At 62.8% G+C, this 55427-nt stretch carries 61 protein-coding genes and 4 pseudogenes (1 of these 65 running past the window's edge); 53 read left to right on the top strand and 12 right to left on the bottom strand.

All coding sequences use genetic code 11. The annotated features are described in order from the left end of the window. The 8 genes and pseudogenes from C41B8_RS13945 to C41B8_RS21060 form a co-directional block, all read left to right on the top strand. Positions 1–238 carry the 3' end of an STY4526/YPO1902 family pathogenicity island replication protein gene (locus C41B8_RS13945; RefSeq protein WP_051883544.1) on the top strand. The gene continues 320 nt to the left of window position 1, outside the view, so only the last 238 of its 558 coding nucleotides appear in the window; its start codon lies beyond the left edge, outside the window; the stop codon is at positions 236–238. 203 nt (positions 239–441) lie between these two features. Next, on the top strand, positions 442–1734 hold the full coding sequence (locus tag C41B8_RS13940; RefSeq protein ID WP_232226081.1) for a hypothetical protein: 1293 nt from the start codon (positions 442–444) through the stop codon (positions 1732–1734). Positions 1735–2011: 277 nt separating this feature from the next. Further along, positions 2012–2812 (top strand): PFL_4669 family integrating conjugative element protein, encoded by an 801-nt coding sequence (locus C41B8_RS13935; RefSeq protein ID WP_051883543.1) that lies wholly within the window; start codon positions 2012–2014, stop codon positions 2810–2812. Then, positions 2802–3329 carry a hypothetical protein gene (locus C41B8_RS13930; protein WP_111747112.1) on the top strand — a complete coding sequence of 176 codons (528 nt, stop codon included), beginning with the start codon at positions 2802–2804 and terminating at the stop codon, positions 3327–3329. Before C41B8_RS13935 ends, C41B8_RS13930 begins: the two co-directional genes overlap by 11 nt. A 139-nt stretch (positions 3330–3468) precedes the next feature. Continuing rightward, positions 3469–3732, top strand: a complete 264-nt coding sequence (locus tag C41B8_RS13925; RefSeq protein WP_156962544.1) for a hypothetical protein — start codon at positions 3469–3471, stop codon at positions 3730–3732. 103 nt (positions 3733–3835) lie between these two features. Continuing rightward, positions 3836–4270, top strand: a complete 435-nt coding sequence (locus C41B8_RS13920) for a single-stranded DNA-binding protein (RefSeq protein ID WP_051883542.1) — start codon at positions 3836–3838, stop codon at positions 4268–4270. A 438-nt stretch (positions 4271–4708) separates the two neighbouring features. Continuing rightward, positions 4709–6711, top strand: a pseudogene (locus tag C41B8_RS21185) (DNA topoisomerase III). Positions 6712–6879: 168 nt separating this feature from the next. After that, positions 6880–6990 (top strand): TraR/DksA C4-type zinc finger protein, encoded by a 111-nt coding sequence (locus C41B8_RS21060; protein ID WP_318269700.1) that lies wholly within the window; start codon positions 6880–6882, stop codon positions 6988–6990. Positions 6991–6996: 6 nt separating this feature from the next. Here C41B8_RS21060 and C41B8_RS13905 read toward each other — a convergent pair whose 3' ends face one another. Next, positions 6997–7275: a helix-turn-helix domain-containing protein gene (locus C41B8_RS13905; RefSeq protein ID WP_037339346.1), complete on the bottom strand. Its 279-nt coding sequence runs from the start codon at positions 7273–7275 to the stop codon at positions 6997–6999. Further along, complete coding sequence (locus C41B8_RS21180; protein ID WP_037339343.1) at positions 7244–7516, bottom strand: BrnT family toxin; 273 nt, start codon at positions 7514–7516, stop codon at positions 7244–7246. The genes C41B8_RS13905 and C41B8_RS21180 overlap by 32 nt, the downstream gene beginning before the upstream one ends. 157 nt (positions 7517–7673) lie before the next feature. Here C41B8_RS21180 and pilL2 point away from each other — a divergent pair, with 157 nt between their 5' ends. From pilL2 to C41B8_RS13785, 23 genes are all read left to right on the top strand, one after another. Next, positions 7674–8222: a PFGI-1 class ICE element type IV pilus protein PilL2 gene (pilL2, locus tag C41B8_RS13895; protein WP_156962543.1), complete on the top strand. Its 549-nt coding sequence runs from the start codon at positions 7674–7676 to the stop codon at positions 8220–8222. Between the two features lie 13 nt (positions 8223–8235). Further along, positions 8236–9405, top strand: coding sequence for a hypothetical protein (locus C41B8_RS19730; RefSeq protein ID WP_051883540.1), 1170 nt, complete (start codon positions 8236–8238; stop codon positions 9403–9405). A gap of 2 nt (positions 9406–9407) precedes the next feature. Next, the gene (locus C41B8_RS13885; RefSeq protein WP_051883539.1) at positions 9408–10139 is read left to right on the top strand and encodes a TIGR03759 family integrating conjugative element protein; all 732 of its coding nucleotides are present in this window, start codon (positions 9408–9410) and stop codon (positions 10137–10139) included. A 53-nt stretch (positions 10140–10192) separates the two neighbouring features. Beyond that, entirely contained in the window at positions 10193–10849 is a 657-nt protein-coding gene (locus C41B8_RS13880; RefSeq protein WP_198025211.1) for a transglycosylase SLT domain-containing protein, read from the top strand. Then, positions 10836–11363 carry an integrating conjugative element protein gene (locus tag C41B8_RS13875; RefSeq protein ID WP_037339340.1) on the top strand — a complete coding sequence of 176 codons (528 nt, stop codon included), beginning with the start codon at positions 10836–10838 and terminating at the stop codon, positions 11361–11363. The genes C41B8_RS13880 and C41B8_RS13875 overlap by 14 nt, the downstream gene beginning before the upstream one ends. A gap of 88 nt (positions 11364–11451) precedes the next feature. Then, a complete protein-coding gene (gene traD, locus C41B8_RS13870; protein ID WP_037339338.1) occupies positions 11452–13626 on the top strand; it encodes a type IV conjugative transfer system coupling protein TraD in 2175 nt (724 codons plus the stop codon). A gap of 2 nt (positions 13627–13628) precedes the next feature. Next, a complete protein-coding gene (locus tag C41B8_RS13865; protein WP_037339335.1) occupies positions 13629–14330 on the top strand; it encodes a TIGR03747 family integrating conjugative element membrane protein in 702 nt (233 codons plus the stop codon). Positions 14331–14454: 124 nt separating this feature from the next. After that, complete coding sequence (locus C41B8_RS13860; RefSeq protein ID WP_051883537.1) at positions 14455–14823, top strand: integrative conjugative element protein, RAQPRD family; 369 nt, start codon at positions 14455–14457, stop codon at positions 14821–14823. Beyond that, positions 14820–15044 carry a TIGR03758 family integrating conjugative element protein gene (locus C41B8_RS13855; RefSeq protein WP_037339333.1) on the top strand — a complete coding sequence of 75 codons (225 nt, stop codon included), beginning with the start codon at positions 14820–14822 and terminating at the stop codon, positions 15042–15044. The genes C41B8_RS13860 and C41B8_RS13855 overlap by 4 nt, the downstream gene beginning before the upstream one ends. 37 nt (positions 15045–15081) lie before the next feature. Continuing rightward, positions 15082–15480, top strand: coding sequence for a TIGR03745 family integrating conjugative element membrane protein (locus tag C41B8_RS13850; protein WP_051883536.1), 399 nt, complete (start codon positions 15082–15084; stop codon positions 15478–15480). A gap of 4 nt (positions 15481–15484) precedes the next feature. Continuing rightward, entirely contained in the window at positions 15485–15871 is a 387-nt protein-coding gene (locus tag C41B8_RS13845) for a TIGR03750 family conjugal transfer protein (RefSeq protein ID WP_037339331.1), read from the top strand. Then, positions 15868–16554: a PFL_4703 family integrating conjugative element protein gene (locus tag C41B8_RS13840; RefSeq protein ID WP_051883535.1), complete on the top strand. Its 687-nt coding sequence runs from the start codon at positions 15868–15870 to the stop codon at positions 16552–16554. Before C41B8_RS13845 ends, C41B8_RS13840 begins: the two co-directional genes overlap by 4 nt. Next, the gene (locus tag C41B8_RS13835) at positions 16551–17459 is read left to right on the top strand and encodes a TIGR03749 family integrating conjugative element protein (RefSeq protein WP_198025210.1); all 909 of its coding nucleotides are present in this window, start codon (positions 16551–16553) and stop codon (positions 17457–17459) included. Before C41B8_RS13840 ends, C41B8_RS13835 begins: the two co-directional genes overlap by 4 nt. After that, entirely contained in the window at positions 17449–18882 is a 1434-nt protein-coding gene (locus tag C41B8_RS13830) for a TIGR03752 family integrating conjugative element protein (RefSeq protein WP_037339329.1), read from the top strand. The genes C41B8_RS13835 and C41B8_RS13830 overlap by 11 nt, the downstream gene beginning before the upstream one ends. After that, entirely contained in the window at positions 18854–19354 is a 501-nt protein-coding gene (locus C41B8_RS13825) for a TIGR03751 family conjugal transfer lipoprotein (RefSeq protein WP_084189007.1), read from the top strand. The genes C41B8_RS13830 and C41B8_RS13825 overlap by 29 nt, the downstream gene beginning before the upstream one ends. Before the next feature lie 25 nt (positions 19355–19379). After that, positions 19380–22220: a conjugative transfer ATPase gene (locus C41B8_RS13820; RefSeq protein ID WP_232226080.1), complete on the top strand. Its 2841-nt coding sequence runs from the start codon at positions 19380–19382 to the stop codon at positions 22218–22220. Positions 22221–22234: 14 nt separating this feature from the next. Continuing rightward, the gene (locus C41B8_RS13815) at positions 22235–22813 is read left to right on the top strand and encodes a hypothetical protein (protein ID WP_156962542.1); all 579 of its coding nucleotides are present in this window, start codon (positions 22235–22237) and stop codon (positions 22811–22813) included. Positions 22814–22817: 4 nt separating this feature from the next. Continuing rightward, positions 22818–23216, top strand: coding sequence for a TIGR03757 family integrating conjugative element protein (locus C41B8_RS13810; RefSeq protein ID WP_037339324.1), 399 nt, complete (start codon positions 22818–22820; stop codon positions 23214–23216). After that, the gene (locus C41B8_RS13805) at positions 23213–24163 is read left to right on the top strand and encodes a TIGR03756 family integrating conjugative element protein (RefSeq protein ID WP_037339321.1); all 951 of its coding nucleotides are present in this window, start codon (positions 23213–23215) and stop codon (positions 24161–24163) included. The genes C41B8_RS13810 and C41B8_RS13805 overlap by 4 nt, the downstream gene beginning before the upstream one ends. Positions 24164–24285: 122 nt before the next feature. Then, entirely contained in the window at positions 24286–24612 is a 327-nt protein-coding gene (locus C41B8_RS13800; RefSeq protein ID WP_037339318.1) for a hypothetical protein, read from the top strand. 10 nt (positions 24613–24622) lie between these two features. Continuing rightward, on the top strand, positions 24623–26062 hold the full coding sequence (locus C41B8_RS13795; protein WP_156962541.1) for a hypothetical protein: 1440 nt from the start codon (positions 24623–24625) through the stop codon (positions 26060–26062). Continuing rightward, a complete protein-coding gene (locus C41B8_RS13790; RefSeq protein ID WP_037339315.1) occupies positions 26046–26423 on the top strand; it encodes a hypothetical protein in 378 nt (125 codons plus the stop codon). The genes C41B8_RS13795 and C41B8_RS13790 overlap by 17 nt, the downstream gene beginning before the upstream one ends. Positions 26424–26435: 12 nt before the next feature. Then, positions 26436–27944: a conjugal transfer protein TraG N-terminal domain-containing protein gene (locus tag C41B8_RS13785; RefSeq protein ID WP_037339312.1), complete on the top strand. Its 1509-nt coding sequence runs from the start codon at positions 26436–26438 to the stop codon at positions 27942–27944. Between the two features lie 9 nt (positions 27945–27953). Here the strand turns inward: C41B8_RS13785 and C41B8_RS13780 are convergent, their stop codons facing one another. Beyond that, positions 27954–28391 carry a DUF3742 family protein gene (locus C41B8_RS13780; RefSeq protein WP_037339309.1) on the bottom strand — a complete coding sequence of 146 codons (438 nt, stop codon included), beginning with the start codon at positions 28389–28391 and terminating at the stop codon, positions 27954–27956. Positions 28392–28887: 496 nt separating this feature from the next. On the opposite strand from C41B8_RS13780, the gene C41B8_RS13775 reads away from it, so the two are divergent. From C41B8_RS13775 to C41B8_RS20500, 11 genes are all read left to right on the top strand, one after another. Further along, entirely contained in the window at positions 28888–29337 is a 450-nt protein-coding gene (locus C41B8_RS13775) for a hypothetical protein (protein ID WP_037339308.1), read from the top strand. A gap of 87 nt (positions 29338–29424) precedes the next feature. Then, a complete protein-coding gene (locus tag C41B8_RS13770) occupies positions 29425–29883 on the top strand; it encodes a hypothetical protein (RefSeq protein WP_037339306.1) in 459 nt (152 codons plus the stop codon). 94 nt (positions 29884–29977) lie between these two features. Beyond that, the gene (locus C41B8_RS13765) at positions 29978–30436 is read left to right on the top strand and encodes a JAB domain-containing protein (protein WP_051883532.1); all 459 of its coding nucleotides are present in this window, start codon (positions 29978–29980) and stop codon (positions 30434–30436) included. Positions 30437–30533: 97 nt separating this feature from the next. Further along, the gene (locus C41B8_RS13760; protein ID WP_037339304.1) at positions 30534–31118 is read left to right on the top strand and encodes a hypothetical protein; all 585 of its coding nucleotides are present in this window, start codon (positions 30534–30536) and stop codon (positions 31116–31118) included. A 101-nt stretch (positions 31119–31219) separates the two neighbouring features. Then, the gene (locus C41B8_RS13755) at positions 31220–31627 is read left to right on the top strand and encodes a hypothetical protein (RefSeq protein ID WP_051883531.1); all 408 of its coding nucleotides are present in this window, start codon (positions 31220–31222) and stop codon (positions 31625–31627) included. 106 nt (positions 31628–31733) lie between these two features. Further along, the gene (locus C41B8_RS13750; protein WP_037339302.1) at positions 31734–32036 is read left to right on the top strand and encodes a hypothetical protein; all 303 of its coding nucleotides are present in this window, start codon (positions 31734–31736) and stop codon (positions 32034–32036) included. A 165-nt stretch (positions 32037–32201) separates the two neighbouring features. Beyond that, positions 32202–32717: a DUF6927 domain-containing protein gene (locus C41B8_RS19725; protein WP_051883530.1), complete on the top strand. Its 516-nt coding sequence runs from the start codon at positions 32202–32204 to the stop codon at positions 32715–32717. 236 nt (positions 32718–32953) lie between these two features. Beyond that, complete coding sequence (locus tag C41B8_RS13740) at positions 32954–33520, top strand: hypothetical protein (protein ID WP_051883529.1); 567 nt, start codon at positions 32954–32956, stop codon at positions 33518–33520. A gap of 102 nt (positions 33521–33622) precedes the next feature. Continuing rightward, positions 33623–34141 carry a PH domain-containing protein gene (locus C41B8_RS19720; RefSeq protein ID WP_198025209.1) on the top strand — a complete coding sequence of 173 codons (519 nt, stop codon included), beginning with the start codon at positions 33623–33625 and terminating at the stop codon, positions 34139–34141. A 441-nt stretch (positions 34142–34582) separates the two neighbouring features. Further along, a complete protein-coding gene (gene dsbG / locus C41B8_RS13730) occupies positions 34583–35377 on the top strand; it encodes a thiol:disulfide interchange protein DsbG (protein WP_037339300.1) in 795 nt (264 codons plus the stop codon). Between the two features lie 97 nt (positions 35378–35474). Further along, complete coding sequence (locus tag C41B8_RS20500; protein WP_156962539.1) at positions 35475–35615, top strand: hypothetical protein; 141 nt, start codon at positions 35475–35477, stop codon at positions 35613–35615. Positions 35616–35944: 329 nt separating this feature from the next. Here the strand turns inward: C41B8_RS20500 and C41B8_RS13720 are convergent. Together C41B8_RS13720 and C41B8_RS13715 are read right to left on the bottom strand one after the other, a co-directional pair. Further along, a pseudogene (locus C41B8_RS13720) lies at positions 35945–36293 on the bottom strand (YnfA family protein). Positions 36294–36324: 31 nt separating this feature from the next. After that, positions 36325–36747: a MerR family transcriptional regulator gene (locus tag C41B8_RS13715; protein ID WP_037339380.1), complete on the bottom strand. Its 423-nt coding sequence runs from the start codon at positions 36745–36747 to the stop codon at positions 36325–36327. 148 nt (positions 36748–36895) lie between these two features. Here C41B8_RS13715 and C41B8_RS13710 point away from each other — a divergent pair, with 148 nt between their 5' ends. The 3 genes from C41B8_RS13710 to C41B8_RS13700 all read left to right on the top strand — a co-directional run bounded on the left by C41B8_RS13710 (position 36896) and on the right by C41B8_RS13700 (position 41412). Further along, complete coding sequence (locus tag C41B8_RS13710) at positions 36896–39472, top strand: heavy metal translocating P-type ATPase (RefSeq protein WP_156962538.1); 2577 nt, start codon at positions 36896–36898, stop codon at positions 39470–39472. Between the two features lie 627 nt (positions 39473–40099). Continuing rightward, a complete protein-coding gene (locus C41B8_RS13705) occupies positions 40100–40663 on the top strand; it encodes a manganese efflux pump MntP (RefSeq protein WP_037339294.1) in 564 nt (187 codons plus the stop codon). Positions 40664–40695: 32 nt separating this feature from the next. Beyond that, entirely contained in the window at positions 40696–41412 is a 717-nt protein-coding gene (locus tag C41B8_RS13700) for a ZIP family metal transporter (protein WP_037339292.1), read from the top strand. Between the two features lie 87 nt (positions 41413–41499). Here C41B8_RS13700 and C41B8_RS13695 read toward each other — a convergent pair whose 3' ends face one another. Then, positions 41500–41904 carry a MerR family transcriptional regulator gene (locus C41B8_RS13695; RefSeq protein ID WP_037339291.1) on the bottom strand — a complete coding sequence of 135 codons (405 nt, stop codon included), beginning with the start codon at positions 41902–41904 and terminating at the stop codon, positions 41500–41502. Between the two features lie 108 nt (positions 41905–42012). On the opposite strand from C41B8_RS13695, the gene C41B8_RS13690 reads away from it, so the two are divergent. Together C41B8_RS13690 and C41B8_RS13685 are read left to right on the top strand one after the other, a co-directional pair. Further along, positions 42013–42657: a cation diffusion facilitator family transporter gene (locus C41B8_RS13690; RefSeq protein WP_198025207.1), complete on the top strand. Its 645-nt coding sequence runs from the start codon at positions 42013–42015 to the stop codon at positions 42655–42657. Next, positions 42654–43643, top strand: a complete 990-nt coding sequence (locus C41B8_RS13685) for a cation diffusion facilitator family transporter (protein WP_051883526.1) — start codon at positions 42654–42656, stop codon at positions 43641–43643. The genes C41B8_RS13690 and C41B8_RS13685 overlap by 4 nt, the downstream gene beginning before the upstream one ends. Positions 43644–43885: 242 nt before the next feature. Here C41B8_RS13685 and C41B8_RS20170 read toward each other — a convergent pair whose 3' ends face one another. From C41B8_RS20170 to C41B8_RS13665, 5 genes are all read right to left on the bottom strand, one after another. Further along, positions 43886–44479 (bottom strand): alpha/beta hydrolase, encoded by a 594-nt coding sequence (locus tag C41B8_RS20170; protein WP_269634492.1) that lies wholly within the window; start codon positions 44477–44479, stop codon positions 43886–43888. Positions 44480–44547: 68 nt separating this feature from the next. Next, positions 44548–44736, bottom strand: a complete 189-nt coding sequence (locus C41B8_RS13675) for a DUF1289 domain-containing protein (protein ID WP_037339371.1) — start codon at positions 44734–44736, stop codon at positions 44548–44550. Continuing rightward, entirely contained in the window at positions 44702–45484 is a 783-nt protein-coding gene (locus tag C41B8_RS20695) for an HAD-IC family P-type ATPase (RefSeq protein WP_269634491.1), read from the bottom strand. The genes C41B8_RS13675 and C41B8_RS20695 overlap by 35 nt, the downstream gene beginning before the upstream one ends. Then, complete coding sequence (locus C41B8_RS21030; protein ID WP_198025204.1) at positions 45444–46721, bottom strand: heavy metal translocating P-type ATPase; 1278 nt, start codon at positions 46719–46721, stop codon at positions 45444–45446. The genes C41B8_RS20695 and C41B8_RS21030 overlap by 41 nt, the downstream gene beginning before the upstream one ends. A 16-nt stretch (positions 46722–46737) precedes the next feature. Further along, the gene (locus C41B8_RS13665; RefSeq protein ID WP_037339290.1) at positions 46738–47010 is read right to left on the bottom strand and encodes a metal/formaldehyde-sensitive transcriptional repressor; all 273 of its coding nucleotides are present in this window, start codon (positions 47008–47010) and stop codon (positions 46738–46740) included. Positions 47011–47076: 66 nt separating this feature from the next. On the opposite strand from C41B8_RS13665, the gene C41B8_RS13660 reads away from it, so the two are divergent. Next, a complete protein-coding gene (locus C41B8_RS13660) occupies positions 47077–48276 on the top strand; it encodes an MFS transporter (protein ID WP_051883524.1) in 1200 nt (399 codons plus the stop codon). A gap of 11 nt (positions 48277–48287) precedes the next feature. Here C41B8_RS13660 and C41B8_RS21175 read toward each other — a convergent pair. Further along, positions 48288–48911, bottom strand: a pseudogene (locus C41B8_RS21175) (cation efflux transmembrane domain-containing protein). A gap of 1102 nt (positions 48912–50013) precedes the next feature. Between C41B8_RS21175 and C41B8_RS13650 the strand changes: the two are divergent. From C41B8_RS13650 to C41B8_RS13630, 5 genes and pseudogenes are all read left to right on the top strand, one after another. Next, entirely contained in the window at positions 50014–51966 is a 1953-nt protein-coding gene (locus tag C41B8_RS13650; RefSeq protein ID WP_232226078.1) for a copper resistance system multicopper oxidase, read from the top strand. Next, positions 51959–52771 carry a copper resistance protein B gene (locus tag C41B8_RS13645; protein ID WP_232226077.1) on the top strand — a complete coding sequence of 271 codons (813 nt, stop codon included), beginning with the start codon at positions 51959–51961 and terminating at the stop codon, positions 52769–52771. Before C41B8_RS13650 ends, C41B8_RS13645 begins: the two co-directional genes overlap by 8 nt. Before the next feature lie 167 nt (positions 52772–52938). Then, a complete protein-coding gene (locus tag C41B8_RS13640; protein ID WP_051883522.1) occupies positions 52939–53892 on the top strand; it encodes a hypothetical protein in 954 nt (317 codons plus the stop codon). Positions 53893–53951: 59 nt separating this feature from the next. Next, on the top strand, positions 53952–55058 hold the full coding sequence (locus C41B8_RS13635; protein ID WP_051883521.1) for a permease: 1107 nt from the start codon (positions 53952–53954) through the stop codon (positions 55056–55058). After that, positions 55042–55427, top strand: a pseudogene (locus C41B8_RS13630) (hypothetical protein); the annotation flags it as partial. The gene C41B8_RS13635 and the pseudogene C41B8_RS13630, both read left to right, overlap by 17 nt.

Below are 55427 nucleotides of genomic sequence, written 5' to 3'. Positions count from 1 at the left end.
CGAGAGCCAATACACCACGATGCGCCGGCGGTGGCGTCGACGTCGCGGCGCCGGCCGCCCACCGGAACCCGACACCGAGACCATGGATATCATGTGGCAGGCTTGGCAGCGTCAAGGTGAGGGCCGTACGGCCCTGTCCGCCGGTGAATGGCTGGCGCTATCGAAAGACACTGACGTGGATTTACGCACGCTCTGGCGCTTCATCCGCGGCACGAACGAGATAGAGCGAACCTTGTGAGGCCTAGCCAACCCCCAAGCCGCCATGACACGCTAAGCACGTATCTCAAGCACGCTGCGGACGATCTGGCGCATGCGAGCCCGCCACTCGATCATGAGGCCGAGGGGCTGCTTTTCCTGGGCGCCTGGCACCAGAGCTATCCCGCCATTCTGGTCCGGGATCCGTTTCTAAGCGACAGTGCCAAGGTACATTTTCTATATCTCATGCAAGAGTCCAGCTGCCAACCGCGCGGCGCGATTGCGATGCCCTCGCTGGATCAGACGGCCCAAGTGCTCGGCCATTCACGCAAGACAGTCAACCGCGATCGCACCCTGCTCCGGGTTTGTCGCTGGATCAGCCGGTATACCCATGTGCGTGACAACCAAGGTCGTTTCTGCGGCAGCATCAATGCCATTCACAGCGAACCCTGTTCGCTGGCCGAGGCCAGCCGCCTCGATACGTCCTACTTGCCACTGCTCGACAGCGCGAAGAATCACTCCGATCGCTATATCAAGCGCGCGGCCAAGGCCGCGCTGGCGAGTATCGATCAAACACTGGCCGACGGGCGAGACCCGCTGGAACCACCGGATCCGATCAGTCGACGACTCGATGCCGCCACGGCCGTGCAGAACGGGGGCGGCACGTTCTTCGATCTACTCCTCAGTGACGGCGGCCGCATCACAAAGCCAGACGATCCGACCGAGTCTGTCCACCCTATGGCCAGCAATTTCGGCGACGAATATGATTCGCAGCAAGAGAGATTTACCCACGGTGAGCCATGGGTAGAATTTACCCATGGTGATTCGCGGCCATGGGTGGATTTTACCAACGGAAGACAAGCTGCTGATAAAAAAGACAATAATATAAGTTATCCACAGACGGCGAAATTTACCCACGGCTACAGTAGTAGTAGTAATAATAAAACTACTACTACAGACATCTCCGCGCGCGAGGCAGTATCGGCCCACGGTTCGTCTGGCCACAGTGTGGGCAGCCGGTCATCATCCGAGGCGACAGCCGAAGCCGGCCCCGCACTTCACTGGCCCGATGCCCTGCCGTCGAATGAACGTGCGTTGATCGAACGCAATTTTGCCTCGCAGGCCTTGTCGGGCGACCAGCAACAGCAAGTGTTGGATGTGATCGCCCGAAAGCTCCAGGATCCAGACAACCCGTTGCGCAGTCCTGTGGGTTACGCCGTGACACTGTGCCAGCGCGTCCGGTCGGGCCACTTCCAGCCGGTCGGCGCCCCGGAGCGCAAGCCGGACCGGCGACAGGGCGCACCCAAGCCGGAACCCGACGGGCCCGCTGCTGAGTTGGATGCGCTGCGGCAACGTTTACAGGCGGTGCAGAGCGAAATCGATGGCCTGGAACAGCACCTCATTCCCTTCGCCCCAACCGAGAGTCGGCCTGATCTCGAAACCCAGCGTGAGTGCCGCTGCCAGGAACGCGATGCCCTCAAACAACGGTATCGCGCGATACGAGCGCAGCTCGACGGTGTACGCGATTCGTCGACCTGATGGTAAGAACGACGCTGGAAACCGTGTTTCCGGAGCGGGCCGGCGCCCGAAGCCGATTACAGTGTAATCGAAAGGTGAACGCCCTTCGGGACTGATTACAGTGTCATCAGATGGAGGCTGCCCTGCGGCGCTGCACACACAATTTCCAGATTTGACGAAATCTCGACGCCGTGCCCCAGTATTTTCTGGCACGCCACGCTCTTGTGCCCTATACCGTTGCCGCAAATCCGCGATCGACGACGGCTTCCGCGCTGTCGATGAGCCAGGAGCAACGACCATGACCGACGCGAGCACCGCAAGCGCGAGCACACCGGCCATTGTGCCGGGCCGGCTGCGCAACTTTGTCGAGATGACCATCCAGACACGCCAGGCGCAGCGCTTGGTGCAGGGTCGCCGGGCCGTGGACGGCAAGCCGCCCATCATCGGCCTGTATCGCTACGGTGCCATGGTGCGCACGATCTGGGCGGGTGCGGCCCGAGACGATCCGTATGCCGACTGGTATCTGCTCAAGGTCGAGCAAGCGTTGACGGAATCAAAAGATGAAATCGCGACCTTGAAACAGACCATCGAAGCCAACATGGCACGGAGCCCGGCAATGAAAGTGGGCCTGGCGCATTCGCTCGAACCTGCCAACATCGAGCTGACCTTTTCCAATCCCTACGGCTACATGGGCGCCTGGCTGCTCTCTGATATGGACGAACTCGTGCTGGCCGCTCTGACGGCGCGCCATGTCGGGCTTATGAACCGGGATGAATCCGAACGGATGCTCGGCGAAGCCGGCCGCGCGATCCGGCGGGCCTTTGCCACAGCCCAAGGCTACCGGGCGACCGCGGTCAAGCGCGAGGATATGCGCCAGGGTACGCGGCGCGCCGAACGCGCCCGACAAGCTATGGGCGAACTGCCACAAGCCGTCCTGGACGGTGATCTGCGACCCGAGCACGCCCCGGCAATCGAGGGCGTGCAGCCCTCGCACAACACGGCTGGCCACAGTGTGGCCAGCTACGATGACGCGACAACGGATGAGGTGACTGACACAGATGCCACGACCGACGAGCACGGCGACGATGATGAGTCGTAAGAACGCGGTGGGTTACGCCGGATCTGACGAAGCCGTGGCCGACCGATTTGACGTAGCCCCTTTAAAGGGCCCTTTAAGGGTAAGGGAGGCGCGCCAGCGTCTCGCCGCCCTGGAACAGGTCATACGTGACGGCGAAGCCGAGGGTGCTCGGTTGTGTGAATCATTCGGCAAACAGTTTCCGACGGCTCCTGCCAAAATCGTTCGATACAACGATCGAAGCCTCACGTTCTATCGCTGGCGCCGGTCGAGCGCGCGTCGATGGGGCAATAAAAGCACGACGGCGATCAGTTTGACGGGTAAGCAAGGTCTGGCATTGCTTGCTCGAGTCCCGGAGTCTGCCCGCGGGCACTGGCTTAACTACGAGCGCCGCCGCATTTATCTCAATATGCGGTTGTCGATCGCCACCTATGAGCACTACCGAATCCAGGGCTGGCTCGATGGACTCGAGCAGATCAAGGTCATCGAACGTGACGGCCTTGCGGCCGGCGCGCCTGACAACCATAACGATCGCGGATAACCGCCGACGTCGTCAGCGACGGAATGTTTTGTTTCGGTGAGCGATCTGAGTCGATCGTCAACGGATGTTACGAGGGTGGCCACAGTGTGGCCCCCCCATATCACGGCGGCGGCTTCGCGCGACGAGGAAGGGAGAATCCATGTCTCGATTGAATGTGCCGGATGAGTGGGATCGAGCCGAGCTCACAGGTCGCATGTACGAAGCCATCGACCTCGAGACCGCGATTCGCGACGGTCGCTTCGCGTCCCTGAACGAGCTTGCGGATTGTCTCGCGGATCAATCGAAACTCATGAATCAGGCGTTGCGCTGCCATATCTGGGTGATGCACGCGGACAAACCCGGCTGTCTCGATCTCAACCGGACGATTGCACGAACCCGTCCACGCCAGCGCTCACCAATCTAAATGACACGGCAAAACCGTGGGATTCATTGTTGTACGGCGCCATGCGCCGGTCGAGGCTGACCTTGTCCTAGCGACACGCACGCTTGATTAACGGAGCCAACTGATGTCGAACTCATTCACCGCACGCGGCAATCTTGCGGCCGCTCCCGAATTGAAAACCGTCACCGTCAACGGGGAGAACCGCCAGGTCGCCGAGATGCGCATGTACTGCGATCGTCCAATTCCGGACGGTGACGGCGGCTTCAAGGATAAGGGCGGGTTCTGGCTGAACGTATCGCGCTGGGGCGCCGCAGCCGAACACGCAGCGCGTGTGCTCGATAAGGGATTCCGCATCAAGGCCGAGGGTACCTTGGTGCAGAACAGCTGGGAGAAGGACGGCGAGAAGTTTTCGCGCCTGGAACTCACGGCCGACGACATCACGCTGGATCTGTCGCGTGTCGAATCCGTGACGCGGCGCGAGCGTCGATCGCCCAATGCGACGGATACCGCAGACAGCACGAGTGAGGACGCTGCCGAGGCCGTCGCCTATGACGATTGAGCGCGATCGATCCAGGCGATCGAAACCCGCTGGCCACAGTGTGGACAGCGGGTTGAGTCTTTACCGAGACTTGGACGATGACAATGAAAAACGACATTCGGCGTTGCCGCGTGTGCGGTTGCACTGAACACGATTGCTCAAACTGTATTGAACGCACGGGCGAGGCGTATCGACATGCTCATCTGTTGAACATTCCCTGGATGTTTGCCTGTATGGCAGGGGCGCCGCAGACGCTCTATGGCCGTCGTGTTATCAACAATCCCGATCTATAGACGGCCGCAAGCCGCCATTCTTGAAACTGTTTTTTTGATTATCTCGAGCATCGCTCGGTTCGCAAAGATGGCTACTGTGAAAATCCGACGATGCCGGCAACGATTTTCGCCCTGATGGCGTTGGCGGGTTGCGATGCTGACTGTTCTTCACGTAACCGGCGAAACCATGGCTGGCGATACGGTCTATCTCTGCGAAAAACCCTCCCAAGCTCGCGATATTGCGCGGATTCTCGGCGCGACGAACAAGACCAAGCATTACCTATTCGGTGGCGGCATAACCGTCACCTGGTGTTTCGGGCATCTGCTCGAAATGGCATCTCCCGATCAGTACGGCGAGCAGTACAAACGCTGGTCGCTCGAGACGCTGCCGATCATCCCGGATCAGTGGCGTCTGGACGTCCGGCCCAAGGTCAAGGCGCAGTACAGCGCCATCGAGCGATTGCTGGGCCAGGCCGGGCATGTCGTGGTCGCTACCGACGCCGATCGGGAAGGCGAAATGATCGCCCGCGAGATCCTGGACCGCTGCGGTTTCCGGGGCCGTGTGTCGCGGCTGTGGCTGTCAGCGCTCGATGACGCCAGCATCCGCACGGCACTGCGTCAGTTGAAAGACGGCGCGGAGACCGAGGCGCTGTATTACGCGGGCCTGGGCCGGGCCCGTGCGGATTGGCTGGTCGGCATGAACCTGACACGGGCTTATACCACCATGGCCCGGTCCCAGGGCCACGACCGGCTGTTGCCGGTGGGCCGCGTGCAAACGCCGACGCTGCGGCTCGTCGTGGACCGCGATCACGAGATCGCGGCGTTCCGACCGGTACCGTATTGGGATTTGGTTGCCCATCTGGCGACCGACGACGGTGCGGCCTTGACCGCACAATGGCAACCTCCGGCGGACATCGCGGACGCCCAGGGCCGCTGTCTCAATCAACCGTCGGCCCAAACTGTGGCGCAGCAGATATCGGGCACCACGGCCCGAATCCATGCTACCGAAACGAAACGTGAGCGCGTCTCGCCACCGTTACCCTACGATCTCGGAACACTGCAGCAGGACGCCGGTCAAGCCGTTGACATGGGCGCACAGGCGGTCCTGGACACGGTGCAGTCACTGTACGAAACCACAAGGCGGTGACCTATCCGCGAACCGACTGCCGCTATCTGCCGGTCAGCATGTTCGCGGAAGCCGATGCCGTGCTGGATGCCATGACGCAAACGGATCCGGCCATCGCGCACGCTGTCGACCAAGCGGACGCAGCGACGCAGTCCAAGGCCTGGAACGACACAAAGATCACGGCGCACCACGCCATCATCCCGACGGCGAAGTCCGCCGACCTGAGCCGAATGAGCGCGGCCGAGCAACAGCTGTACCAGATGATCCGCACACGTTATCTGGTGCAGTTCTATCCGGACCACGAGGCCGATCGCACGATCTTGTCAATCGACGTCGCTGGCGCGGCGTTGCGTGCCAGCGGCAAGACGGTGATCGTCGAGGGCTGGAAGACGGTCACTGGATCCGCCGACGAAACCGACGAAGACAAGGCCGGCAATGCGCGTTTGCCTGCGGTCAGCGAGGGCGATCCCTGTCGCGTTACCGACATAAAGATTCAGGCCAAACAGACGCGCCCACCGGCCGCCTATACCGAAGGCACGCTGATCGCGGCCATGAAAAATATCGCGTCGCGGGTCACCGACGAACGACTGAAAAAGATCATGAAGGACACCGCCGGGCTGGGCACCGAGGCCACCCGCGCCGGCATCATCAAGACACTGATTGATCGCGGTTTCCTGGCGAAAAAGAAGAAGAAACGGGTCTCGACCGAAGCCGGCCAGGCATTGATTGGCGTACTGCCCCAGACGATTACCAATCCGGACACGACCGCGCTGTGGGAGCAGGCCCTGGACGACATCAGCACCCGCCGAATGACGCTCGACGATTTTGTCGCCCGGCAGACGAAGTGGGTCCGGGCCGCGGTCGGCCAGGTCAGCCGTTCCGGCCTAGCCATGCCCCAGGGGATCGAGGCCAAGCCGCAGAAGAAGTGCCCGGAGTGCGGCCAGGCCATGCGTAAGCGCCAGAGCCAGCACGGTGCGTTCTGGGGCTGCACCGGCTATCCGGACTGTACGACCACCGTCCAGATCGGCGGCAAACGGCGTCGCAAGAAAGCCGCCGAGGAATGACCTGCCCCGATGATCCATCCGTTTGCGCTGGGATTGCCTTGCCCCGAGTGGAACAATAGGAGACGACGCATGGCTGACGTCGGCGACCAGGCCGTTGAACTTCAGGAAGAATAGTTGCAGCGCTCGCTCGCGGCGCGCCAGGCGGCGCCCGCCGCTCGACCGAGTGCCGTGCGCTGCGTCGAGTGCGATGAGCCTATCCCGGTACGGCGGCGTGAGCTTCCGCCGGGCGTGCAACGCTGTGTTGATTGCGCCCGGTCGCGGAATGGCGACGTTGATTGAGCGAGCCTAACCGATCGTCTTTTCAACCAGATCAGGATGCTGGCCAATCACTTTCACGTACGCGAGCGCGAAGTCCGGCGCGGTTTCCCGTGCCTGTTCCCAGTCCCGCAGTGTGCCGGCCGGTACGCGAAACCGGCGGGCGAACTCGGCCTGTGACAGCCCTAGTCTCGTGCGGGTCGTGCGGATCAAACGCGCGCGCTGCGCGCGGTCCATGGCGCCCGCGGTGACGTCGAAGTCTTCTGGATCCGATGGATCAGAGGGCAGTGTAATACGCTCTTTCTTCACCTTTATTGCTCCTTCGCACGGACATGAATCGGGGTCGATCGCCCCGCCACACGAATACGCCGGTGAACAGCTTCTGTCCCACGACACCGACCACCTTGAAGCGCTCTTCCCCGTCCTGTGGACGAATCGAGGGCATGATCAGATGATTGTCGTCGGCGAGGATTTGATCTCCGAACGCCAACGAGAGCTTGTGCTTGGCCCGATTGGCCGCGTCTTTCGTCGGATCGAATCGGCCTTCCATATGCAACGCATTATACGGTAATCCCGTACATTCGAGAACAAGGGAACCCCCGCCCTGCATATCGAAAATTCCGACACCGCCCTGTCGGGATTTTGTGTTGTTCCGCGACCGGGTCTCGGCCAGTTTGGCCGCGAACCCATCGGCACGACGACGCGATATGGCCGCATCTCGATCTGCAACACGCCGCGCGATGATCGGCGGCGTGGCTGTCACGGCCTTGCTGCTGACATTGGGCGGCTGCGCCAGTCCACGGCATGCCTCCCCGGCCTCGAGCGCGGAACCCGCGCCGGATCGGCCCGCCGATATCTATGCTTCCCCGGCGACTGGACCGCAGCCCAACGTCGTGCGCACCGGCCGCTATCAGCTGGTTCCCCTGGCCCCGACCTCTGGCCAACGGAATCTGCTGGCCCAGGCCGTGACTATCGATCTCCCCCAATCGATGTCCCTGACGGTTCGCGACGGTCTGGTCCATGTGCTCCGGGATTCCGGTCTGCGGCTGTGCCCCCGCCTGTCTCAGACCGGCTTCTTCTCGTCCCCGTTGCCGGCCGTACACCGCGAGCTCGGCCCGACCACGCTATCCGACGCCCTGCAGGTGCTCGCCGGTCCGGCCTGGCGGCTGGATGTCGACTACGCCAAGCGCACGGTCTGTTTCGACCGGCGTGCGCGCACGGCACAGATGCCGCCGTCCGGCCGACAGCGCTCCTAACGAGGTTTGCCTGATGCGTAACCGCACGCTTCCACTTGCCCTGCTGATCGCCGCATCACTGGCGCCGGTCGCCGGCTGCAGCGACGGCGATAGCGACTCGAGTATCGGCCAGCACCATGACCGGGCGACGGAACAGACCGATTCTGGTTCATCGAACGCATCCCGGCTGCCGGTGAATGATCCGGACTCGACGCGTGGCGATCAGAACAGGCCGGCCCAGGCGCCATCCGATGATCCGCCGGATCAGCAGACGCAGCAGCTGGCCCAGCTGCTGCAACAGGTCCAGGCCATGAGGCAGGCCGCGGACAAGCAAAGCCAGCGCCTGGACGACCAGGCCCAGCGCATCGACCGCCTCGAGGACACGGTCAGCGATCTCAAGACACGGTTGCGCCGGCTGCCCCAGCCGGCGCAGACATCGCCATCCGGCAAAAAGAAAACCCAGCCGTCGAAGACGCCGGACGCCCTATCCCCCCAGGCTCAGAACGACTGTCAGCCGCGCGAGTCGCAAGCCGGCCCGGATGACGGCCAGAGCGCCGGCAGCGGTGACAAGGCCAGCGATGATGATTCGTCGGAACCGGCCGGCACGCTCTCGCCGCCAGCCGATGCGATCGGCGCGTGTCCGAGCCAGCGCGATCGGGCTCATCAGTTCGATGTGTTTTTCCAGGGCGCATCCGACAAGGCGCTCGGCCGGGCCATCGAGGCCGTCAAATCGGCGCAACTCAGCGACTGGTTTGCCCCGCGTGACGGTCAGCGGCTCTATCTCGGGCGCTATGACCGCTGCGCGGTCGCAGCCCGGCGGCGCGACGCGGTCCACCAGGCCACCGATCTGAGCCTGCATATCGCTGCGGCCCAGGCGCGGCATCCGTCGGGCGCACACGCATCCCGGCAGACAGACGACACCGACTACGGCTCGCCAAACAGCACGCGATCATCTCATTCGCCGGTGACAGTGCGTTCGGTCGCGTCGGCGCCGTTCACGCTCATCGGCGTCGAGATCCGCGGCACGCATCGGTTTCTCGGCGTTGCATCCGACCACGCGTCCGACCTGCGCGCCATCACCTGGCTGTCGCCCGGCGATCCGTACGCGGGCTGGCAGCTGCAGGCCCTCCAGACGGATCGCGACCGCGCCATCTTTAGGCAGGGCCCGCACACGATCGCCGTGGCCCTGCCGGATCGAGGTTAGTCATGGAAACACGATCGCTCGCGCTTCGTTGGTTCGGATTGGCGCTGTGCGCCGGCCTCAGCGTGGCATCCGCCGCGCCGGCACCGGCTGCGCATACATCGGCCCACGCCACCCGGCAACAGGACACCCAGGCGCGTGACACGGCCAAACGACACGCCCGGCAGTGGGATCTGTCGGTCAGTGAATGGGGCCGCTACAAGCAACTGCAACAGGGCATCGACGGCTATCGCTCGGACAAGCTGGATCCGATCACGCTGCTCGGCATGCACGCGCGCTCGAAAGTCGAGCGCCAGAAATACGCCCGCAAGCTCGCCCACCTCGAGCACGATCGCGTGCAGCGCGTGCTTAATTTCCAGAAAGCCTACGACCAGGCCTGGCAGAAACTGTATCCGAACACGCAGCGCGTGCATGCCGACGCCATGGCGAAAGCCATGGACGCGGGCCAACGCGACGCCCAGCGGCTTGGCCTGAATCGGGCCACCCGCGCGAGCGTCATCGTGCGGGCTCACGGCTGCGACGCCTGCCGGCGCACAGTCCAGCAGCTGGCGTCCTCGCACACGCCGATGGACATCTACGTCGTCGGTGCCGATTCCGACGACGCGATCCGGACCTGGGCGAAACGTGTCGGCCTGGATCCCGAGCGGGTGCGCGCCGGCGACATCACGCTCAACCACGCACCGAAGCGGGTGGCCGCTCAGATGGCGCACGCCTCGTTGCCCCGCGTGGTTCGTTGAGTATGCGGATGCGGGGGCTCGTCTGGCTTCTTCTGGGCCTCGCGCCGGCCGCAATGGCCGGGTCGCCGCGTGTCCCGGCTGCGTATGTCCATGCGGCCCAGGCGCACGCCGTGCCGCCGGTCATGCTCTATGCCCTGTCGCTGACGGAATCAGCCACGACGCTGTCGTTCGGACGCCGGCCCTGGCCGTGGACGCTGAACGTCGCCGGCACGCCGCATCGTTATACAACGCGTGACGCCGCCTGCAGCGCGCTACATCGCGCGCTGGCCCAAACCCGCGTGGTCGACGTCGGCATCGCGCAGTTGAACGTGCGCTGGCAGCGCCAGCTGTTCGGCAATGGCCGACGTTTCGCCGAACCGTGCGATGCACTGGATCCCTACGCCAACCTCGACGCCGCCGCGGCCGTGCTGGCGCGCTGTCATCACCAACATCCGGACAGCTGGCTCGCCGCCACGGGCTGTTATCACCGTCCGGCGGGCGGCGCGCCGGCCGCGCGTTACCAGCGCGCGGTTCGCCACCAGCTGGCCGCGATCGGCGACGGGGTCATCCCGCCTCCAGAGGATGGCCACAGTGTGGCCACCCGGCATCGACCCGAACACGCGCATCCCGGCGGCCACAGTGTGGCCACCACGCACAACCATCTAAATCACGCCACGCGCGTGACTTGGATCAATCCCACGCACGAGAGACAGGCCCATGCCCTGGATTAGAGCTCTGGCCGCGGGCGCGCTGGCGCTCGGCGGTCTGACCAGCGCCCAGGCCACGTTGACCGTGGTTGCGAGCCACGGCGGCATGCTGGCCCGGCCCTACTACGCCCCGATCGCCGCGGCGGACGTGGATGAGAACGACGCTTACAGCGCACGCGATGAGGCGACGACCCACGGCCCGATCCGCGAGGCCGACATGCTGCCGGTGGCCAGCGATCGCCTGACACCGGGCCATGTCGAGCCCCGCAAGCTGTCCATGCCGGCCAGCATGACGCCGTTTTTCATCATCGGCGCCGGCCCGCTATCGCTTCGATGGCTGAAACAGCGTGGCCAGCGCCTGCATCAACTGCACGCCGTCGGCCTGGTCGTCAACGTGCAATCGGTCGACCAGCTGCAACAGCTGCGCGCGGCCGGCAACGGCCTAGTGATGCGGCCGGTGGCCGGCGACGACATCGCAGCCCGCCTGCATCTGTCGCACTACCCCGTTCTCGTGACCCCGCAAGGAATCCAGCAATGAGTCTTGCGTCCATCACGCTCGACAACCTGTGCGCCATGGTCGTCGCCCGTCACCACGCGTCGGGCGCGACGCCGGGGGCGCGCTAGGCATGGCCTCGACTCATCCCATCGAAACCCTGCTCCGGCCGGCGGTGGAGGTTTACACCGCCCTGGCCTGCGCGGGCTGTGGGGTGGTCTGCCTGGCCGCGCCCTGGATGATCGCGCTAACGCCCAGCGTGGGATACGGTCTGGCCGCCGCGTTCGCCGGATTCGGGCTCTATCGCCTGGGTCAGGCCTGGCAGGTCGTGCGCTATCGACGCGGCATGAAACGCCTGCCGCGCTTCGCGCTGGCATCAAGCCAGATCCCGGTCAGCCAGCGCTATCTCTGGCTGGGGCGGGGTTTTCGCTGGCAGGTTCAGCACACCCGCCGGCTGCACGAGGCTCAGCAACCGGAAGCGCACGCGTTTCTAATGCCCAGCCGCGCCTATCGCGCAGCCCGCGCGCTCGAGGCCCCGTTCGAGCGCTGGCATCTGACCTGGCTGGTCGATGTCCTGCGCGCCGATACGGTTCTCAATCCGGTGCGGCCCCTGCCGCCAGTCGGCGGCGATCCGGCCCTGCACGCGGTCGAACCGGGCGAAACTGACATCTATTTGCCGCTGGCCGAACGCGTGGCGCACACGCTGGTTCAGGGCACCACGCGCGTCGGCAAGACGCGCCTGGCCGAAGTGCTAGTGGCCCAGGACATCCGCCGCCAGGTGGGTGGCGGCGAGGTGGTGATCGTCATCGACCCCAAGGGCGACGCCGACCTGATGAAGCGCATGTACGTCGAGGCCAAGCGCGCCGGTCGGCTCGACGCGTTTCGCGTGTTCCACCTGGGGTATCCCGAGGTCTCGGCGCGCTATAACGCCGTCGGCCGCTTCGGCCGGATCTCCGAAGTTGCCACCCGCCTGTCCGGCCAGCTGTCCGGCGAAGGCAATTCAGCGGCCTTTCGCGAGTTCGCCTGGCGTTTCGTCAACATCGTGGCCCGCGCCCGGCACGCGTTGGGCTACCGGCCGACCTACCAGCAGATTCTGGCTGACGTGGTGGCGATTGACGAGCTCATGATCGAGTACGCCGGCTATTGCCTGCCGCGCCTCGACGACACCGCCTGGGCCCAGATCACGGCGATCGAAAACGGGCTCAACGAGAAGAAGGTGCCCCGGAACATGCAGGGCCGGGCCTATCGCGTGGTCGCCATCGAGTTCTATCTGCAAGGCAACCGGGCCGCCGATCCGGTGCTCGCCGGTCTGCGATCCGCGGTGCGCTACGACAAGACCTACTTCGACAAGATCGTGGCTTCGCTGTTGCCGCTGCTGGAAAAACTGACCACCGGCGCGACCGCCGAGCTCCTGTCACCCAACTACGACGACATCGACGACGACCGCGACATCTTCGACTGGCGCCAGGTCATCCGCCAGAAGGGCATCGTCTATGTGGGTCTGGATGCATTGAGTGATTTCGAGGTCGCCCAGGCCGTGGGCAATTCGATGTTCGCGGATCTGGTCTCGGTGGCCGGCGACATCTACAAGCGCGGCGTCGACGACGGCCTGCCCGGCGCCGATCCCGGTACCAAGCCGGTGATCAATCTGCACTGCGATGAGTTCAACGAGCTCATCGGCGACGAGTTCATCCCGCTCATGAATAAGGGCGGCGGCGCCGGGGTCCAGGTCACCGCCTATACCCAGACCTTGTCCGACATCGAGGCCCGGCTGGGCAATACCGCCAAGGCCCGCCAGGTCATCGGCAACTTCAACAACGTCATCATGCTGCGCGTGCGCGAAGAAATGACGGCCCAGCTGCTGACCCGTCAGTTGCCGGAGGTCATGGTCAGCCAGCGCATGCTCGTGTCGATGGCCGGCGATAACTCAGACGTCGATACCGACACCGATTTTTCCTCGTCGGGCGGCGACCGCGTGACAACCACGCCCAAGCCGATGCTGACGGCCGCCGACATCATCAAGCTGCCGAAAGGCCAAGCGTTCGCCTTGATCGAAGGCGGGCGGCTGTACAAGATCCGTATGCCGCTGCCCAAGGCCGCAGACGCGGCCGAATTGCCGGCCGATCTGACCGACATGGCCGAGCGCATGCGCGAGCGCTATCAGACGGCCGATCACTGGTGGGATGACGTGGCGCCGCCGCCGGTCACGGTCGAACCCACGGCCCAGGCCAGCACGCCCAACAGCTGGGCCGGCGACACGATCCATGACACCGCCGTCAGTGCCGAGCTCGGCGAGGACGACGACTGAGCATGGCCACACAAGCCGAAACCACGCAGACAAAAGCCCGCCGGCCGACGCTGTTCGGCTGGATGCTGTCCCTGCCCTTTCGGATCGTCGCCGTGGTCGTGATCTCGATCCTGACCTCGATCACGATCGAATGGCTCGGCATCTATTTCGGCTGGTGGGATCTACCGGGCGCGCAGCACGCCCAGCACATGTTCAGCCATGAGCTGGGCTGGATCGATACCGAATTCACGCGTTCGCTGCTGGTCTCAAACCCGGCGGCGACCGGACAGAACGTACTGGCCTGGGTCTATCAGACGGTGTTCGTGTCGACTGGCATCACGGGCTGGTTCGATGCGCACGCCGACGGTGACGGGCTCGCTCACACGATCGCGATCTACAGCCAGGCCGGGCTGGCTGTCTGTCTGGTCGTGCTGATCCGCGTGTTCATCCTGGCGCTGACGATCCCGCTGTTCGTCATGGCCGCGTTCGTGGCCATCGTCGATGGCCTAGTCCGCCGCGATCTGCGCCGCTTCGGCGCCGGCCGCGAATCGGCGTTCATCTATCACCACGCCAAACGCATCACCGGCCCGGTGTTCGTTCTCGGCTGGCTGGCCTATCTGTCCCTCCCGTTTTCGATCCATCCGAACCTGTTTCTGGTGCCCTGCGCGGCCGGCTTCGGCGTGTTGGTGTCCGTCACGGTCGGTTCGTTCAAGAAATACCTGTAATCGGGGGTGCGCTATGTCACTCGTCGGCACGCGTAAAAATTCCCACACACCCCTGTCGGAATTTTGCCGCACCGAGCGCGATCGCTTTGTCAGGCTGAGCCCAACGCTTTGGACTCGACCGCCTGTGCAACGCATTGCCCGACACAACCCGCGCCGGACCGCCGCCGTTGCGCTGGCGATCGCCCTGCTGGCGATCGCCGGCCTGGCCCAGACCGCAACCGCGGCTGACCCGCGTGATCCGATCCAGCGCGAGGACATCGCGCTCATCGAAAAACAGCTGCAACGCATCGATTGGGTCATCGACCGGCTCGCCCAGCGTCAGCGCGCTCAGCCCAACCGGCGCGTCATCCTCGATATCGGCCGGCTGCGGGCCGACCTTAACGACGTGCGCAACGGCCTGCGGGCGTATCTATCGCCGCCGCGCATGCTACCGCGTCAATCGACGCCGTTGTCCGGCGCCTATCGCGCCCAGCGGGCCGGGGCCGATCGATGAACCCCGCCACGGCTTTTGCCGCCGGCTCCGGGCTGTCCATCAGCAAGCTCGCCTTTCTGATTTCCGGGGTGGCCTGTGTTGCGGTTCTGTTCTGGGGTGCCTGGGCCCTGCTGTCGCTCTGGCGCGGCTGGGCGCGCACGCGCGTCACCGAAGACACGTTCCTGATCGCGATGGTCCGCATTCTGTTCCTGGTTCTGTTCATCACCTGGATCGTGACGTGATCGATCCCATTCGCCCACGCCCTGCAAGGAGATCGCTATGAAAAACCTGACCCGTTTGTATCCTCGCGCCATGGCGCCCGACAGGCGCCACCGGTGGCTGTCCACCGGCCTGTCCGTACTCGCCGCCCTCCTCTTGATCGGGCTGCCCGTCCTCGGCTGGGCCGACGGACTACCCGACGTCGGTGATCCTGGCAGCGGCGGCGGCATTTTGGACGACACACAGCAAATGGCCGGCAGTGCCGCGGTTCTCGTCGGCCTGCTGCTGGCGGCTGCCGCCATGTATTACGTTGTCGGTGCCGCGATCAGTCAATACAACGAGGCCACGATGGGCCGCGGCAACTGGGGTGGCTTCGCCATGGCGCTGGTCGTCGGTATTGCCATGATCATTCTGATCGTCTGGTTGCTCGACAAGGCCTCCAGCATCCTGGGTAGTTAAACCGGTGGCCGATCGAAACACCATCGAGTTCGTCCCGAACCGGCTGAACATGGCCCCGATTGTCTTTCGCGGCATGACGGGCCGCGAGGTCATGCTGGTCGGCACGCTCAGTGCCGCCATCGGCATTGGACCCGGTCTGATCGGATGGTTGGTCTGGGGCTATTTCGCGATGGTGCCGACGGCCATGGCGGTCACGGCCGGAAGCGTTGTCTGGTGGGGCGGCCTGATCATGCGCCGCTTGCGCCGAGGCCGGCCCGAATCCTGGCTCTATCGCCGCATCCAGTGGCTGTTGGCGCACTACCGCCTGGCCAACAAGGCCGACTTGATCGTCGACACGGCGCGCTTTGAAGCGCGTCGCCGCCGGCTGCACGACACCGGAGAGCCGTCGTGAGTCAATTCCGCCACGGCAATGCGGCGCGCGATGCCCATATCATGACACTGCGCATCATGATCGGCGTGTTGGTCCTAAACCTCCTGGTGGCCATGGGCGGCTGGTATCAGGCACGCCAGGATCTCACGATCCATAACCCGCCGGATCTGCGTAGCGGCAGCACCCGCGCCTGGTGGAAAGTCCCGCCGTCGACGGTCTATTCGTTCGGTCTGTACATCTGGCAGCAGATCAACCACTGGCCCAAGGACGGGCAGACTGATTACAAAGCCAATCTCGAGCGCTACAGCGCTTACCTGACGCCGTCCTGCCGACATCAGCTGAACGCCAACTATGAGCGCCGCATCGGCCGGCATGAATTGAGCGATCGGGTTCGCACGCTGTCCGAGATCCCCGGTCACGGCTATCAGCCGAGTGATGTCACCGTACTCGACCGCGATCACTGGGTCGTCGCGCTGACCGCCCAGATCAACGAATACGTGCACGGCATGTCGGTGCGGAACCTTGCGATCCAGTATTACCTGCAAATCGAGCGCGCCGACGTGGATCCCGAATCCAATCCGTTCGGCCTGCAGCTGGATTGCTTTGCCAGGCCAGCACAGCGTTTGAGTCTGACCGATCAGACCGACTCATCCAATACACACAGCGCGAGCCCCGCCGAGGCCGGCCTGGAGGACGATCAATGACCATCATGACGCACGCGTCACGATCAGTCCGGCATGCCCTTGTTGGCGCGGCGGCGCTGCTGACGCTGGTCGCGATCAGCGCCCAGGCGACCGACGTTCGCCACTGGAAGCGCGAGCCGATCGACGTCGCGCTACCGGTCGGCACCGAGCGCATCATCGTATTCGGCACCGACGTTCGCGTGGGTCTGCCGAACCCGATTGCCGATCCCGACGTTCTGCGGGTTCAATCGACGGGCGGCGCGGTGTATTTGAAGGCCAACAAACCCTTCGATGCCCAGCGCGTGCAAGTACAGGACATGCAAACCGGCCGGATCATGCTGCTGGATCTGTCCGGGGTGGCACACGGCTCGCACGAGTCGATCCGGATCGAAAACGATGCCGGCTCGAACGACAACAGCGCGTCGTCATCGCGTCATGCCCCCGGTACGCCGGCCGATCGCCGACCGATTCCGCCCGAGGCGTTCGCGCAGGGCACGGGCCATCGCGGCGGTCCGCCACTCCCGGTCCAGCTGGTCCGACACGCCGCGCAGGCGCTGTATGCGCCTCAGCGCGTCGTGCATCACAGCCCCGGTATCCATCGCATTGCGATCCACACGCACAGCATTTCGGGCCTCATGCCGGCCTATCCGGTCCGTGCCAGGGCGCTGGCGGCCTGGCGGGCGGCGCCCTACACCGTGACGGCAATCCAGATCACCAACCGGGATCCCAATCGGCGTTTTGCCTTGGACCCGCGCAATCTCGCTGGCGATTTCTACGCCGCGAGCTTCATGCAGCCCACTGTCGGTCCGGCGGGTCGGTTGTCCGACACCACGACGCTGTTCGCCGTCACGAAAAACGGCGGTCTGTCCCATGCGCTCCGGCCACCGGCGGGCGCGCTGACAGCGGAGGCCGACGATGCAGATTAAGTCCAATGCGCTGCTCAAGGTCGGCGTGCCGCTCTTGATTGCCGGCGTCATCGTGTTCGTACTGCGCAGCTGCCATAACAGTCAGAACGGTGCCGGTCACGGCACGGCCGGTCAGAACAACACGCCGCGCCAGCTGACCGACAGCGAGCGCAAGGCGTTGGGCGTCGAAGCGGATAACCCGAACGACACGGTCTCGACCCTGGTCGCCAAGATGCAGCACATGCAGTCTCAGCTGAAAGCCTCACAGGAACAGTCCGAAAAACTGCGCGAACAGAATCAGCAGCTGGCCGAACAGAAGCGCCACGTCGAAGGTCAGATCGAGCATGCCCTGTCACAACAGAACGATCAGGCCCAGGAACAGCGCCAGTCGCTGATTGACTCGGTGCAACAAAAGATCGCCAATCTACGCGTCACGCTCGACAGCGAGACGTCTGGCGATCAATCGCAAAATAACCCGGATATGCCGGTCGGTCTGGGCCTGAACGGTGAAACGCCTGAGTCAGCGACTGGCAGCACGACCTGGGTCAACCCGCTCGAAGCCCGGTCTGCCGGCGGCAACGGCGACAACGAACCAAGCACGCCCGGCGGCGGCGCATTCAAGACGGCGTTCGATTCCGGCAAGCAGGCCGTCGCGAATGCTCGTAACAGCGCCGATCAGGCCCTGCCGGGCGATGATCGAACCGCCCACCCGGGCACGCCGGTCTATACCGTGCCGAAGTCTTCAACATTGATGGGCTCGGTCGCCATGACCGCCCTGCTCGGCCGCGTCCCGATCAACGGCACCGTCACCGATCCCTATCCGTTCAAGGTGATTATCGGCGGCAAGAATCTGACCGCCAACGGCAACGAGCTGCCCGAGATCAAAAAGGCGATCGTATCCGGCACGGCGACCGGCGACTGGACGCTGTCGTGCGTGAGAGGGAAGGTCAAGTCGATCACGTTTGTGTTTCAGGATGGCCGGATCCGCACGGTGCCGGAATCCGCCCGCCCCGGCGAAGGCAACGATAACGACGACAACGAGATCGGCTATCTATCCAATCCCGCCGGCGTGCCCTGCGTGGCCGGTACGCGCAAGACCAATGCGCGCAGCTTCATCCTGACGAGTTTGCTGTTGTCGGCCGGCGCCGCAGCGGGCAACGCCTACGCCGGGGGCGAGACCGAGACCAGCGTCAGCGGTCTGGGCACGGCCACCGGCGTGACCGGCGATGTGGGCAAATATATCGCAGGCTCCGCCGCCTCGAGCGGATTGAACGAGGTCCGCCAATGGATCCAGCAGCGCTTCGGGCAGACCTTCGATGCGGTCTATGTCCCGCCGGGTCATCCGGTCGCGGTCAATATCGACAAGGAAATCCCGATCGACTACGAACACAACGGACGAAAGGTGCGCTATGCGCATGACACGCGTGCGAACGGCCTCGATTAGGGCGCTCGCCCTGGGCGTGGCCATGGCGGCACTCCAGGCGACGTCGGGCTGTGCGACATCCCAGGAAGAAATGTTGCCGACTAACGGTACGACCATGGCCGACATCTGGGCGGGGCAAACCCACGGCAACGCGGACTCGGATGAGGACGACGACAGCGATCGCGATCACACAACGGATCTGGACCGGGCTCGCGCGGCGTTGCGCCGGCCGCTGGCCGGCGGTGACGTCGGTGCGGCCCATGCCGCGTACACGCGCACCGCGGCCAACGAGATCCACAGTCAGTTCCAGCGTCTGCCCAACCCGGATCTGACGCTCTATATCTTTCCGCATCAGTCGGGCGGAGCCGGCGAGCAGGTGCCCGTGCCGGGTTACTCGACCGTATTCCCGCTTTATAACCGCCCGCACTACGGCGAGCCGGGCGAGCGGGTCGAGTATCAGGCCACCGGCGACCATCAGTCGGCATCACGCTGAAACAGACGATCACAAGGACACGATGATGAAGCCCAACGTATTCCACCAGTTATTGACGGGTGCCAAACGATCCAGCGATCGGGACGAATCGGCCGATCCCGTCGATCCGGCTGACCCACCGCCGGGTCAGCACGGCCAAGCCCGCGGCCGGCCACCGACCTATCGCGAAATCGCGGCCACTTACAGGCCAGGGCCGTCGTTCACGCGATATCTGCCGTTCGTGGAGTATCTGCCGCAATCCGGCTGTTTTCTGCTCGAGGACAGCCGGTCTGTGGGCATTGCGGCCGAGGTCTGGCCGGTCCCGACCGAGGGTCGCTCTCAGGAGACGCTGGGCGCGGTGCGCGATCAAATCGAGGGCGCGTTTCAGGACGCCTTGCCCAAATATGATCGCCATCCGTGGATCGTGCAGATCTTTGCGCGTGACGAAGTCGATCCCCGCCATGACATCGAGACGCTGCACGATCATGCCGCGGCTGGCCTGACCGACGATGCGTTTACTCAGGCCTGGCTCAAGGGCATGGCGCGGCATTTGCGCACGATCGCCCAACCCGGCGGGATTTTTCACGACGACCGGGTCACGAACACGCGCTGGCGCGGTCAGACACGCCGGGTACGCTTGCTGCTGTACCGCTGGCTGACCGCGACCGAAGGCTTGACCGCCGAGGATGAAATCAATCGGGTCTATGACCGGCTGACCGCGGCCTTGTCCGGCTCCGGGCTGGTCATCGAGCGCATGAACGGTGAAGCCTTCCACCACTGGCTGCTGCCCTGGTTCAATCCGGCGCCGGCCACGGATCGGCACGAACCGGGCGCGTTTTACGAGCGCATGGCCTATCCCGGAGACGACGCGATCGAGGATCTGGCCCACTACGATCTCGGCGAAGACGTCATCCACAACAACCCGGTCGGCGACGTCGAGCGCGGCCTCTGGTATTTCGACAACCGGCCGCATCGGGTCATCCCGGTCGAGCAGCTGCGTCAGTGTCCGGATGTCGGTCACATCACCGGCGAGCTCGCCCGTTCCAACGGGCAGGTCTACAACGCGATCATGGACCGGTTGCCCGAAGATACGATCATGGCGCTGACGATCGTGGCCACGCCCCAGGAGCCGCTGGAAGACCACATCAATCTGCTCAGCAAGAAAGCCGTGGGCGACAGCGTCAACGCCGAGAGCGTTCGACGAGACTGCAAGCGCGCCCGCGAAATGCTGGCCGATCAGCACGAGATGTTTCAGTTCTCGTTGAGTTTTTTCGTGCGGGGCGACGCCGACGCGGATCTGCGTCAGCGCACGTTGGCCCTGACCACGCAACTACAGCAGGCCAAGCTCAAGCCCGTGGCCGCCGAGGACGAGATCGCGCCGCTGAATACGTATCTGCGCTGGCTACCGTTTGCCTACGATCCGCAGCAGGACAAGCGCGGCTGGTACACCCAGCTGGGCTATGTCCAGCATCTGGCCAATCTCGCGCCGTTTTTCGGCCGGTCACGCGGCACCGGCCGGCCGGGTCTGTCGTTTTTCAATCGCGGCGGCGCGACGTTCAGTTTCGATCCGCTGTCGCTGGCCGATCGCGAGAAGAACGGCCACATGCTGGTATTCGGGCCGACCGGGGCCGGCAAGTCGGCCACGCTCAACGCGATCTTTTCCCAGGTCATGGCCCTACGCCGGCCGCGGCTGTTCATCCTTGAGGTCGGCAACAGCTTTGGCCTGCTGGCCGATGACTTCGCCCGACACGGTCTGTCGGTCAACAAGGTGCGCCTGGCGCCGGGTGCGGCCCCGCCGCTGCCGCTGTTCGCCGACGCCCACCGTCTGCTCGACGATACGGCAACCCATCGACGGGATTCGGCCGATCGCGAGGATGCCCGCCGCGCCGACGAGCCAGTCGTCATCGACGAGGACGACGACGCCGACAAAGAAGAACGCGATCTGCTCGGCGAGATGGAAATCACGGCCCGCTTGATGATCACCGGCGGCGATGCCAAGGAAGAAGCGGATTTTCGTCGGGCCGATCGCCGCCTGGTTCGCGATGCGATCTATCGCGCTGCGCGAACCACCAACGACGCCGGCCGGCCGTGTTTAACCGAGGACGTGCGTCACGCACTCTACGAACTATCGCAGGATCCGGCGCACCCCGAGGCCCGGCAGGCCAAGGCCCACGACATGGCCGAGGCCATGGGGCTGTTTTGTGACGGTTTCGACGGCCAGGTGTTCAACGCGCCCGGTAAAGCCTGGCCCGAGTGCGACGTGACGGTGGTCGATCTGGCCCACTATGCACGGGACGGCTATGAAGCCCAGCTGGCGCTGTCGGTGATCAGCCTGACCAACATCATTATCGGCATCGCCGAACGCGACCAGTATTCCGGCCGACCGATCATCCAGGCCATCGACGAGTGTCACATCGTCACCGTCAATCCGTTGCTGTCGCCCTATCTGGTCAAGACCGGGAAGATGGGCCGCAAGCTATCGTACTGGATCTGGTTAGCGACCCAGAATCTTGAGGATTTTCCCGACGCCGCCGCGCGCTTGCTCAACATGATCGAGTGGTACGTCTGTCTGGTCACGCCCGCCGATGAAATCGAGCAGCTGGCCCGCTTCAAGACCCTCTCGGACGATCAGAAGGCCTTGATCCGCTCGGCGACCAAGGTCAACGGCAAGTACACCGAAGGCGTGGTGTTGGCCGACCGGCTCGAGGCGTTGTTCCGCGTCGTGCCGCCCAGCCGCTATCTCGCCCTGGCCGGCACGGAGGGCGAAGAAAAAGCCGAGCGCCGCCGGGTGATGATCGAACGCGGCTGCTCGGAGCTCGACGCGGCGCTGCATATCGCCGATGCCATGGACGAAGCCCGTGGTATCCGCGCACAAGCCAACCCATGACACAGGAAGACAACATGGGCCTGGAACGGATCAACGCGTCGCAAGCAAGCGCGCCGTTCAAACCGATTGAAGGCCGACGCGGCATCAAGTTTCGTCAGCAGCAGCCCTCCAGTGCGCTGATTCAAATCAAGCACGACGGCCATGATCACGTCATCTTCGACCTGCGCGGGGACGAGCTCGGCCATGACGGCGCAACGACGACACGTCAGGCCCTGCTGTTGTCATTCGATAGCCAGGAAACCGCGCAGCTGGCCAGCATCCTGACGTATTGCGTCGAACAACACCTACGTGATGCGGCGGAAGTGCCGTTTCACAGCGTCGTGACGACGCCGGAACGCGCGGGATTCGGGGCGAACTGGCTGCTCGAGGAACAGGACACCGCCATCGAGCGGCTGGACCGCCGTCGATGGCGTAGCCACGTCCTGGGTCTGATGCAGCGCTGTCTCGAAATCTGCGGAAACGAGGCCTTCATTCGGAAAATCACCCTAAATCTTGCCCTGTGGGCCAGCGAGCCTGGCGATGGATTCGCTGTGAGCAAGGCCGAGGTCGCGCTGGTTCAGATGGATAGGGTGCCCGACTCGACCGGGGAGTGAGCCCATGCGTCGGATCATATCGACACTGATGGGATGCGCCCTGCTGGCCGCGGCCGGGTCAGCCGCGGCCCAGGTCGAGGTGTTCACCGTGGCCGGGGCCCCGGTCACGCATGTGCCGGACGGCGTGGACGTCATCGAGATCGACAAGCCAGCCCGGCTGGACAAGCAGTTGTCCGAGGGCCTGCCCCGTGACAAGGCCGCGGCGGCGAAAGCCGTACAGAAGCGCCTGTCAGGCTTCAAGCAAGCCTATGGCAGCGCCTACGACGGCCTGCTCCGCGCCTGGCGGCTCGGCGTCGAGCGCGTGCCGGCTGTGGTTGTCGATGGCCAGTACGTCGTCTATGGCCAGCCCGACGTCAAAGCCGCCGTGGCCGAGATCCGCAACGCCCAGGAGGACGGCTCATGAATACGAAACGCACACCGCTTGTCCTGTGCGCGGCGTTTGCGCTGTTGATCAGCGCCAGCGTCATGCCGCGGCCGGCCGAGGCCACCAATACCGGCGAGATCGTGGCCTCGGCCGCGTCGTGGGATTGCCTGGATTATCAGATCAAGGGCGTGTGTGTCTGGCTGACCTGCACGCCGTTTGGCTGCTATACGCAGACCAGCGTGAAGGTCAAGCACGACATGCCGGATCTGGTCGTGTCCGTCTACCAACGCACCGGCGACAATCCCTGGTCGGTGATTTCCCCACTGGCGCCGCCGAACGTCACCGCGCAATACGGCGGCAATGGGCGCGAACGTCGTTACGGGCGCGATCATCAACAGGTGCGTTTCAAAAACGCGGACGCGGTGGGTCATCCAGCCGCGGCCGGTTTCGACCTGCTATCGAGCGTCGGCTATACCTGTGACGCCGGCGCGACGCCAATGCAGCCCTATTACCTGTCGGTGTTCGATTCGTTGGCCTGGCGGCAAGGCGTGCCCGAGTCCGCTTATCCCGAGGCGTTGATACCAGGCCAGCGCGAAGTCGGTGTGCTCGGCAACATCTGGGGTCATGTCTATCCCCGGTCGGGCTTTGTCAGCCAGGCCAACGATTACAAGGCCGCGGCGGTGATTGCCCAGCGCGTGGCCGATTTCGTCACGCGAACCGGTCAGCCGCACGTCTATACCCCGCTGGATCCAAAGAAACGCGAAGGTTACTGGCCACCGGATCCCGTCAAGGAGGGCGATGAGTCGAGCGGCAAGTGGCAGCGCCTGCAGCCCAACATGAGCGATTCCTGCACCGTCTTTCCCGATCGCGGCGTGCTCGCCAGCTTTGCCGACGTCACCGCTGACGACGGCGACTACGTCTGGGCCTTGTGGCGTCCCTACCAATGCTGCAAGCGCCGCGGTGAAGTCCTGATCTTTTCGAGCTAGCGAGAAAACGATGAACAACGACACGTCTTTCGGTCGGCGCACGGCTTTGATCGCGATACTGATTGGCGGGATCGTCTTGATGGCCGGGTGCGGGCTCCGATGTCGGGCCGACGGTCGACAGGGTGCGTCTGGATCTGCAGGACCGGATGGACACGCGGTTCCACGGCGTAATTCGGCTTCTGGATTTTGAGATCACCCAACGCAAGGCGCTTAGCGAGGATCGCGTGCAATTTCACGTCAGTACGACCTATGGGCTCGATAAAGATCGCCTCGAAGCCCTGCAGAAGAAAGAACACGCCCGTGGGCGGCTGTTTGGCACCGACATGAGCTATGGCGTGACCCAAAAAGCCCGCCGTCTGTCCGGACGCCATGATCAAGTGACCGTGCTTTATAAGCGCACTGGGCTAGACATCTGGCAACTCGCCGGACCTCAGCCAGGCTATCAATAGAGGTGTCGCCATGTCATTCATGACGCGTATTCCGATCACCGGTCTGCTGCTCGGCGCTCTGTGTCTCACCCTGCCCCTAACCGCCTGGTCGGCCGCCGGCGACGATCTGTACTACCAGATCGGTGGCGGGGGCCCGGTGAGCGCGTCGGCCGGCCGTGGCTATCAGCCGGGTCAGCTCGGTCTGGGCATTAGCTGGGACGAGGGCTCGGCTTGCAGCGGGCTCAATCCCCAGGCGACCGTTGCCAATCAGCTGAACGGCGTGACCCGCGGCTTCCAGAACATGATGGGCTCGGTCGTGCAAAGCGCCACGGCCGCGGTCGCCGCCCTGCCGGCGATGATCATTCAGCGGGCTGCGCCGGGTCTTTACGACCTGCTGTCGAACGGGGTGCTGCAAGGCCGGCTGGACTTCAACAAAGCCAAAACGTCATGCAAGGCGATCGCGGGTCGCGCGGCCGACGAAATTACAGGCGGCTGGCAGCGGCAAGCCGAGGCCGAGAATTGGCGGGCCACAGCGGCGGAAAACGAGGATGCCGTCGCGGCCCAGCAATCGGTCGAAGCCACCGGCGGCAACAAGGGCGTGATCTGGGTTGGCGGCGAGAAGCGGGGTGGCACCGCGCAAGAACCGATCAATGTGACCCACGATACGGCCGTGGCCGGCTACAACATCCTCCACGGTCGCACGGATCCCACCAGCACGCAGCCGGTTTCCGGAGGCGGCCAGGGCTGGGGCTCTGTGCCGACACCCGGCGGTTCGTGGCCCGGCGGCGACGGGTCCGGGTCGAGCCCCGATATCGGGGAGACGGGTAGCGGCTGTAACGGCGGCATGTGCACGGTCTGGGGTTCACCCCAAGAGGCTTCGCAATGGATCACCGACGTCATCGGTGAGAAACAGATCCAGACTTGCAGCGGCTGCGAGAAAGTGCAGTCGAAATCCGGTACGGGTCTGATGCGCGCCCTGGAAGATCAGCAGAACGAGATCCAGAAGAATCTGACGGCCATGGTCAACGGCAGCCAGCCGATCACGGATGCCAATCTCCGCGCAGTCTCGGCCGGCGCGACGCTGGCGGTATCGCGCGGTGTGATCAAGTCGCTGCGGCATGATCCCCAGGGCGGTCTGCTGACCCACCGCCTGGCCTCCGAGATGGCGTTGGCGCGCACGCTCACGCAGGCCCTCTGGGCACGCCGGATCCTGTTGGCCGGCGCCGACGAGCCCGGCATCGCCAACAACGATGAAGGTCAGGACGCCATCAACAACGAATTGACGCATCTCGATCGCGGTATCGAGGCATTGCGCACCGAGATCGATGTGCGTCGGTCCCTGGCCCACAACGCCGCCACGATGGCCTTGACCCGTAACCGGGCCAGCGCCCATCGCGGCGAACCGGCCAACACGGGGCCAGGCGATCGCGAGATCGACACTCGGGGCGCAATCGATGGCAATAACGAATAAAGCCCGCCGGCTCGGCGCCTGGGGGATCTTTCTTGTCGCCTGGGCCGCGGTCCTCGTGGTGGCGTTCGCCATCGCCGCGATCGGCCTATCGATGGCCGGCGGCGCGGTCGAGTTCCGTGATTGGGGGGCCCGGATCGTCCCCTACGCCCTGATCTGGCGGGTTGGCGTCTATGTCGTTATCGGCACGCTGTATATCAAGCGATGGCGCCCGCGCTTGCGCGCGTTGCAGCAACGCCAGAGCGATGGCGGTGAAGCGGCGCGCCAAAGACTCGTCCGTGTCGAGTGGATGTTGCTGGCCGTGATCGTCGTGACCGAGGGGGCGAATCTGCCCGATCTCGTCAACTGGATAACGGCGAGCTAGCGGAGAAGCGGCATGAGCGCGGATCTGACCGTATTCGATTTTTTCGAGAACGTCGTGCTGATGCTCGGCTGGATCGTGAGCAACGCGATCTGGGACGTGCTCAATACGACCATGCTCGCCGCCATTCCTTTTGCTGCGCTTATCGCGCGCGAGTGGTACAACGCGCGCCGTGAAGGTGAGGACGAGGGCAACAAGGGTTTGCTCTCGCTCAACCGGATCGAGACAACGCTGTATGCGATGCTCCTGGTGTACATATTCGCCGCCGTGCCGCTGCTGAGCGTACAGTTCGCGCCGGCGAATTTCGACCAACAGTATTATCAAAAGTGTGGCGTGAAAACGGCAACCGGCGGGACATCCACCGGTGCCGGCGCTGCCCTGGGCGGCAAGACCGCCGATATGCCGCTGTGGTGGGCGCTTGTTCATGCGATCTCGAACGGCGTCACCAACGCAGCGCTTGGTGCGCTGCCCTGCAATACCGACTATCAGTATCTACGCACCGAGCTTGACCACACCGCGATCCAGGATCCGACGCTGCGTAGCGAGGTCGCCCGATTCCAACGTTGGTGTTATGGCCGGTCCCGGACCCAACTGTTCTATGCGTCCGAGAGTTTGGACGCGGACGTGGCCAAAGATACCGACTGGATTGGTTCGCACTATTTTCTCAACACCCCCGGCTACTACGACAGCTTCCAGTCTCACCGGCTGGTCCAGGGCTTTGCCTACAACGCCTCGCGGGACTCCGGCTACGGTACCCATCCCTCGCAAGGCGGCTATCCCACCTGCAAACAGTGGTGGTCTGCTGCCGGGAACGGGCTCAGAACCCGTCTGCACGATCAGATCGATACCAGCCTCTGGCAGAACATTCATGCCGCGTTCACATCGTCGACGGCTGACGACTATGCCATCCGTGCCCTGCTTAACACACATGGCGGGATGGCGAACGGCAATTCGGGCAGCGACGTTGTGTCCGGTTCCGGTGGCGGTAACGGTCTCAACAGCACGATCGGTACCGCGGCCGGTGCGCTGGGCGCCGGGCTGAGCTGGCTACCGGCGGAGGGTATGAAGGATGTGGCGGCACGGGCGATGCCCATGGTCCAGTATCTGCTGATGATGGCGATCGTCATCGCCATTCCGGTCGTGATCGTGATTTCCGGCTACAGCATGAAGGTCATTGGTATCCTGACCTTTGGCTACTTCGGGATGGCCTCATTGACGTTCTGGTTCGCCCTGTCGCGCTGGCTGAACAATAACCTAGTGGACCTTCTCTACCAGAGCGATGCGGCCAAGCTCGGCTTCATGGCCGGATTGAGCAATGCCTACGATATTTCGATTCTGACCCTAGTGCAGGCAGCCATGGTGGTGGTGTTGCCCACGGCGTGGCTCGCAATGTTGGGATGGGCTGGTGCTGGAGCCGGTAGTGTTTTGGGGAACGCAGTCAGAGGTGGTTCAGACGAAGCTGGTAAAGCAGGCAAGCAAGGTGGAGCGAAAGCTCAAAACACTGCCTCGGGCGGGAAACTCTAGACCCAATGCTTATTCAGTTTCATTATCAATGCGGACGCCTTGCACATACCAGCCGAAACCTTGCCAGCCGTTTCGCCAGCCATCTTCGTCACCTTCGTCCAGAATAGTGTCAGGAATCCCATTTTTGAGCATCAAACCCAAAAGCGTTACGACGGCCATGGTGATGAGAACGGCGTGCCAGTGCATGACGGCCAGGCCGAGCACCATCGCGACGAGCGCGCTGGCGATGCCGATCGTGGCCCATTGGCCGAAACCGTGCCGATGAATGGTGTACGCGATCATCGGCACGGCCGTTAGCGCGGCGCCGGTGGCCAGGAACGCGCTCAGGCTATCGAAGGCCCCGATCAGGCCAGCGCCTTCGGCGCGCGGATCCAGTAACGCGGTGACAACGCTCAATAGGATCCAGGCGACGAGGCCGAGTGCGCCGACACCAAGCCAGCGCGCCAACGCTCGAAGCGGCCTCGGGCGCGGCTGTACGTTGGGCGTGTGAGTAGTCATGATGATTCCCGTTTATACTTATCCACAAACATAACGCTGGTTAGGTGTGTCAGCAAATGCCACCCGATCATCCGGGTTGTCCTGCTTCACGGCGTAGAACAAGCAGTCGTGTCACCAGCCGCCACCGTAAAGAACGCCGGTATGTCTCGCTTGTTGGGTGATGCGGCCTGGTCGGGCGTTGACACGGCAAGTTGATTCCTGGCGAATGGCCATGTCTGTTGACACTCGCAATGAGCCGTGTCTAGTCTGAAGCTGAATACCCCACTGCCAGGTTTGAATGGCAGCCCTTGAAGCCTCACGCGGATCGTGCGACGAGGCGCCCTGCGGGGTTCGATCCACGCTTAAAACAGCAGCTGTCCGCCTTGGACAGCCCCTTCCGCCCACGCCGGGGAACATCCTTCCCCGAGCGGGTCGTGGTGTTTCCTGTTTTCACAGGAGAAACACCGTGTCAGTTCTGACACATGCCAACCGGCAAGCGATCCTGAACCGGGTCTATGCCTGTTTTATCATCAAAGAAGAGCCGTTAACCCGATCCGCTCGGTCAGTCGTCAGCCTTTTCGATTGGGCTGGCTGCCTGCGCAGCGACCGGGTTTATCGTCCGGCCGATCGCTATAAGTTGGACACACCCTTCGTCGACAAGCTGCAAGCAGCGCCGGGATTGGCCTCGGCTTTGTTTGGCCTGGACGATGACGACGAACTCGACAACGACGATTTCGCCTTTCTCATCGACCTGGAGTCCGAACACCGGTCGGCGGTCGCCACTGCGTGGCAGCACTTCGATGTCAAACGCGAACTGGATCCCGCGTCGTACCGTCACGATTTGAGCCAAAGGCTGGATCGTTTCGCGTCCAATGAAGGGCTTGATCGGCCGGCATCGGCACTCTTGGCCTCGTAAACCGTAGCGGAACGCTACTTTCTTCCCATCGGGGGATTCATCATCCCCCTGGCGGGCTGGTGTTCCTCATTTTTCAGGAGACACACCATGTCCGAATCGAACACGCTCGATCGTCAGTCAATCGTCAATCGTGTTCATCATCATTTCATTGTTCAGCGCTTGCCAGCCGGACGGCTGAGCGGCGCCAGCTGCATCTATCACGGCTACGACGAGCGCAATCGTCTGGTCTCGTGTGCGATCGGCATTTTCGACAGCGACGGGCGGCTCGGTAGTGAACCAGAGTGCAATCTGTCCGTTCCTGATCTATTCGATCAGGAGCCCGGTGCGCTTTGTGATGTCTTCGGGCATTCCGAGCTCACTATTCCTGATATTGGCTTTCTAGCCGATGTTCAGGACGAGCACGACATGGCCGTGAAGAACGCGGCGCTGTCGGATCAGAGCTTCGATTCCTACTTCATCGAGGAGCTGGCCCACCGACTTGATCGGTTCGCCAGGGAACAAGGCCTCGATTCGCCGTGTACGTCGAGCGATCTCGGCGCGGTCTAAATTCATCCGGACTTGCTAACGCAAGATCCGTCTTCCCGCTGCGGGGCATATCACCCCGCAGGGCGTGGTGTGCCCTTTTTCAAGGAGTATCACCATGCTTTTAGCGCTATCCGACGATGATGCAATGATCGTTCGCCAGGCGAGCGAAATCATGAAGCGCCACCTGGTCTCAGATCGAACCGTCCTGAGCAGCCCGATGGAGACTCGGGAGTATCTGCAGCTGCAGATCGCACACCTCGAGCGCGAGGTCTTTGGCGTGATCTTCGTCAATAACCGCAATCGGATTATCGACGATCGGATCATGTTTCGCGGGACGATCGACGGCGCTGCCGTTTATCCGCGCGAGATCGCCAAGGAGGCTTTGCGGCTCAATGCGTCCGGTCTGGTGCTTTATCACAATCATCCGAGCGGTGTATCCGAGCCGTCCCGGGCCGATCGCGACATCACGGAGCGGATCACCCAGGCGGTCGGATTGTTCGATATGCGCGTTCTGGATCATCTGATCGTGGCAAGCGATCACGCGACCTCGATGGCCGAACGCGGTCTCATTTGACGTTCACGACCAGGCCTCGCCCTGGTCTTTCCTTTCCACCCCATCGGGCATGCCGCCCCAATGGGGTGGCGTGTGCCCGATTCATTCGGAGTACACCATGCAGACACAAGCACAGATCTATCGCTCTGTTCGTCATCAGCATCCGGCCCTGCCGGCGCTATCAGCCTGGCAGCACGCCGGTCAGAAGCTGGAAGTCGATCGCTGGATTACTCGTGTCGGCTTCGCGTGGAACGACTCGATCGAGCCACGCTATGCGCGGTGGTGCGAGTCCGGCTTTGACGTTGAAGCTCGTCTCGAGGCCGATGAACACGGCTGGGATCTGGTCGGCGTCGATACGATCGGCGAATTTCAAAATCGTTGGGTACCCGGCGCGATCGCGCACGATCGATTCAACCATCGTGTGCTCGACCGGTTCGTGCCGGCCAATGCCAGCTATGCCCAGGCCCATCCGGCATACGGCCAGGCTCAGTACCAACGGGCCTGCGCCTATGGCCGCGATTGGGCGTATCGGGTTTTGACGGTCAAGGCCATCCGAGCCGATGTCGAACTCGGCGTGGCCGTGCTCGGCGGTATCGAATCCGATAGCGACGAGGATTTCGTGACCGGGTCGGTATTCGACCTCACGGCCGAGGCGATCCAGACGGCTGGCCTTAAACTCCGCGAGCTCTGTGGCGAATGCTGACGAGCTCGTTCGCTGCCGGTTTTACCTGAGCCCGGCTTTCATCCATCGGGGATCCACCATCCCCGAGGGCTTGGTGTTTCCCGTTTTATTGGAGAACCACCATGAAATACGTCGTGGGCTATTCACTGCCCTACTTCCACCACGTCCAGGTCGGCATCGAGGCCGACTCCCCGGATCATGCGATCGAGCGTGCTCAGGCATTATTCGATACGTGTGAGATCTGGGATGACACGCCGGAGCATCCCTTGCTTCGGGATGATTTCGACGAAGACGTCGACGCCGGAGCTGCACTAACGTTTGAGATCGTGCAAACGATCGAGACCGAGGGCGATTTCCCCGTATCGGACAGCAGTGTGAAACAGCTTCGATCCGACGCCAGAGCACGGGCTGCGGCCCGCGCACTTGTGGCCGCGTATCAACAAGGCGAGACCAACGGCGGTTCGATCGATTGGTCAGATCTCGATACGGCCTATGAGCTCGCCCGGGCCAGCCAGGCTGATCAGCCATAACGATCTGATCTGACAAACCCACGCCCATTCACGGGCGTTTTATTCACCCGCAGGGGAACATCACCCTGGCGGGGTCTGGTGTTCCTCTTTTCACAGGAGCAACACCATGAAAACGATATCGACCCAGTCCGCCGGTCATTCCGGGGCAAACCGCGACACCACGCCGCCGACGCTGGCCATCGTATTAGAAGGTGGCCTGGTGCAAGCGGTGGTTTCCGATCGCCTGGAGGCCATCCGCGTGAACGTTTGGATCATCGACTACGACACCGATGGTGCCGATGACGATGAGCTTTCAGAGGTGCCGCAGGGCGATGGGTCGTTCTGCGATGCCGTCGTCGATCACCATTTCCTGACCGAGACTGCAATCGACCTCGATCACATCGTCGACAAGACCGATTCGGATCCATAAGCGGCGTCGATAATTCGTAACGACACCATGCTGGGCCGGCCGCACTGCGGCCGTGCCGAGCGCAACACAAACGTCCGCTGACGCGGACTTCTCATCATCCACCCGCCGGGGAACACAACGTCCCGGGCGGGCGCCGGTGTTCCCTTTTTTCACAGGAGCAACCCCATGGGATGGTTAATCACACAAGGCCAGACGAAGGCCGAACTCATCGAACACCTCACCGAAGGTGACGCCAACCTCCGCACGCATCGGAAATGCGTGCGGGGCAACGTACTCTGGACTATTCAGGAAAATCTGAAATATCCAGGGTGGGGTCGATTCATCGTGGCGTATCTGATGGTTCACGATCCAGGCTACGGCTGGGGCTACAAGCCCGTCGAGGAATCGATGGGCCCGGCCGAGCTCTCGTGTCCGGCGTCGTATCTCGATGAAGTACCCGTGCCCGATAGTGCGTTCGCCGCCCCGTGGCGAGAGCGTGTTCGTCGACGTCATGCCGACAAACAACGCCTTAAGCGCACGGTGGCCGCGGCCTCAATCGGCGATCAGGTCACGCTCACCAAAGGCTGTGTGCCGCATACGGTGACGCTGACGTCCCGGAAACCGCTGATCGGCCGAGCCGACGACGGCTCGTGCTGGCGGATTCCCCGCCGGTGCATTGCGTCGATCAATCCGACCACCTGACCAATTTAGGGCCCCTTTTCGAAGGGGCCTTTTTTCGCACAATCGCTGTGGATAACCGCCGTCTCCGCGCCGCGCAAACGCAGACCGGCTGCGGCCCGGCTGGGGGCTGATCGGTCTTTGACCACTTGGCTCCGGCCCGATCCCAAAATTCCGACAGCGGCGTGTAGGATTTTATATTGTGTCGCGGCACGCGATCGCGCAGATTGATCCCGTCATTCATCAGACGACAATCGGCAATGCGACTTCCCGAGACACTACGGCGTCGCTTACTGGCCTGGGCGCAGGATTATCACAGCGAGGCTCGGCCCAGTGATTTCCTGATCCAGAACGAGAACGGCCCGTATCTCGCCCGGTGGTATGTCATCCGCCAGGGGCGGCGCTGGCTCGACCGGTCGCCGGCGATCCGGCGGCTCGATCTTGAGCACGAGAATCCGCGGGTCGACGGCCACCGACGTAACGTATTCGTCCATCAATTTCTGGCCAGCGACGACGATCGGGCGTTGCACGACCATCCCTGGCCCTGGATCACGATCATTCTCGACGGCGAATACCTTGAGCATGTGCCGGCCGACGCCCGGCATCCGGGTGGGCCGACCGTAGCCCATCGACGACGCGCCGGCGATGTGGTCATGCGATACAACGCCGTGCGACCGCATCGCATCGAACTGATCAATCATCGCCCGACCACGACGCTGTCTCTCACCGGCCGAAAACGCCGCGAATGGGGCTTTTACTGTCGCCAGGGCTGGCGGCACTGGCGAGATTTCACCGCGACGGACGGCCGCGGTGGATCGCGGCTATGAATGATGCGCGATCAAAATTCCGACACGCCACTGTCGGGATTTTCTATTGTCCCGGCGGCCGTGCCCGGACAGCATGAGCCCGTCATTTTGACAGCACTGACGATGAACGATACAACCGACGACGGAGCCGCGGTGGATGCTCGTATCAAACCGGCACCGGGCCCAACCGACAATGAGCAGATTCTGTGGTCAGCCATACCCGGCCACGTCACGAATCTGCATATCTACGTTGTCGCCGTGATTACCGCGGCCGTGCTGGGCATCTACGGGCCCTGGCCGTGGGTCGGCTTGGCGCTGATTCCGCTGGCGGTCGCCGGCGTCTATGCCGCTGCGCTGCAGGCCACCCGCTACGAGCTCACCAGCCAGCGGCTACGCAAGAAGTGGGGCCTGCTCACGCGTCGCGGCGAGGAAGTCGAGCTCTACCGCGTTGAAGACACGAATCCAACGGCCCCGCTGCTGTACCGGCTGGCTGGCCGCGGCAACGTCGAGGTGCTGTCGACCGATCGCACGAACGACGATCTGATGCTCAAGGCGATCAAGAATCACGAGCGGGTTCGGAATCGGATTCGCGAGCACGTCGAAACAATGCGCCGAGCCAAAGGTACGCGTGTCGTGGAGTAAGCCTGGTGGCTTTTCACCCCCACACAGCCATCGAGGATCGCATGGCCCGAGAAGGCAAACCCGCAGCCGAGGTTTTCCCTCTACTCGCGCCGGGCCGACCCGAAGTGATGAATCGGCCAATCCTGTACTGCACCCAATGCGGTACCGAAATCCAAACGCGGCACATCGTCTGGCAGATCAACCGATGGCCGGGCAGTCGGTATTCGCGCGCTGCGCGGCTGCACGCATTGCCGGTTCGACACGCGCCTGCGACTGCGCTGGTACGCCGACGGCCGACTCGAAGGCCCGCATCCGAGCACTGGCCGCTGGGTTCGTTATCCGGTAATCACGCCCCGATACCGCTTTTACAAGCGCTGGGTCGAAACGGCGCGGCTGCTGTTCGGCGGCACACCGCAGCCTTGATAACTGTCGCCCATGCAAGTCTTGTAGGAGATCGATCGCATGACACGCCATAATGCCCTTGTTGCCGCGATCACCGGCATCGCCTTGATCAGCGGGATCGCGGCGGGCCCGGCCGCGGCCGAATCCGCACCGCAGCCGAACTACCCCAAAGTGCTCCGCCGGATGGTCGATGCCGGCCAGATCCAGGTGGTGAAACAGTTTCCCACCGACAAACCGGGCCTGACGGGTTATCTGGCCAAACGCGACGGCTACCAGACCGTGGTCTACGGTGAGGACGGCTATCTCATGCTCGGCCCACTCTACGGGCCGAAAGGCACGAATCTGTCGAAACGCTATAAGCGGCAGCATCAATCCCGGCCCGACGTCGCCCAGACGATCGACGGCTTGGATTCCGAGCATCTAATTACCGAGGGCGCGGCCGATGCGCCGGCGTTATACGTCTTTCTCGATCCCAACTGCATTTTTTGCCACAAGCTCTATCAGCAGACCAAGCCGCTAGTGGCCGCCGGCAAATTGCAGATCCACTGGATCCTGGTCGGCGCGCTCGGCCCGAGCAGTATCGGCCGGGCCGCCACGATCCTGTCGGCCGATGATCCCGTCGGCATGCTCGCCCAGGACGAGGCCGACTTCGACGTGGCCAATGAACAAGGCGGTGTCACGCCCAAGAAACCGAATGACAAGATGGCCAGTGTTCTCGATCGCCACCGCGACGCCATGTTCAACGTCGGCGGTCGCGGTACGCCCGTGGTGCTGTTCCAAGATCCGGACGGCCATTGGCAGTCCCGGCAGGGTCTGCCGCCGGTCGGCTGGCTTGACCATTACGCGCAGGATTAAGCTATCCATGGGCTCACCCGCCCCGAGGACCCCTATGATAAAAGTCGATGGGCCTTGCCCCGAATGCAGCCAATCGCCGGTCAATCGGTTCGATCTAATGGACGGAGAGATTTGGATCTGTCCCGGCTGTGGCTACCAGGAGATCACCGCCGGCGTGGACATCGAAGCGCAACTGAATGCCCTGGCCGAGTACGATCCCGAGCTCGCTGCCGGTTGGCGCGAAGAATTGGGAATTTAGGCCGCATGATCGATGAGAACAGCCCCATGTCGGACATCGTCGCGGGATTGAAGTGCGCCGACTTTGCCGCCTGCTACGCGTTTTGTCGGCGCCAGGACCCCGTATTGCTCGAAGCGCTGGATAACGGCGCTGCGCGGCTTTGGGACATCGAGTTCGAGTTCGAGTTCGAGTGCCGCCAGCCCGATGCACACTGCTCGACTGGAAGTTTCCCGACGCCTACGCGCCGGTCGAAGCCCTGCCAGACGCCCTGGACGCGGCCTGTGAAGGCCGCGAAGGTGCGGTCTACGCTCTGTTGGCCGATGCGTCGTTAGCCGAGCTTGCGGCCACGGCTAGGTGGACACTTCTCGATGAAGTGGGCCCAGTACGATGATGGCCATGCCGGTCAAACAGAGCAGTACGCCAACAATGTCGCTAGCGTTCGGCGGGGTCGACTCGATCCACCACAGCCATAGCAGGGCGACGCTCACATAGATACCGCCGTAGGCTGCATAAACCCGGCCGGCCGCCTGCGGGTGAAGGGTCAGTAGCCAGACGAACAGCGCGAGGCTGGCTGCAGCCGGTAACAGTAGCCAAGGGCTCCCGGGCGGTTCCACCACAGATGAGGCAGTAGCAGCCGACGATCTCTGCAACGGCCGTGAGCACGAACAAGCCGAGCGTACGGCCCAACTCTATTAGCATAGACTCATGGCCGCACAGCGGTTAAATCCCATTAATGGGCCTCGTGCAGGCATTTGTCGTGATCGGCAAGCGTTTCGATCACCCGGCAGTTGCGCACGCGCTCGTGACGGCAGCAGGTGAGCATGCGCTCTAGTTCGCCCTTGAGCGCGGTGAGCCGCTGGATTCGGTCCTCGACGGTGGCGAGCTGTGCGCTGGCGATCTCGTCGGCCTGTTCGCAAGACTGCGCCGGGTGATGCTGCATCTCGATCAGCGTCCGAATGGCCTCGATGTCGAAGCCGAGTTCGCGAGCATGGCGGATGAAGCGCAGGCGCTGTATGGCGTCCGGGCCGTACTCCCGGCGATTGCTCGCGCTGCGTGCGGGGACCGCGAGAAGGCCGATGCGTTCGTAGTAGCGGATGGTGGGCACTTTGACGCCGCTGCTTTCGGCGACCTGGCCGATGGATAGCGCGGGCATGGGCAGCTCCATTTTCTATAGCGACTATAGATATAGGAACGGATCGACGGGGAGTCAAACGCCATACGCATGTCGCGCGCAGGACTTGCTCCTATAGCGGCTATAGCACTTAGCATTCGAGTCAGTATAAACGCCGAGTGTGATGAATATGAGTGCTTCCGCGATGACAAGCCGTTTTCAAATCGAAGGTATGGACTGTGCCGGTTGTGCCGCCAAGATCGAGGGCGCGGCGCGGCGCGTACCCGGCATCGAGCAGGTCTCCGTGTCAGTCACGACTCGCAGCTTGACCGTCGAGCACGCGGCGGATGCCCGGCTCGACAAGCTGGAAAAACGCATTCGAGCGCTCGGCTATGGCGCATCGCGCGTGGCAGCCAATGAAACGCTGCCCGACGCCGAGCCACCGTGTTGCGCTCATGATGACCATGACCATGACCATGACCACGACCCATGCTGCGGGCACGACCATGGCCCCGAGGCCGAAGCTGCGGCCTTTGACGAAGCCGGTGCTGACCAAGCGATAACGCGCTACCGGATCAGCGGTATGGATTGTGCGGGCTGCGCGGCCAAGATCGATAGCGCCGTCCGTCGCGTGGCCGGCGTCCATGACGTACAGGTGTCCGTACCCAACCGCCGCCTGAGCGTGCAGCACGCGCCCGATATGGCGCCGGCGCCACTGGAAAAACGCGTCCGCGCGCTGGGTTACGGGGTAGAACGCGAGCTCGACGATCGCCGCGACGCATCGGACGCCGGTCATCCCGACGGCGCCGCCGGTTCGGACGTCGATAGCGGGCCAACCGAAACCCCGTGGTATCGCAACGCCAAGATCGTCACCACGCTCGCCTGTGGCGCCACACTGGCGCTGGCCGCGGTCCTGACGGCCATCGTGCCCGGCTATGCCTTCCTATGGTTTGGCATCCCCACGCTCATCGGATTGATACCGGTCGGGCGCCGGGCCGTGATGGGCGCGGTCCTCGCGGGTACGCCGTTTTCCATCGAAATGCTGATGTCGATCGCCGCCGTGGGCGCCATGGCCTTGGGTGCCACACGCGAAGCCGCGGTCGTCGTGTTCCTGTTCCTGCTCGGTGAATGGCTGGAGGGCGTGGCCGCCAGCCGGGCCCGGTCGAGTATCTCGGCGCTCGGTGATCTGGTGCCGAAGTCGGCACAGCAGGTCGAGGCCGACGGCTCGATCCGTGAGGTGCCGGCTTCGACGCTGCGCCCGGATATGACCGTGCTTATCCGCCCTGGCGATCGTATCCCCGCCGACGGCGTGGTGATCCAGGGCAACAGCGCGGTCGACCAGGCCCCGGTGACTGGCGAGAGCACGCCGGTGCGCAAGCAGGTCGACGACACGGTTTATGCCGGCACCATCAATGGCGACGCGGCCTTGCAGGTGCGCGTGACGGCGGCCGCCCACGACAACACCATCGCCCGCGTGGTGCGCCTCGTGGAGCAGGCCCAGGAATCGAAGGCGCCGACCGAGCGCTTCATCGATCGCTTCTCGCGCTATTACACGCCCGCCGTGGTGGCCGTCGCCGTGCTGGTCGCCGTGGTGCCGCCGTTGCTGGCCGGCGGTGCGTGGAGCGACTGGATCTATCGGGCGTTGGCGATCCTGTTGATCGGCTGTCCCTGTGCGCTCGTGATCTCCACGCCAGCGGCGGTCGCGGCGTCGTTGTCTGCCGGCGCGCGGCGCGGGCTGTTGATCAAGGGCGGGGCCGTGCTGGAAACGCTGGGCGGCATCGATGCCGTCGCGTTCGACAAGACCGGCACGCTCACCGAAGGCCAGCCGCGCGTGACCGATGTGCTGGCGCTCGGCGACGCCGACGAGGCCAGCGTGGTGCGCCTGGCGGCAGCCGTCGAACAACAGTCGAGTCATCCATTGGCGCGTGCCGTCATGACCGCCGCCGAGACGCGTGATATCCGGGTGCCCGCCGTCGACCGCGGCGAGACGCTGAGCGGTGAGGGTGTGGCCGCGGAACTGGCGAGCCAGCGCCTGTTTTTGGGTTCGGTGGCGGCCGCGCGGCAGCGCACCGCGATCGACGCCGACACCGAATCACGTCTCGAACGCCTGCACGACGAGGGCAAGAGCGTGGCCGTGCTGCTCGTCGACGATAAACTGCTCGGCGTGCTCGCCATGCGGGACGAACCGCGGCCCGAAGCGGTGGTTGCGTTGGCCGATCTCAAGCGCCGCGGTATCGAGGTGGTCATGCTCACCGGCGACAACCGGCGCACGGCTGAAGCCGTCGGCCGCCAACTCGAGATCGACGTGCGCGCCGAACTCATGCCGGAAGACAAGCAGCAGGCCGTGCGCGAACTGCAGGCCCGAGGCCTCAAGGTGGCCAAGGTCGGCGACGGCATCAACGACGCCCCGGCGCTGGCCGCGGCCGATGTCGGCATCGCGATGGGCGGGGGTACGGATGTGGCGCTGGAAACCGGCGACGCCGCCAGCCTGCACAACGATATCCGCGACGTGGGCAGCATGATCGCGCTATCGCGACGGACTATGCGCAATATTCATCAGAACATCGGTATGGCCCTGGGTCTAAAGGCCGTGTTCCTGGTCACGACCATCGCCGGCTTGACCGGGCTTTGGCCAGCTATCATGGCTGATACGGGCGCGGCCGTCTTGGTGACGGCTAATGCGCTTCGGTTGTTGCATATACCCAGCGCAAAATCTAGCGTCGATCCTGTCGCACCGGATCCAGCGGTATCCGCCCCGACTGTATAGAGATTGATAGTCCTTTACGGCGAATTCTGCGTGGAATGTTCTCTTGTCTCGGTGTAAAGAGATTGACGGAACACTGGCTGCAACGTCCGCATTGGGCCCAAGCTGTGTGAAAACTCACTCCGGTCGCGGTCCGGCTGAAAACCGACGCTCTGTACGCCTGCTGACGCCACGATCGGCTACTGGACAGGGGTAAACGAACCCCTTGAAATGCCAATGTTTCGAGTTTTCACACAGCCTGGATCGACTCCGGCTGGTGGACCCGCTTGGCGGATCGTGCAATCTGTTGGGTTTTCACAGTCTGAATCATGTTGGGTAAGTCGCCTTGCAAAGCCTTCTAGAACTGGGATTCTTCCGACAACTCAACATGATCCGGAACTCAACATAAACGGTAAAAATCGTACGCTAAGCCCTCGGGCCGTTGCGATGACTGAAGAACTCTCAACTCAGACAAGCTGAAGCTTGACGCCCCGTCAAGATCATCGCCAGCTTTGCCACGGGTAAGCAATATAGCCACGACTTAATATAATAGCACTGTAACAAATTGATTTTCATGGTATTTCGAGGCACGATGCGCACATCTCTATAAAGCTGCTTCCGAGCTGTTGCGGCTCTTTAATCGGTACTCGCGTGTCGTTCATCACTTCGTTGTCGCTCGATCTGAGTTTGTCCATGGACGCATTCGCGGCCTCCGTCGCGCAAGGTGCCAAAACCCGGAGCACCCGAACACGAGAAGCATTGCGTACGGCTTGTTATTTCGGCTCCTTCGAGGCCCTTACTCCCGTGATCGGCTGGATCTTGGGCACGCTATTGGGCTCGGCGATGGCGCATATCGACCATTGGATCGCCTTCGGTTTGCTCGTGGCGATCGGTCTCAAGATGATTCGTGACGCGTTGCGCGCGTCCGAACGCGCGCAACGTCAGAGCAGTCCGGGATTCGCTCGGATGGCACTACTGGCATTGAGCACCAGTGTGGATGCAGCCGCAGTCGGCGTAACCCTGGTCGTGCTGCAAATACCGATCGTCATGGCCGCGCTCGTGATTGGTGGCACGACATTTGTCATGACCTGCGCGGGTTTCGTGCTCGGCGGCGTCGCCGGGCGTCGCATGCCGCACTATGCGGAAGGCCTGGGCGGCCTGTTGTTGATCGGTATCGGGACGCAAACCCTGTTCCAGCACATGGTTTTCGGTTAACACCGGGCGGACCTTTTCAGCCGAACTCAAACATGTATCTGGACGCACTGCTCTTTACCTTGATCCCCGTCGCTGCGGCTGCGTTTTCGGGGCTCGTCGTAACCATTCGCACGCCGGGCGAGCAGGTCACCAGTGCAGTCCAGCACTTGGCCGCGGGCGTAGTGTTCGCCGCCGCGGCGATCGAACTGGTGCCCGGCGTACTCCATTCGGCGCCCGGCCCGGCCATCGTGGGCTTCGCGATCGGGATCGCGGTCATGTTCGCCTTGCGGCAGTTCAGCGACGCCGCCGAGCGGCGCTCGAAACGGCGCGGTTCGCCGATTGCCATTGGTTTGATCGCAACGATCGGTATTGATTTCTTGATCGATGGCGTCGTACTGGGTGCGGGCTTTGCCAGCGATCGAAGCACCGGCATTCTGCTGACGATCGCGATTACGCTGGAATACTTGTTCGTCGGCCTGTCCGTGTCCGCCACACTGCCGACCCGGTCGCCTTGGGCATTGATCGGTTTACCCACGATGCTGGCCTTGCTGACGTTAGTCGGTACGGCGATCGGCGTGGCTACACTCACCGGCGCCTCGAAGCCGGTCATGGCCGCGGTCCTCGGTTTTGGCGCCGTGGTCTTTATGTATCTGGTCACCGAGGAACTACTGGTCAAAGCGCATGAGCAAGGCGACACCGCGTTTGGCTCGGCCACATTCTTCGTGGGCTTTCTCTGCTACCTGCTGATCGAACAGGCGATGGCGTCTTGAATTGACGGCGCGAAGGCGAATGGTGATGCAAGCCGCCGAAGCCGAAGAAAAAACGGTCCGAGTCCCGGCGCGTCTGTTTTTGGTTAATCAAGCGGCGTCGGTGTCGGACAAGGCGGCAAGGATGCCGCACTCATGCACCGGATGCTCGCCGTCGCAGGCCCGCTGCAAATGCGCCAGGCGCGTCTCGAGGGCCTGGAGCTTTGCGATGCGCTGACGCACCGAACGCACCTGTTCGTCCAGGAGCGTATCGACGGCTTCGCAGGGTTGCTGCGGATGATCGGCCAGCCGAAGGAGATCGCGGACCGAGGCGATGGAAAAGCCCAGCTCCCGGGCGCGGTTGACGAACGCGAGGCGTTCGATGTCGTCCGCCTCAAAGTAGCGATAGCCATTATCACCGCGTCGCGCCGGCGGCAACACACCCGCGCGCTCGTAATAACGGATGGTGGATTGCGGACATGCGGCGCGGCGCGCGGCTTCGGCGATCGTAAACATGGGCGTTGTCCGGTGTTGACTTTAAAGCAACTTTAAGGTCCACGATACGACAATCAACGCGCAACGGGAAATATGATGCCTTGTTGCTGTAACGAAGACGACGCCAATTTGCAACGCTTGCGCGGCCGCCAGGCCCGCATGCTGTGGGCGGTGCTCGTCATCAATGCCGCCATGTTTGGGGTCGAGTTCAGCGCCGGCTGGCTGGCCGCCTCGACCTCGCTGATGGCGGATTCGCTGGATATGCTCGGCGATGCGCTGGTTTATGGTCTGAGCTTGTTCGTGGTGGCTAAAAGCACCCGCTGGAAAGCGACTTCGGCCGGCGCCAAAGGCGTGTTCATGCTCGGCTTTGGTCTGCTGGTGCTGGGTCAGGCCGCGGTCCGGGCGATCGTCGGTGATGTCCCCGAGGTCGGCATCATGGCCGCCGTCGGATTGCTGGCGCTGGCCGCCAACATCGTCAGCCTGGTGCTTTTGACCCGCCACCGCGATGATGACGTCAACATGCGCTCGTCCTGGATCTGCTCCCGCAACGATCTGATCGCCAATGTCGGTGTATTGATCGCCGCAGCCCTGGTCGCGCTTACCGGGACGCTTTGGCCCGATATTGCGGTGGGTGTCGTCATCGCGGGCTTGTTCGTGCATTCATCGATCGGCGTGCTGCGCGATGCCCGCGCGAAGTTCACTGAACCCAGCGACCCGCCGGCGGTTGAGGCGGATGGGTCGCAGCCGCTCAATCATTCTGGAGTTCACTCATGAGTCACGACCACAATCACGGCCATGACCACGGTCACGGTCACGGTCACGGTCATCATGACCATAGCCACGCCATTTCGGCCGACGCAGACCGGCGCTACTTGTTCACCGCGCTCGGCCTGCTGGTCGGGTTCATGGTGGTCGAAGTCGTGGTCGGTCTCATTGCGCAGTCCCTAGCGCTGATCACCGACGCCGGGCACATGCTCACCGACGCCGGCGCCATCGGCATGTCGCTGGTGGCGATGCGCCTGGCCAGCCGGCCCGCCACGGGGCGTTTCACGTTCGGGCTCAAGCGGGTGGAAATTTTGAGCGCTCAGGCCAACGGCCTCACGCTCTTGTTGCTATCAATCTGGTTCGTCATTGAAGCGATCATGCGGCTAGTCGAACCGCCTGCCGTCGATGGCCTGCTGGTAGGCATCGTGGCTATTGTCGGCGCGATCGTGAACATCGCGGCGGTCATGGCATTGAGCCGGGCCAACCGGGAAAGTCTCAACGTCGAGGGCAGCTTCCAGCATATCCTGACCGATCTCTATGCGTTCATCGCCACCGCCATCGCCGGTTTCATCATTTGGGTGACGGGCTGGTACCGCGTGGATGCGCTGGCCGCGCTGATTGTCGCCGGCCTCATGGCCAAGGCCGGTTACGGCCTGGTGCGCGAGTCCGGCCGGGTCTTTCTGGAAGCCGCGCCGGCGAATCTGCACCCGGAAAAGCTGGATAGCGCCATACGCGAAGTCTCCGGGGTGTTGGATGTCGACGACCTGCACGTCTGGGAAGTGACGTCCGGCATGCCGTGTGTGTCCGCCCGGATCTGGGTTGCAGCACACGCGGACTGCCACGCGATCCGGCATTCAGTCGATGCCATGCTCCATGATCGTTTTAGCGTCGAACACAGCACCCTACAGACCGAGCATCAGCGGGATGACGCCGAACCGGCAAGCGACCGCGAAGGGCCGGGTGATGCCTGCGTGTTCGGCGGCGCCAGCGCTTGAGTGATCCGCAAACTGCTTAACGGCATTAGCGGCTTAAAAAGGGCGTGATCGCGTTCGCAACGGCGTCCGGAAACGCCTCGTGAACGGCGAGCTTGCCGGGGTCGAGTCGCCGGGTTTCGACTCCGGTAACTCGGCCAATGCCGCTATGTCAGCGCGTGACTTTGGCGGCGTTTCCTCGCCATACACGACCAAGATCGGCACCCGCGCCCGACGGGCCAGATCGAAAAACGACGCGCGGCTTGTCACCGGTCGAGACCGCCACTGACAAAACGCACGGAGGCGTGCCGGGCGCCCGGTGCGCGAACGACGGCGCGTTTTTCAGCCAGCCGATCGCCGGCCAGCCACTCAGGATCGCTGTAGACGTGACCTTTAACCATTTTGTCGAGGATCGGCCGGCTCACATTGAGCCGATAAAGAGCCGGTCCCAGCACGGGCATATCGAATGCCGTGCGGATAGGAGCGAACCAGGGCCGTTGGCCACCCATCATGGTCGGCAAGGGGCCACGCCACGTCGGCGCGATCAGAACGAGCTGGTCGATCGTGCCCGGGCGCTCGACCGCTTGATGCAACGCATAGGTGGCGGCGTGGCCGGCAGCAACGACAGCATGCGGCGGCTGCGCTATCCGATGCAGGGCGTCATCGAGGAAGGCCGACAGCACTCGTGGCGTCCAATCCACGCGTGGCCGCGGCCGGTCGCCGAATCCGGGCCAGTCAATGGTCGTAGCGTGAAACGCCGGCGCGAGCCGATCCATAAGCGGTCGCATTTCACCGCGCGTCGAGATCGAACTGAGCGCCGGTAGTAGGACCACGGAGCAACCGCCGCCGGCGGCCTCCATGCCGAGAGTCACGTCAGCGCCCTCCCAGGTCCAGTCTAGGGTGTGAGTCGCCATCGTGGGTTCTTCCGTTAGCGGCGCACCCGGCGCGGGGTACGTTTCGCCTCGCGCCGGCGGCGTTCGGCCAGAACGCGTCGGCGCTTGGCGTCGGTGAGTTGGCGCCACCGGCGAATTTCCGCCGCGGTGCGCAGGCATCCGACACACAAATCAGTCTTGCGATCGAGCTTACAGACGCCGACGCAGGGCGAGGCGACCGCCACGCTTCAGGTTTGGGGATGGCCGTCGGCGTCGTGGTTTTCTCGGGCGCGGGCAACAGCCGCGCTGAGTTGAGGATGAACACCAGTTCGGAGACGACATGAATCGCCGCCGCGAGCAGCGGATTGAGAAAGCCCAAGGCCGCCAGCACGATGCCGATGGTGTCGACACCGATGTGCCGGCAAAATTCTGCCAGATGATGCCCCGCGTGCGCCGGGCCACGGCGAGGGTCTCGACGAAACTCTCGAGGTCGTTGCCCAGCAGCACCACGTCGGCGCTTTCCTGGGCCACGTCGGTACCCGAGCCCATAGCGATGCCGACATCGGCCCGCGCCAGCGCCGGTGCGTCGTTGATTCCGTCGCCCACCATCGCGATCTTGTGTTTTGGACCCACGAGCGCCTGGACGCGTGCCAGCTTGTTCTCCGGCAGCAGTTCGGCCTCGATGTTCTGGATGCCGAGGGTACCGCCGACCGCATCCGCGACCCGGCGGGCGTCACCGGTGAGCAGGACGATGCGAATGCCCATGCGATGCAAGGCATCGACCGCGCGTTGGGATTCCGGCCGGACGCTATCGGCGATCGCGATAGCGCCCAGCAGGCGCCCGTCGCGGGCCACCAGGATTTCCGAGCCGGCCGCGTCCTGATCCAAGGACGCGGGTACGTCGATCCCGTTGTCCGTCATCCAGGCCTGGTTGCCGACGAGGACGGTCGCGTCAGCGACCTGCGTTTGATGCCCCGGCCCGGGTGTAGTCAAAACGCGTCGGCTCGGCCACGGAACGGCCCTGGCTGCGAGCGTAGGCCACGATCGCCTTGCCCAGCGGGTGCTCAGAGCGTAGTTCAGCCGCCGCGGCGGCAGCGAGTAGTTCGTCGCCGGTGATGCCGGCCACGGGCACGAGCCGCTGCACTGCGGGGCGGCCAAAGGTCAGGGTGCCGGTCTTGTCGAGCACGACGGTATTAACTTGGCCGAGGGTTTCCAGATGCACGCCGCCCTTGACAATCGCGCCTAGTCTCGCGGACCGGCCGATGGCGCCGAGGATGGCCAGCGGCGTGCCGGCGGCGATGCCGCAGGCGCCGGCGACGATGATCACGGAGATCGTGGCATAGATATCGCGCGTGATCAGGAAGGTCAGAACGGCCGCGCCGAGCGCAAAATACACCAGATAACCGGCTAGGCGATCAGCCAGCCGCTGGACTGGTGCGCGGGATTGCTCGGCGGCCTCGACCGCTTCGATGATCTGGCCGTAGCTGGTGTCCCGACCGAGCCGCTCGGCGGCGATCTCCAGCGCGCCGGACTGGTTGATGGAGCCGGCGAAGACCTTTGCACCCTCGGTCTTCTCGACCGGCATGGATTCGCCGGTGATGCGCGACTCATCGACGAACGAATGCCCGGAAAGCACGATGCCATCGACCGGCAGCCGGCCACCGGGCGCTACGAGGATGGCGTCACCGACCGCCAATTCCTCGGAGGCGACGGATTGAACGGCACCGGCCCGCCGGACCGAGACCTCATTCGGCAGGAATTCGACCAGATCGCGGATCGCTTTGCGACCGCGCCCGACAGTCAGGCCTTCCAGTACTTCGGCGACCAGCACGAACAGAGTGATCACCAGCGCCGTGAAGAATTCGCCGATCGCCGCGGCCGCCGCGATCGCGATCGTCATCGACAGCTCCATGGTCATCCGGCGCTCGACGACATTCTCGAAAGCCTCCTTGAGAATTGGCCAGCCGCCGATCAACAAGCCAGCGATGCCGATCAGGCTGACCGCCGCAAACGGCTCCCAGATACGAAACCACACCAGCGCGGCCACGACCGCCACAACCGCAATGCGCGCCGCTTCCGGCCACTCGAACGGATGATCGTGGTCATGCCCGTGTTCATGATCGTGATGATGAGAACCATGCCCATGATGGGACGAGGCTTCCGGCGCGGTCGTGCGTGTCTCGGCGCGATCGGCGAGTGTGTCGTGCTGGGTTGTCTGCGGGTCGGACATGGCGGTGACTCTGGCGTTATTTGAGGTAAGCGCGCACGACATCGATGAGTTCGGCGGCGCCCTCGGATCGCTGCTCGGTCGTCAGTTCCGCGTCGGCGACGTGCTCCTGGATGTGGTCCTCAACCACTTCGGCCATCAATCCGTTGAGCGCACCACGCACGCCGGCGATGCGCTGAAGCACGTCGGCACAACCGTTTTCGTCTTCGAGCGCGCGCTCGACGGCTTCCATCTGGCCGCGGATACGCCGTACCCGGTTCAACAGCTTCTTTTTCTCGCGCGTCGTATGCACGTCGTTTTCTCTCCGCTTCGTCTCACGATAGTATGGCCCCCTATATTATCAATCAAGGGCGACGTTATGACAGAAAAGCCCATCGCGGGCCTTTGGCGCAATCGGGTCTATCGACATCTGTTTGCGGCCCAGATCTCGGCCCTGGTCGGCACCGGTCTGACCACGATCGCGTTGGCGCTGTTGGCCTACGACCTGGCCGGTGGTGATGCCGGCCGTGTTTTGGGCATCGCTCTGGCCTGCAAGATGGTCGCTTATGTGGCCATCGCCCCGGTGGTGGGCGGCTATGCCCAACGCTTGCCGCGCAAGACGTTGCTGGTAACGCTGGACCTGCTGCGGGCCGGGTTTGTGTTCTGCCTGCCGTGGGTAACGGCGGTGTGGCAGATCTATGCTCTGATCTTTCTGTTGAACGCCTGCTCGGCGGGCTTTACACCAGTCTTCCAAGCCACCATCCCCGAAGTGGTGACGGACGACGCGCAATACACGCGGGCATTGTCGGCCTCGCGCTTGGCTTACGAGCTCGAGAATCTACTCAGCCCGACCCTGGCGATGGCGCTGTTGTTCCTGGTGTCCTACAACCAGTTGTTCATACTCAACACGCTCGCCTTTCTCGGCTCGGCGGCTCTGGTCGTAACGGCTGTCCTACCGGTCGCTGCCGCTGAAACGACGTCGATCAATGTATGGCAGCGGGTGACGGCCGGCATACGCCGATATCTGGGTAATCGTACGCTGCGTTCGGTGTTGACGCTCTACGCGGGCGTGGCCGCCGCCGGGGCCATGATCATCGTCAATACCGTGGTCTATGTACGCGAAACGCTGGGCGGCGGCGATGTCCAGGTCGCCCAAGCGTTCATCGCTTCGGGCGCGGGCTCGATGCTCGCCGCATTGTGGCTGCCGCGCTGGCTGGATCGCTATTCCGAACGCGGCGCGATGCTCGCCGGTGGTTTGTTACTGGGTTTAGCATTACTGGTCGGAGGCATCTGGCGGCCCGGCTTTGCCGGCCTGCTCGGACTCTGGTTCGTTCTGGGCATCGGCCTCGGCTTGATCCAGACCCCGGTCGGGCGCCTGTTGACCGCCGCCAGCGACCCGTCTACTCGTCCGGGTGTGTTTTCGGCCCAGTTTGCCTTGTCGCATGCGTGCTGGCTGATCGGCTATCCACTGGCCGGCGTGCTGGGGTCGGCGTTCGGGCCGCGCCCGGCCTTGCTGGTGCTCGGTGTCATTGCGTTGGCGGCCTGGGCCTTCGCTGGTCGTTTATGGCCAGCCGAATGAAGCAGAGGCGATCAAACGTCGACCGACGCGCGTTCTTTGCGTGCGGCGTCCCAGATGGCCTTCGCAGCATCGGCGTTCATGAAAGCGATACCGAGCCCGACGATCAAATCGGGCCAGCCGGAGCGCCATACCAGCGTGATGAGGCCCGCGATCATGATCGCAATGTTCGCGAACGCGTCGTTGCGAGCTGATAGAAAAGCGGCGCGGGTAAGACTGCCGCTATGGTGACGAAATCGGACGAGTAAAAACGCGCAGCCCACGTTTACGGTCAAAGCTCAGAGACCGGTGATGGACAGCAACCACGGTGCAGGTGGTGACGGCGTATTGAATTTCTGCCACGCGGTCCAGAGCAGAGCCATGGTCGGGATCAGTAAAATCGCCGCGAGTGCCATGCCGACGCCGGCCAGATTGCGAACGGACCAGCCAAGCGCGACGACGATCAGGAAGTTCACGCTGGTGTCTTCCAGGAAGTCAACGCTGTCGGCGAAAAGCGATACGGAGCCGATGCGCTGGGCCACGACAAATTCCACGCCGAAGTAAGCCAGATTGGCGAGAGCCACGATAGCGACAACGCGGCGGAGGGCGTTGTCCGTTGTTTTCGCTCGGAACGAGAAATCATTCGATGAGGGCGTCATCTGTTTCCTTTTGTCAGATAGAAGTACACTCTGGCTAGGCGTCAGGCTCATGGCTTCAATTGCGTCAGGATAGAGCCGATTTCGCTAATAATTATTGTGTTTCTCGTTCGGCTCAGATATTTTAAAGAAATGCTGCGCGTTATCGCGATATTCCTGCTTGTAATGCAAGCGCTGGTCGCTCAGGCCGGTGTTCAAGGGATATCGTGTCTGCACAGCCCGGCGGGCAAGTCGCCGCACAGCGCGCTGTCTGCCACTCATGGTCAAGCTTCGCAACCGGACCAGCCGCCTCGGCACGACATGTGTTGTTGCGATGTGATCGGGAGCTGTGCTTCTAGTGCTTTGGCAAGCGATGCGCTCGCCTCCGACATGCCTAGCCCGCATCCCGCCTACCCGCTCGCGAGGATGACGTCGCGTCTGGAGCCTGGCTTTGTACGGCTCCCTTATCGCCCCCCCGTCTTTCGCTATTTAACTGACGCTCGGCGACGTCTGTGACGTTGTCATCCGGTTAAATCTAGGCGTCTTGTGATTGTTACCGCAATGAATCGGTCGTAACGACCGGTTCGCGGGATGGTCTGGTCGTAAGGCCGTGGCCAATAGCAACCGCGAGTCGCCACATGAAAGGCGACCCTCATGACCTGTTTCCCTTCCGTGGCCAAGCGGTCCGGCTCGACCGTGCGCGAGGCCCTGACTCCGCTTGGCAACACCCACTCGGATTCAAGTCAGATACGTCGTTGGCCGCGCCGCACATTGAAAACTGGATCGCCTATCGAGCCGGGCGCTCCGTGTTCCGAGTGGCATCGGCTGCGATCACGCCGGGGCGGTTCCTCGTCACAGGACCTGGCATATGGCGAAGCATTGCCAGTCGCGTTTCGGTGTCGAATCGGTCACTGCAACCTTTTCCAGCCGTTCGTCTTGCGAGCTATAAGCGACTATCAATCGCCCACACCGGCACCGGCTCATCCCGGTAGTGCCCCCTGTTACCGGGGTGTCAGCGGTGACACCGAATCCACGGTGTCATCGCGATTCGGCCCTCGGGTATCGAGCCCTACTCCCCCTGACCGATACCCGTGGGTCGTCTTTTACTTCGAATACGGAGAAGATTTTGAAAAAACGTAAGAGCTATGGCGAAGCGCGTCGTAACGGCTCCGAGATCGACGCTGGCCCGCCACGCATGCACGATCAGCAAACGAATACGCAGCGCCGGAGAGTTCTCCAAGCGATGGCCGCCGGCGGCATGTTGGCCGGCCTTGATATGTTTTTGCCCGGCGTCTCGCGGGCGGATGCCATGCGCCGAGCCGGTGAGGCCGCGCGCGTTCAAGGTGGCCCCCCGCGATCCGTGACTCGGGATTTTCATATTCGTTCGGAGTCGATCGCTATCGCCGGAGGGCGAGCAACGGCCAACACCGTCAATCACGGCGTGCCCGGCCCCCTGCTGGAACTCTGGCAGGGGCACAACGCGCGGCTTCGGGTACATAACCATTTAAAGGACGATCTGACATCAATCCATTGGCACGGGCTACTGCTGCCATTCGAATTGGACGGTGTTCCGGGCGTGTCATTTCCGGGCGTTGCCGCCGGCGATACATTCGAGGCTTATTTCCCGGTGCGTCAGCACGGCACTTACTGGTATCACAGTCACGCCGGCTTTCAGGAGCAGGTCGGCCAGCTCGGGCCGATCGTGATTCACCCGGCCGAACCCGAGGCCAATCCAGCCGACCGCGAATACGTGTTGGTACTGACCGACTGGACGTTCGAGGATCCCGCGCGACTGTTCGCCAAGCTCAAGGAATCCAGCGACTACTACAACTTCAACCAGCGCACGCTGGTCGACTTGGTCGACGAAGTCGAACAACAGGGGCTGACCCAAACCATAAAATCGCGCCTGGCCTGGAACAAGATGCGCATGAGTCCGCGCGATATCGCCGATGTCACCGGGCACACTTATACCTATCTGATGAACGGCCAGCATCCAGCCGCCAATTGGACCGGGCTGTTCAACGCGGGTGAGCGCATCAAGCTGAGAGTCATCAACGCATCGTCGATGACCTATTTCAATGTGCGCATCCCCGGCCTGCCGATGACTGTGGTCGCGGCCGACGGCCAGAACATCGAGCCGGTCGACACCGACGAGTTCCAGATTGCGGTGGCCGAAACTTATGACGTGATCGTCGAACCGGCTCCCGACAAGGCCTATACGATCATGGCCGAATCGATGGACCGCTCGGGCTATACCCGCGGTACGCTTGCGCCACGGCCGGGCATGAGCGCGACCGTGCCGGCGCTGCGCACGCCCCCGACTCGCACGATGATCGATATGGGCATGCCGATGCAGGGCATGGCGATGGACGACGAGTCGGACCAGAAAATGTCGATGCCGCAACCCCACGACGGGGCGCAGATCAGCGCTATGGGCGGCATGGCAGGCATGCAGCACTCTCAAGCGATCAATCGTGCCACCAACCCCGTTGCCGATGATTTGTCGCATATGGGCATGGGCAACTCGGGCCCGGTGATCGCCCGGCATGGCCCTGACAAGCATGGCCCGGGCAATATTACCGTGGCTCAGGCCGAGCGCTATCGGCTGGCCGACCGGCCGACTGGCTTGGCCGACGTCGATCATCGTGTCTTGACTTACAGCCAACTGCGCAATGTCTCGGTACCGCCGGATAAACGCGAGCCCTCGAAAACCATCGAAGTGCATCTCACCGGCAACATGTACCGCTACATGTGGTCGTTCGACGGCCGCGAGTATTCACAGGCCAAGCCGATCGACTTCCCCTACGGTGATCGCATCCGGCTGATACTGGTCAACGACACCATGATGGAGCATCCGATCCATCTCCACGGCATGTTCATGGAGCTGGAAAATCACCAGGGCAATCATCGGCCCTATAAACACACCATCAGTGTCCTGCCCGGCTCGCGGGTATCGTTGCTGGTCACTGCCGATGAACCGGGCCGCTGGGCCTTCCATTGTCATCTGCTCTACCACATGGAGGCCGGCATGTTCCGCGTCGTGCGTGTCGCCCCGGCCTCGGAGATCGATCATGCCTAAGGTGATGCATCAAATCCTGATAGTCGGGTTGGCGTTTGTCATGGCCAGCGCGGCCGCACCGGCGCTGGCCGACGCGCCGCCCGGCAAGGCCAATCCGAACAGCGTTGTGCCCAAGGGCGCCGAAAACGCATCCAGCGGCGCGCCGGCGAACTGGGCGCCCCCCATCCGTGATAACGCTATCCATCAGTACAGCAGTATCAACCGTCTCGAATACGGCACCGGTAATGCGCCCGACAGCTATCTCTGGGAAGGTCAAGGCTGGATCGGCGGCGATATCAACCGTTTCTGGTGGAAAACCGAAGGCGAAGGCGCAACCACCGGCGGCTCGCCGGATTCGACCTCGTTCGAGGCTGACTACGGACGCGCGATCACTCCGTTCTGGAATGCGCTGATCGGTGCACGCTACGATATCTACCCCGGTAAGGATCGCGCGTTCGGCATGGTCAAACTGCAGGGCCTGTCCCCCCTGTATATCGATACCGAAGCCTCGTTCTACGTCAGCCAGGACGGCGTACCCAGCTTTCGCGGCGAATTTCAGTACGAGCCGTTGATTACCCAGCGCCTTCGCCTAGCGCCGCGAGCTGAAATAAATCTCGGCGCGCGCGATGCCAATTACGGCTTGGGCGGAGGTCTGCAGAGCACCTCGCTCGGCCTTCGGCTCAAGTATCAGATCGTGCGTGAATTCGTACCGTATATCGGTGTGCGCTGGGACAAGAAATACGGCGACACCGCCAAAATGGCTCGGGCGGACGGCGGGACAAGCTCCTCGACAGCCTTTGTGGTGGGCCTGAGTGCTTGGTATTAGCAGGCATCGCGACACCACCGCGTTGCTGATTGATGACGTTGTCCGAACGCGTACCGACGGTGGTCTTGTGCATCACTCGGGTTCGTCGACGTCATTCCACCCGACCCCGAGTTGCCATTTTTCGATATTCGACCCTCAAATCCAATCTCAAAACCCTGGAGTCTGAGATGTCAAAAGTAACCGAGGCAGTCTACCGCTGGCTGGATTTCGATCTTCGAGCGCCGCACGACATTCCAGCGCGAGTCACGGCGTCGCAACAACTGACTTTTTACGGCCTACGGATTGTGTTCGGGCTGATCTGGCTGTTCAACGCGTGGACGGCCTCGGCCAGCGCAAATAAACACGCAATTGCGCAATTCATGGGCCTGTCTTTCGGCTCCTGGCCCGTTCGCGTGATCGGCAACGGTGTTTTTTTGCTGGATCTCATCATGGCGGTTGCACTGCTTTCGGGTCGCGGCATGCGCGCTGCTCTCTGGTTGGGCGTTGTGTATCTGATCGTGATGTGGGTCGGCGTTTCCCATACCGGCGGTTTCAATACCGCCGCCGGCCAGACCGATCCGGGGATCGCGCCGCCTTATCTGATCCTGTTTATCTTGACGTTCGCCTGCTGGCGCCTGAGCCAGGCCGCGCCAGCGAACAACAATGCCGTGGCGCAGGAGCACGCCCGTCTGTGGATCCATGCGATGCGCCTGGCATTCGGTTTTTTGTGGGCCTGGGACGCACTGTTCAAATGGCACCCTTACTATCTAACCCATATGGTCGCCTATCTGACAGCGGCTCAAGATGCCCTACCAGGCTGGGTGGCAACTTACGACCAGATGTGGATCAACGTTATCAGCTTTGTGGGCCCCGTTCTGGTTGGCGTGCTGGCTGCGCTTCTTGAAACGGTGCTCGCCTGGAGTCTCATCACTGGCAAGCTGATGCGATGGCTGCTACCGATCGGCGGCATCTATTCGCTGGTGATATGGTCGACGGCCGAAGGGTTCGGCGCACCATATACAGCCCTTGGCCAAACCGGCATGACCGGCAACATGTTTGGCAACGCCGCGATTTACGCCCTGATCTTTTTCACTTTCATGGCCGTTTATCGGTGGCCCAAGCCCATCACCGCATCCGTCTGATACGTCGTTAACCGAACCACGCAAATTCCGCGGCCTAAAATCATCACCGGATGACAAATATGACTTTCGTTCCGATCCTCGGCGATACGCTCTATACGATCGCCGGCATGTTCTGGAAAATCCTGTGGGCGCTGGTGCTCGGCTTTGCGATCTCGGGCGCCGTCCAAGCGTTCGTTCCCAAACGCCGCATGGTGCAGGTCATGGGGGACGACAGTGCGGCTTCGCTTTTCCGAGCGGGTTTTTTCGGCGCCATCTCATCGTCCTGCTCATACGCTGCGGCCGCCATGAGCCGCAGCGTATTCATGCGCGGCGCTCATATCACGGCCTCGATTGCCTTCATGATCGCGGCGACTAATCTCGTGATCGAGCTGGGCTTCGTATTGTGGTCGTTGATGGGCTGGCAGTTCGTGGTCGCTGAATTTGCGGGCGGCGTGCTGCTAATCATCGTTATGGCGCTTCTCATGAAGCTCGTCGGGCCGGTGAGGGCATTCGATCACGTACGTGAGGCCCAGACTGACGATGATACGGACGAGGATGTCGCTGTCCCGAGCCCGCTCAGCCTTGATGGTTGGCGCCAGGCGGCCGCCAATTTCATGATGGACTGGTCGATGATCTGGAAGGATATCGCCATCGGCGTGATCGTCGCCGGCGCGATGGTGGTCTGGGTACCCGACGCGTTCTGGCAGGCGCTGTTTCTATCCGGGGGCCACGGGGGCGATGTCAGCCTATTGCAGATGATCGAAAACGCACTCGTCGGGCCGCTGGTCGCCGTGGTGAGCTTTGTGTGTTCGGTCGGAAACGTGCCCTTGGCCGCCGCTTTGTTCAACGGCGGTATCTCGTTCGGCGGCGCGCTGGCCTTCATCTACGGCGATTTGATCGTCATCCCGATGTTGCTGGTCTATCGCCAATACTACGGCACCCGACTCGCGGCAATGCTAGGCGTCATTCTGTATATCGCCATGGCGGTGACCGGCTTCGTCGTCGATCTCATTTTCTCCGTCGGCGGATGGGCGCCCGATTCAAGCACGGTCGACGTCGGATCAATGGAATTCTTCAGCCTGGATTACACATTTTGGCTGAATCTGATTTTCATCGGTGTCGGGCTGGGGCTCTGGGCTCTGTCCAGGCAAGCCAACGCCCAGTCCCACTGTGCCCATCATCACTGATGGAGGCGGCCATGCCGGCACCACCAACCCAACCGCCATACCTCGATCAAAACCTAAAAAGGGCATCATGAAAGACTCAACGACACATTACGGACTCGTCAGCCGATTCTTGCACTGGCTACTGGCCCTTCTGATCATCGCGCAGTTTACGCTGGTCTTTGTTTTTACGTGGATCGTCCCCGAGCACGGGGGCGAGCATCATGAACACGGGACCGCCAGCCTACATGAGACGATGATGATGCTGCATAACTCGGTTGGGTTGCTGATCCTGCTGTTCGGCTTGATCCTGATGGTATGGCGGCTAACTGTCCAGTCCCGCCAACAACTGGTTTGGCGGATAAAAGAATGGCTGGGGATCTCGCGTCCACT

This window comes from Salinisphaera hydrothermalis C41B8 (genome assembly GCF_000732535.1).
Lineage (GTDB): Bacteria > Pseudomonadota > Gammaproteobacteria > Nevskiales > Salinisphaeraceae > Salinisphaera > Salinisphaera hydrothermalis.
The sequence above is the reverse complement of the archived record's forward strand: the minus strand, read 5'-3'. Positions and strand labels throughout refer to the sequence as shown.

Excerpts from the sequence above, each read along its gene's own strand:
- C41B8_RS13940 (WP_232226081.1), top strand. The coding sequence starts at position 442 with ATGCAAGAGTCCAGCTGCCAACCGCGCGGCGCGATTGCGATGCCCTCG.
- C41B8_RS13935 (WP_051883543.1), top strand. The coding sequence starts at position 2,012 with ATGACCGACGCGAGCACCGCAAGCGCGAGCACACCGGCCATTGTGCCG.
- C41B8_RS13930 (WP_111747112.1), top strand. The coding sequence starts at position 2,802 with ATGAGTCGTAAGAACGCGGTGGGTTACGCCGGATCTGACGAAGCCGTG.
- C41B8_RS13925 (WP_156962544.1), top strand. The coding sequence starts at position 3,469 with ATGTCTCGATTGAATGTGCCGGATGAGTGGGATCGAGCCGAGCTCACA.
- C41B8_RS13920 (WP_051883542.1), top strand. The coding sequence starts at position 3,836 with ATGTCGAACTCATTCACCGCACGCGGCAATCTTGCGGCCGCTCCCGAA.
- C41B8_RS21180 (WP_037339343.1), bottom strand. The coding sequence starts at position 7,516 with ATGGAAGGCCGATTCGATCCGACGAAAGACGCGGCCAATCGGGCCAAG.
- pilL2 (WP_156962543.1), top strand. The coding sequence starts at position 7,674 with ATGGCCGCATCTCGATCTGCAACACGCCGCGCGATGATCGGCGGCGTG.
- C41B8_RS19730 (WP_051883540.1), top strand. The coding sequence starts at position 8,236 with ATGCGTAACCGCACGCTTCCACTTGCCCTGCTGATCGCCGCATCACTG.
- C41B8_RS13885 (WP_051883539.1), top strand. The coding sequence starts at position 9,408 with ATGGAAACACGATCGCTCGCGCTTCGTTGGTTCGGATTGGCGCTGTGC.
- C41B8_RS13880 (WP_198025211.1), top strand. The coding sequence starts at position 10,193 with ATGGCCGGGTCGCCGCGTGTCCCGGCTGCGTATGTCCATGCGGCCCAG.
- C41B8_RS13875 (WP_037339340.1), top strand. The coding sequence starts at position 10,836 with ATGCCCTGGATTAGAGCTCTGGCCGCGGGCGCGCTGGCGCTCGGCGGT.
- traD (WP_037339338.1), top strand. The coding sequence starts at position 11,452 with ATGGCCTCGACTCATCCCATCGAAACCCTGCTCCGGCCGGCGGTGGAG.
- C41B8_RS13865 (WP_037339335.1), top strand. The coding sequence starts at position 13,629 with ATGGCCACACAAGCCGAAACCACGCAGACAAAAGCCCGCCGGCCGACG.
- C41B8_RS13855 (WP_037339333.1), top strand. The coding sequence starts at position 14,820 with ATGAACCCCGCCACGGCTTTTGCCGCCGGCTCCGGGCTGTCCATCAGC.
- C41B8_RS13850 (WP_051883536.1), top strand. The coding sequence starts at position 15,082 with ATGAAAAACCTGACCCGTTTGTATCCTCGCGCCATGGCGCCCGACAGG.
- C41B8_RS13835 (WP_198025210.1), top strand. The coding sequence starts at position 16,551 with ATGACCATCATGACGCACGCGTCACGATCAGTCCGGCATGCCCTTGTT.
- C41B8_RS13830 (WP_037339329.1), top strand. The coding sequence starts at position 17,449 with ATGCAGATTAAGTCCAATGCGCTGCTCAAGGTCGGCGTGCCGCTCTTG.
- C41B8_RS13825 (WP_084189007.1), top strand. The coding sequence starts at position 18,854 with ATGACACGCGTGCGAACGGCCTCGATTAGGGCGCTCGCCCTGGGCGTG.
- C41B8_RS13820 (WP_232226080.1), top strand. The coding sequence starts at position 19,380 with ATGAAGCCCAACGTATTCCACCAGTTATTGACGGGTGCCAAACGATCC.
- C41B8_RS13815 (WP_156962542.1), top strand. The coding sequence starts at position 22,235 with ATGGGCCTGGAACGGATCAACGCGTCGCAAGCAAGCGCGCCGTTCAAA.
- C41B8_RS13810 (WP_037339324.1), top strand. The coding sequence starts at position 22,818 with ATGCGTCGGATCATATCGACACTGATGGGATGCGCCCTGCTGGCCGCG.
- C41B8_RS13805 (WP_037339321.1), top strand. The coding sequence starts at position 23,213 with ATGAATACGAAACGCACACCGCTTGTCCTGTGCGCGGCGTTTGCGCTG.
- C41B8_RS13795 (WP_156962541.1), top strand. The coding sequence starts at position 24,623 with ATGTCATTCATGACGCGTATTCCGATCACCGGTCTGCTGCTCGGCGCT.
- C41B8_RS13790 (WP_037339315.1), top strand. The coding sequence starts at position 26,046 with ATGGCAATAACGAATAAAGCCCGCCGGCTCGGCGCCTGGGGGATCTTT.
- C41B8_RS13785 (WP_037339312.1), top strand. The coding sequence starts at position 26,436 with ATGAGCGCGGATCTGACCGTATTCGATTTTTTCGAGAACGTCGTGCTG.
- C41B8_RS13770 (WP_037339306.1), top strand. The coding sequence starts at position 29,425 with ATGTCCGAATCGAACACGCTCGATCGTCAGTCAATCGTCAATCGTGTT.
- C41B8_RS13765 (WP_051883532.1), top strand. The coding sequence starts at position 29,978 with ATGCTTTTAGCGCTATCCGACGATGATGCAATGATCGTTCGCCAGGCG.
- C41B8_RS13760 (WP_037339304.1), top strand. The coding sequence starts at position 30,534 with ATGCAGACACAAGCACAGATCTATCGCTCTGTTCGTCATCAGCATCCG.
- C41B8_RS13755 (WP_051883531.1), top strand. The coding sequence starts at position 31,220 with ATGAAATACGTCGTGGGCTATTCACTGCCCTACTTCCACCACGTCCAG.
- C41B8_RS13750 (WP_037339302.1), top strand. The coding sequence starts at position 31,734 with ATGAAAACGATATCGACCCAGTCCGCCGGTCATTCCGGGGCAAACCGC.
- C41B8_RS19725 (WP_051883530.1), top strand. The coding sequence starts at position 32,202 with ATGGGATGGTTAATCACACAAGGCCAGACGAAGGCCGAACTCATCGAA.
- C41B8_RS13740 (WP_051883529.1), top strand. The coding sequence starts at position 32,954 with ATGCGACTTCCCGAGACACTACGGCGTCGCTTACTGGCCTGGGCGCAG.
- C41B8_RS19720 (WP_198025209.1), top strand. The coding sequence starts at position 33,623 with ATGAACGATACAACCGACGACGGAGCCGCGGTGGATGCTCGTATCAAA.
- dsbG (WP_037339300.1), top strand. The coding sequence starts at position 34,583 with ATGACACGCCATAATGCCCTTGTTGCCGCGATCACCGGCATCGCCTTG.
- C41B8_RS20500 (WP_156962539.1), top strand. The coding sequence starts at position 35,475 with ATGGACGGAGAGATTTGGATCTGTCCCGGCTGTGGCTACCAGGAGATC.
- C41B8_RS13715 (WP_037339380.1), bottom strand. The coding sequence starts at position 36,747 with ATGCCCGCGCTATCCATCGGCCAGGTCGCCGAAAGCAGCGGCGTCAAA.
- C41B8_RS13710 (WP_156962538.1), top strand. The coding sequence starts at position 36,896 with ATGAGTGCTTCCGCGATGACAAGCCGTTTTCAAATCGAAGGTATGGAC.
- C41B8_RS13700 (WP_037339292.1), top strand. The coding sequence starts at position 40,696 with ATGTATCTGGACGCACTGCTCTTTACCTTGATCCCCGTCGCTGCGGCT.
- C41B8_RS13695 (WP_037339291.1), bottom strand. The coding sequence starts at position 41,904 with ATGTTTACGATCGCCGAAGCCGCGCGCCGCGCCGCATGTCCGCAATCC.
- C41B8_RS13685 (WP_051883526.1), top strand. The coding sequence starts at position 42,654 with ATGAGTCACGACCACAATCACGGCCATGACCACGGTCACGGTCACGGT.
- C41B8_RS20170 (WP_269634492.1), bottom strand. The coding sequence starts at position 44,479 with ATGGAGGCCGCCGGCGGCGGTTGCTCCGTGGTCCTACTACCGGCGCTC.
- C41B8_RS21030 (WP_198025204.1), bottom strand. The coding sequence starts at position 46,721 with ATGTCCGACCCGCAGACAACCCAGCACGACACACTCGCCGATCGCGCC.
- C41B8_RS13660 (WP_051883524.1), top strand. The coding sequence starts at position 47,077 with ATGACAGAAAAGCCCATCGCGGGCCTTTGGCGCAATCGGGTCTATCGA.
- C41B8_RS13645 (WP_232226077.1), top strand. The coding sequence starts at position 51,959 with ATGCCTAAGGTGATGCATCAAATCCTGATAGTCGGGTTGGCGTTTGTC.
- C41B8_RS13640 (WP_051883522.1), top strand. The coding sequence starts at position 52,939 with ATGTCAAAAGTAACCGAGGCAGTCTACCGCTGGCTGGATTTCGATCTT.
- C41B8_RS13635 (WP_051883521.1), top strand. The coding sequence starts at position 53,952 with ATGACTTTCGTTCCGATCCTCGGCGATACGCTCTATACGATCGCCGGC.